This window comes from Kineococcus rhizosphaerae, from assembly GCF_003002055.1.
GTDB lineage: Bacteria > Actinomycetota > Actinomycetes > Actinomycetales > Kineococcaceae > Kineococcus > Kineococcus rhizosphaerae.
On the sequence record NZ_PVZF01000010.1, the window covers coordinates 57672 to 112851 of the forward strand.

The 55180-nt window shown below is 74.9% G+C and carries 61 protein-coding genes (1 of these 61 running past the window's edge); 19 read left to right on the forward strand and 42 right to left on the reverse strand.

Annotation, left to right across the window (positions count from 1 at the left end; all coding sequences use genetic code 11):
* Positions 1 to 25 precede the first annotated feature (25 nt).
* A complete protein-coding gene (locus CLV37_RS18710) occupies positions 26 to 850 on the forward strand; it encodes an RDD family protein (RefSeq protein WP_211298767.1) in 825 nt (274 codons plus the stop codon).
* A 54-nt stretch (positions 851 to 904) separates the two neighbouring features.
* Here the strand turns inward: CLV37_RS18710 and CLV37_RS18715 are convergent, their stop codons facing one another.
* The 6 genes from CLV37_RS18715 to CLV37_RS18740 all read right to left on the reverse strand — a co-directional run bounded on the left by CLV37_RS18715 (position 905) and on the right by CLV37_RS18740 (position 6491).
* A complete protein-coding gene (locus CLV37_RS18715) occupies positions 905 to 1384 on the reverse strand; it encodes a hypothetical protein (RefSeq protein WP_106213249.1) in 480 nt (159 codons plus the stop codon).
* Complete coding sequence (gene glgX / locus CLV37_RS18720; RefSeq protein WP_106213251.1) at positions 1381 to 3390, reverse strand: glycogen debranching protein GlgX; 2010 nt, start codon at positions 3388 to 3390, stop codon at positions 1381 to 1383. Before glgX ends, CLV37_RS18715 begins: the two co-directional genes overlap by 4 nt.
* A gap of 41 nt (positions 3391 to 3431) precedes the next feature.
* Positions 3432 to 3674, reverse strand: a complete 243-nt coding sequence (locus CLV37_RS18725; RefSeq protein ID WP_146149484.1) for a hypothetical protein — start codon at positions 3672 to 3674, stop codon at positions 3432 to 3434.
* A gap of 12 nt (positions 3675 to 3686) precedes the next feature.
* Positions 3687 to 4286, reverse strand: coding sequence for an SGNH/GDSL hydrolase family protein (locus tag CLV37_RS18730; protein ID WP_106213255.1), 600 nt, complete (start codon positions 4284 to 4286; stop codon positions 3687 to 3689).
* Between the two features lie 79 nt (positions 4287 to 4365).
* Positions 4366 to 5829 (reverse strand): adenosylhomocysteinase, encoded by a 1464-nt coding sequence (ahcY, locus tag CLV37_RS18735; RefSeq protein ID WP_106213257.1) that lies wholly within the window; start codon positions 5827 to 5829, stop codon positions 4366 to 4368.
* 62 nt (positions 5830 to 5891) lie between these two features.
* The gene (locus CLV37_RS18740) at positions 5892 to 6491 is read right to left on the reverse strand and encodes a TetR/AcrR family transcriptional regulator (RefSeq protein ID WP_106213259.1); all 600 of its coding nucleotides are present in this window, start codon (positions 6489 to 6491) and stop codon (positions 5892 to 5894) included.
* Between the two features lie 61 nt (positions 6492 to 6552).
* Between CLV37_RS18740 and CLV37_RS18745 the strand changes: the two genes are divergently transcribed.
* Positions 6553 to 7392 carry an SDR family NAD(P)-dependent oxidoreductase gene (locus tag CLV37_RS18745; protein WP_106213261.1) on the forward strand — a complete coding sequence of 280 codons (840 nt, stop codon included), beginning with the start codon at positions 6553 to 6555 and terminating at the stop codon, positions 7390 to 7392.
* A 21-nt stretch (positions 7393 to 7413) separates the two neighbouring features.
* Here the strand turns inward: CLV37_RS18745 and CLV37_RS18750 are convergent, their stop codons facing one another.
* The 5 genes from CLV37_RS18750 to CLV37_RS18770 form a co-directional block, all read right to left on the reverse strand.
* The gene (locus CLV37_RS18750) at positions 7414 to 8583 is read right to left on the reverse strand and encodes an SIS domain-containing protein (RefSeq protein WP_106213263.1); all 1170 of its coding nucleotides are present in this window, start codon (positions 8581 to 8583) and stop codon (positions 7414 to 7416) included.
* Entirely contained in the window at positions 8580 to 8762 is a 183-nt protein-coding gene (locus tag CLV37_RS18755; protein WP_106213265.1) for a Trm112 family protein, read from the reverse strand. Before CLV37_RS18755 ends, CLV37_RS18750 begins: the two co-directional genes overlap by 4 nt.
* Positions 8759 to 10231 (reverse strand): phosphomannomutase/phosphoglucomutase, encoded by a 1473-nt coding sequence (locus CLV37_RS18760; RefSeq protein ID WP_106213267.1) that lies wholly within the window; start codon positions 10229 to 10231, stop codon positions 8759 to 8761. The genes CLV37_RS18755 and CLV37_RS18760 overlap by 4 nt, the downstream gene beginning before the upstream one ends.
* 65 nt (positions 10232 to 10296) lie before the next feature.
* A complete protein-coding gene (locus CLV37_RS18765; protein WP_106213269.1) occupies positions 10297 to 10566 on the reverse strand; it encodes a hypothetical protein in 270 nt (89 codons plus the stop codon).
* 82 nt (positions 10567 to 10648) lie between these two features.
* Positions 10649 to 11062, reverse strand: coding sequence for a DUF3499 domain-containing protein (locus tag CLV37_RS18770; protein WP_106213271.1), 414 nt, complete (start codon positions 11060 to 11062; stop codon positions 10649 to 10651).
* 84 nt (positions 11063 to 11146) lie between these two features.
* Here CLV37_RS18770 and CLV37_RS18775 point away from each other — a divergent pair, with 84 nt between their 5' ends.
* Complete coding sequence (locus CLV37_RS18775; RefSeq protein ID WP_106213273.1) at positions 11147 to 11581, forward strand: metallopeptidase family protein; 435 nt, start codon at positions 11147 to 11149, stop codon at positions 11579 to 11581.
* A gap of 112 nt (positions 11582 to 11693) precedes the next feature.
* On the opposite strand, the gene CLV37_RS18780 is transcribed toward CLV37_RS18775, so the two are convergent.
* From CLV37_RS18780 to CLV37_RS18810, 7 genes are all read right to left on the reverse strand, one after another.
* Positions 11694 to 14930, reverse strand: coding sequence for a DEAD/DEAH box helicase (locus CLV37_RS18780; RefSeq protein WP_106213276.1), 3237 nt, complete (start codon positions 14928 to 14930; stop codon positions 11694 to 11696).
* 613 nt (positions 14931 to 15543) lie between these two features.
* Positions 15544 to 16152: a GTP-binding protein gene (locus tag CLV37_RS18785; RefSeq protein ID WP_106213278.1), complete on the reverse strand. Its 609-nt coding sequence runs from the start codon at positions 16150 to 16152 to the stop codon at positions 15544 to 15546.
* The gene (locus tag CLV37_RS18790) at positions 16136 to 16600 is read right to left on the reverse strand and encodes a DUF742 domain-containing protein (RefSeq protein ID WP_106213281.1); all 465 of its coding nucleotides are present in this window, start codon (positions 16598 to 16600) and stop codon (positions 16136 to 16138) included. Before CLV37_RS18790 ends, CLV37_RS18785 begins: the two co-directional genes overlap by 17 nt.
* Complete coding sequence (locus CLV37_RS18795; RefSeq protein WP_106213284.1) at positions 16597 to 17037, reverse strand: roadblock/LC7 domain-containing protein; 441 nt, start codon at positions 17035 to 17037, stop codon at positions 16597 to 16599. Before CLV37_RS18795 ends, CLV37_RS18790 begins: the two co-directional genes overlap by 4 nt.
* Before the next feature lie 2 nt (positions 17038 to 17039).
* Positions 17040 to 19148: a HAMP domain-containing protein gene (locus tag CLV37_RS18800; RefSeq protein WP_106213286.1), complete on the reverse strand. Its 2109-nt coding sequence runs from the start codon at positions 19146 to 19148 to the stop codon at positions 17040 to 17042.
* A 156-nt stretch (positions 19149 to 19304) separates the two neighbouring features.
* Positions 19305 to 19661 (reverse strand): hypothetical protein, encoded by a 357-nt coding sequence (locus tag CLV37_RS18805; RefSeq protein WP_106213289.1) that lies wholly within the window; start codon positions 19659 to 19661, stop codon positions 19305 to 19307.
* A gap of 105 nt (positions 19662 to 19766) precedes the next feature.
* On the reverse strand, positions 19767 to 20027 hold the full coding sequence (locus CLV37_RS18810; RefSeq protein WP_170127374.1) for a WhiB family transcriptional regulator: 261 nt from the start codon (positions 20025 to 20027) through the stop codon (positions 19767 to 19769).
* Positions 20028 to 20347: 320 nt separating this feature from the next.
* Here CLV37_RS18810 and cofD point away from each other — a divergent pair, with 320 nt between their 5' ends.
* From cofD to CLV37_RS18825, 3 genes are read left to right on the forward strand one after another with little or no spacing between them, the layout of a single operon-like run.
* On the forward strand, positions 20348 to 21361 hold the full coding sequence (gene cofD / locus CLV37_RS18815; RefSeq protein ID WP_106213500.1) for a 2-phospho-L-lactate transferase: 1014 nt from the start codon (positions 20348 to 20350) through the stop codon (positions 21359 to 21361).
* Positions 21358 to 22395 carry a coenzyme F420-0:L-glutamate ligase gene (gene cofE, locus CLV37_RS18820; RefSeq protein ID WP_106213293.1) on the forward strand — a complete coding sequence of 346 codons (1038 nt, stop codon included), beginning with the start codon at positions 21358 to 21360 and terminating at the stop codon, positions 22393 to 22395. Before cofD ends, cofE begins: the two co-directional genes overlap by 4 nt.
* Positions 22395 to 22988, forward strand: a complete 594-nt coding sequence (locus CLV37_RS18825) for a cyclase family protein (RefSeq protein ID WP_106213294.1) — start codon at positions 22395 to 22397, stop codon at positions 22986 to 22988. Before cofE ends, CLV37_RS18825 begins: the two co-directional genes overlap by 1 nt.
* Positions 22989 to 23025: 37 nt before the next feature.
* Here CLV37_RS18825 and CLV37_RS18830 read toward each other — a convergent pair whose 3' ends face one another.
* Together CLV37_RS18830 and CLV37_RS18835 are read right to left on the reverse strand one after the other, a co-directional pair.
* A complete protein-coding gene (locus CLV37_RS18830) occupies positions 23026 to 23973 on the reverse strand; it encodes a DNA-3-methyladenine glycosylase family protein (RefSeq protein WP_106213296.1) in 948 nt (315 codons plus the stop codon).
* On the reverse strand, positions 23970 to 24893 hold the full coding sequence (locus CLV37_RS18835) for a DMT family transporter (protein ID WP_106213298.1): 924 nt from the start codon (positions 24891 to 24893) through the stop codon (positions 23970 to 23972). Before CLV37_RS18835 ends, CLV37_RS18830 begins: the two co-directional genes overlap by 4 nt.
* Before the next feature lie 50 nt (positions 24894 to 24943).
* On the opposite strand from CLV37_RS18835, the gene CLV37_RS18840 reads away from it, so the two are divergent.
* Both CLV37_RS18840 and CLV37_RS18845 read left to right on the forward strand, forming a co-directional pair.
* On the forward strand, positions 24944 to 25882 hold the full coding sequence (locus tag CLV37_RS18840; RefSeq protein ID WP_106213300.1) for a LysR substrate-binding domain-containing protein: 939 nt from the start codon (positions 24944 to 24946) through the stop codon (positions 25880 to 25882).
* Positions 25883 to 25921: 39 nt separating this feature from the next.
* Positions 25922 to 26440 carry a hypothetical protein gene (locus tag CLV37_RS18845; RefSeq protein ID WP_106213302.1) on the forward strand — a complete coding sequence of 173 codons (519 nt, stop codon included), beginning with the start codon at positions 25922 to 25924 and terminating at the stop codon, positions 26438 to 26440.
* A 204-nt stretch (positions 26441 to 26644) separates the two neighbouring features.
* Here the strand turns inward: CLV37_RS18845 and CLV37_RS28615 are convergent, their stop codons facing one another.
* The 6 genes from CLV37_RS28615 to CLV37_RS18870 all read right to left on the reverse strand — a co-directional run bounded on the left by CLV37_RS28615 (position 26645) and on the right by CLV37_RS18870 (position 33017).
* Entirely contained in the window at positions 26645 to 28063 is a 1419-nt protein-coding gene (locus tag CLV37_RS28615) for a sensor domain-containing diguanylate cyclase (RefSeq protein WP_170127362.1), read from the reverse strand.
* A gap of 96 nt (positions 28064 to 28159) precedes the next feature.
* The gene (locus CLV37_RS18855; protein WP_106213306.1) at positions 28160 to 28837 is read right to left on the reverse strand and encodes a Clp protease N-terminal domain-containing protein; all 678 of its coding nucleotides are present in this window, start codon (positions 28835 to 28837) and stop codon (positions 28160 to 28162) included.
* 156 nt (positions 28838 to 28993) lie between these two features.
* Positions 28994 to 29962: a lysylphosphatidylglycerol synthase domain-containing protein gene (locus tag CLV37_RS18860; protein ID WP_106213308.1), complete on the reverse strand. Its 969-nt coding sequence runs from the start codon at positions 29960 to 29962 to the stop codon at positions 28994 to 28996.
* Complete coding sequence (locus tag CLV37_RS18865) at positions 29963 to 31954, reverse strand: glycosyltransferase (RefSeq protein ID WP_106213310.1); 1992 nt, start codon at positions 31952 to 31954, stop codon at positions 29963 to 29965.
* Entirely contained in the window at positions 31951 to 32094 is a 144-nt protein-coding gene (locus tag CLV37_RS27750) for a hypothetical protein (protein WP_170127363.1), read from the reverse strand. Before CLV37_RS27750 ends, CLV37_RS18865 begins: the two co-directional genes overlap by 4 nt.
* Positions 32091 to 33017, reverse strand: a complete 927-nt coding sequence (locus CLV37_RS18870) for a glycosyltransferase family 2 protein (protein ID WP_106213312.1) — start codon at positions 33015 to 33017, stop codon at positions 32091 to 32093. Before CLV37_RS18870 ends, CLV37_RS27750 begins: the two co-directional genes overlap by 4 nt.
* A 60-nt stretch (positions 33018 to 33077) precedes the next feature.
* Between CLV37_RS18870 and CLV37_RS18875 the strand changes: the two genes are divergently transcribed.
* A complete protein-coding gene (locus tag CLV37_RS18875) occupies positions 33078 to 33851 on the forward strand; it encodes a class I SAM-dependent methyltransferase (RefSeq protein WP_425433626.1) in 774 nt (257 codons plus the stop codon).
* Between the two features lie 46 nt (positions 33852 to 33897).
* On the opposite strand, the gene CLV37_RS18880 is transcribed toward CLV37_RS18875, so the two are convergent.
* The 3 genes from CLV37_RS18880 to CLV37_RS18890 all read right to left on the reverse strand — a co-directional run bounded on the left by CLV37_RS18880 (position 33898) and on the right by CLV37_RS18890 (position 35483).
* Entirely contained in the window at positions 33898 to 34338 is a 441-nt protein-coding gene (locus CLV37_RS18880) for a hypothetical protein (protein WP_146149485.1), read from the reverse strand.
* Positions 34339 to 34468: 130 nt separating this feature from the next.
* Entirely contained in the window at positions 34469 to 35143 is a 675-nt protein-coding gene (locus CLV37_RS18885; protein WP_106213318.1) for an NAD(P)H-dependent oxidoreductase, read from the reverse strand.
* 34 nt (positions 35144 to 35177) lie between these two features.
* Positions 35178 to 35483, reverse strand: a complete 306-nt coding sequence (locus CLV37_RS18890) for an ArsR/SmtB family transcription factor (protein ID WP_211298769.1) — start codon at positions 35481 to 35483, stop codon at positions 35178 to 35180.
* 178 nt (positions 35484 to 35661) lie between these two features.
* Between CLV37_RS18890 and bla the strand changes: the two genes are divergently transcribed.
* Entirely contained in the window at positions 35662 to 36591 is a 930-nt protein-coding gene (gene bla / locus CLV37_RS18895) for a class A beta-lactamase (RefSeq protein WP_106213322.1), read from the forward strand.
* Between the two features lie 135 nt (positions 36592 to 36726).
* On the opposite strand, the gene CLV37_RS18900 is transcribed toward bla, so the two are convergent.
* Both CLV37_RS18900 and CLV37_RS18905 read right to left on the reverse strand, forming a co-directional pair.
* Positions 36727 to 37827: a hypothetical protein gene (locus CLV37_RS18900; protein WP_146149486.1), complete on the reverse strand. Its 1101-nt coding sequence runs from the start codon at positions 37825 to 37827 to the stop codon at positions 36727 to 36729.
* A gap of 299 nt (positions 37828 to 38126) precedes the next feature.
* A complete protein-coding gene (locus CLV37_RS18905) occupies positions 38127 to 38498 on the reverse strand; it encodes a DUF4267 domain-containing protein (RefSeq protein WP_106213326.1) in 372 nt (123 codons plus the stop codon).
* Positions 38499 to 38605: 107 nt separating this feature from the next.
* On the opposite strand from CLV37_RS18905, the gene CLV37_RS18910 reads away from it, so the two are divergent.
* Positions 38606 to 39151, forward strand: coding sequence for a TetR/AcrR family transcriptional regulator (locus CLV37_RS18910; protein ID WP_106213328.1), 546 nt, complete (start codon positions 38606 to 38608; stop codon positions 39149 to 39151).
* Between the two features lie 120 nt (positions 39152 to 39271).
* On the opposite strand, the gene CLV37_RS18915 is transcribed toward CLV37_RS18910, so the two are convergent.
* Both CLV37_RS18915 and CLV37_RS18920 read right to left on the reverse strand, forming a co-directional pair.
* Positions 39272 to 40396 carry a hypothetical protein gene (locus CLV37_RS18915; protein WP_146149487.1) on the reverse strand — a complete coding sequence of 375 codons (1125 nt, stop codon included), beginning with the start codon at positions 40394 to 40396 and terminating at the stop codon, positions 39272 to 39274.
* A gap of 239 nt (positions 40397 to 40635) precedes the next feature.
* Positions 40636 to 41418 carry a TetR/AcrR family transcriptional regulator gene (locus tag CLV37_RS18920; protein ID WP_211298770.1) on the reverse strand — a complete coding sequence of 261 codons (783 nt, stop codon included), beginning with the start codon at positions 41416 to 41418 and terminating at the stop codon, positions 40636 to 40638.
* 124 nt (positions 41419 to 41542) lie between these two features.
* On the opposite strand from CLV37_RS18920, the gene CLV37_RS18925 reads away from it, so the two are divergent.
* The 4 genes from CLV37_RS18925 (at position 41543) to CLV37_RS18940 (ending at position 43766) form a co-directional block, all read left to right on the forward strand.
* Positions 41543 to 41749 carry a tautomerase family protein gene (locus CLV37_RS18925; protein WP_106213334.1) on the forward strand — a complete coding sequence of 69 codons (207 nt, stop codon included), beginning with the start codon at positions 41543 to 41545 and terminating at the stop codon, positions 41747 to 41749.
* 108 nt (positions 41750 to 41857) lie between these two features.
* Positions 41858 to 42565, forward strand: a complete 708-nt coding sequence (locus tag CLV37_RS18930) for a HemK2/MTQ2 family protein methyltransferase (protein WP_211298771.1) — start codon at positions 41858 to 41860, stop codon at positions 42563 to 42565.
* Positions 42562 to 42765, forward strand: a complete 204-nt coding sequence (locus CLV37_RS18935; RefSeq protein WP_245885483.1) for a CDGSH iron-sulfur domain-containing protein — start codon at positions 42562 to 42564, stop codon at positions 42763 to 42765. Before CLV37_RS18930 ends, CLV37_RS18935 begins: the two co-directional genes overlap by 4 nt.
* Positions 42762 to 43766 carry an iron-containing redox enzyme family protein gene (locus CLV37_RS18940; RefSeq protein ID WP_211298772.1) on the forward strand — a complete coding sequence of 335 codons (1005 nt, stop codon included), beginning with the start codon at positions 42762 to 42764 and terminating at the stop codon, positions 43764 to 43766. The genes CLV37_RS18935 and CLV37_RS18940 overlap by 4 nt, the downstream gene beginning before the upstream one ends.
* Before the next feature lie 13 nt (positions 43767 to 43779).
* On the opposite strand, the gene CLV37_RS18945 is transcribed toward CLV37_RS18940, so the two are convergent.
* The 3 genes from CLV37_RS18945 to CLV37_RS27755 form a co-directional block, all read right to left on the reverse strand.
* Positions 43780 to 45123: a hypothetical protein gene (locus CLV37_RS18945; RefSeq protein ID WP_146149488.1), complete on the reverse strand. Its 1344-nt coding sequence runs from the start codon at positions 45121 to 45123 to the stop codon at positions 43780 to 43782.
* A 102-nt stretch (positions 45124 to 45225) separates the two neighbouring features.
* Positions 45226 to 45567, reverse strand: a complete 342-nt coding sequence (locus CLV37_RS27105; protein ID WP_146149489.1) for a hypothetical protein — start codon at positions 45565 to 45567, stop codon at positions 45226 to 45228.
* 173 nt (positions 45568 to 45740) lie between these two features.
* Positions 45741 to 46391 carry a hypothetical protein gene (locus CLV37_RS27755; RefSeq protein WP_170127364.1) on the reverse strand — a complete coding sequence of 217 codons (651 nt, stop codon included), beginning with the start codon at positions 46389 to 46391 and terminating at the stop codon, positions 45741 to 45743.
* Between the two features lie 155 nt (positions 46392 to 46546).
* Here CLV37_RS27755 and CLV37_RS18955 point away from each other — a divergent pair, with 155 nt between their 5' ends.
* The gene (locus CLV37_RS18955; RefSeq protein ID WP_106213338.1) at positions 46547 to 46951 is read left to right on the forward strand and encodes a DUF6924 domain-containing protein; all 405 of its coding nucleotides are present in this window, start codon (positions 46547 to 46549) and stop codon (positions 46949 to 46951) included.
* A gap of 197 nt (positions 46952 to 47148) precedes the next feature.
* Here CLV37_RS18955 and CLV37_RS18960 read toward each other — a convergent pair whose 3' ends face one another.
* Positions 47149 to 47742 (reverse strand): TetR/AcrR family transcriptional regulator, encoded by a 594-nt coding sequence (locus tag CLV37_RS18960; protein ID WP_245885484.1) that lies wholly within the window; start codon positions 47740 to 47742, stop codon positions 47149 to 47151.
* 58 nt (positions 47743 to 47800) lie between these two features.
* Here CLV37_RS18960 and CLV37_RS18965 point away from each other — a divergent pair, with 58 nt between their 5' ends.
* A complete protein-coding gene (locus tag CLV37_RS18965) occupies positions 47801 to 48751 on the forward strand; it encodes a DMT family transporter (protein ID WP_170127365.1) in 951 nt (316 codons plus the stop codon).
* On the opposite strand, the gene CLV37_RS18970 is transcribed toward CLV37_RS18965, so the two are convergent.
* From CLV37_RS18970 to CLV37_RS18990, 5 genes are read right to left on the reverse strand one after another with little or no spacing between them, the layout of a single operon-like run.
* A complete protein-coding gene (locus CLV37_RS18970) occupies positions 48696 to 49382 on the reverse strand; it encodes a response regulator transcription factor (RefSeq protein ID WP_106213510.1) in 687 nt (228 codons plus the stop codon). The two genes, CLV37_RS18965 and CLV37_RS18970, sit on opposite strands and share 56 nt — an antisense overlap.
* Positions 49379 to 50749, reverse strand: a complete 1371-nt coding sequence (locus tag CLV37_RS18975) for a sensor histidine kinase (protein ID WP_245885485.1) — start codon at positions 50747 to 50749, stop codon at positions 49379 to 49381. Before CLV37_RS18975 ends, CLV37_RS18970 begins: the two co-directional genes overlap by 4 nt.
* 23 nt (positions 50750 to 50772) lie before the next feature.
* A complete protein-coding gene (locus tag CLV37_RS18980) occupies positions 50773 to 51573 on the reverse strand; it encodes a hypothetical protein (protein ID WP_211298773.1) in 801 nt (266 codons plus the stop codon).
* Positions 51560 to 52423: an ABC transporter permease subunit gene (locus CLV37_RS18985; protein WP_106213344.1), complete on the reverse strand. Its 864-nt coding sequence runs from the start codon at positions 52421 to 52423 to the stop codon at positions 51560 to 51562. Before CLV37_RS18985 ends, CLV37_RS18980 begins: the two co-directional genes overlap by 14 nt.
* Positions 52420 to 53334, reverse strand: a complete 915-nt coding sequence (locus CLV37_RS18990) for an ATP-binding cassette domain-containing protein (RefSeq protein ID WP_106213512.1) — start codon at positions 53332 to 53334, stop codon at positions 52420 to 52422. Before CLV37_RS18990 ends, CLV37_RS18985 begins: the two co-directional genes overlap by 4 nt.
* 259 nt (positions 53335 to 53593) lie before the next feature.
* Between CLV37_RS18990 and CLV37_RS18995 the strand changes: the two genes are divergently transcribed.
* Both CLV37_RS18995 and CLV37_RS19000 read left to right on the forward strand, forming a co-directional pair.
* Complete coding sequence (locus CLV37_RS18995) at positions 53594 to 54607, forward strand: alpha/beta hydrolase (RefSeq protein WP_106213346.1); 1014 nt, start codon at positions 53594 to 53596, stop codon at positions 54605 to 54607.
* A gap of 43 nt (positions 54608 to 54650) precedes the next feature.
* A protein-coding gene (locus CLV37_RS19000) for a helix-turn-helix domain-containing protein (protein WP_106213348.1) crosses the window boundary here: on the forward strand, positions 54651 to 55180 show its 5' portion. Its footprint extends 451 nt past the window's final position; the window shows 530 of its 981 coding nt (coding positions 1-530); the start codon lies at positions 54651 to 54653; the stop codon falls past the right edge of the window.

A 55180-nucleotide genomic window follows, 5' to 3' on the forward strand; every position in this document is an offset into this window, starting at 1 on the left:
GCGCGGTCCTGGGTACGGTGGGGCGGTGAGCCTGCCCCCGGCCGAACCGCCCGCCGAGCCCGTCGGCGAGATCGTCACCGGCGAGGCCGTCGTCCTCGGGCTGCGGGCCGCGTCCTTCGCCTCCCGGCTGCTCGCCGCGCTGCTCGACGCGCTGATCGTCGGGATCGTCTTCGTCCTCGGGGTCGTGGCCGTGGGCGCCCTGACCAGCGACAGCAGCGAGGCCACGACGGCGGCCCTGGGCATCGTGCTGTCGGTGCTCTGCCTGGTCGGGATCCCGACGGCCGTGGAGACCGCCACCCGCGGCCGTTCCGTCGGCAAGCTCGTCGTGGGGTTGCGGACCGTGCGCGACGACGGGGGCCCGGTGCGCTTCCGGCACTGCCTGGTGCGCGCGGTGCTCGGCGTCTTCGAGCTGTGGGCGACGGCGGGCAGCCCGGCCATCGTCTGCGCGCTCGTCAACGCGCGCGGCAAGCGGTTCGGCGACCTGCTCGGCGGGACGTACGTCGTGCGCGAGCGCACCGCCGCCCGGCACGTGCCGCTGCCGCCGATGCCCCCCGAGCTGGCCGGCTGGGCCCGCACGGCCGACATCGGCCGGCTGCCCGCGGCGACCGTCCTGGCCGCCCGGCAGTTCCTGGCCCGCACGAGCACGCTGAACCCCGCCTCGCGCGCGGCGCTGCGGGTCGAGCTGGCCGACGCGCTGCTGCCGCTGGTCTCCCCCGCCCCGCCGGCCGGGACCGACCCCGAGCGCTTCCTCGTGGCCGTGCTCGTCGAGCGGCGGGACCGGGAGTTCGCGCGGATGGAGCGGCGCGAGGCGCGGACCCGCGAACTCGAACGCTCCCTCGGGCGGGGCTGAGCGCCCGACCCGCACCGTCGCGGGGTCGGTCGTCGTCGCTCCGGCGCTGTGCGGCTACAGCAGCGGCAGCACGTCCGCGGCGGTCCACGGCGAGAGCACCAGGTCCGTCCGGGTCTCGGGCAGCCCGGCCTGCGGCCAGCTCACCGTGACGGTGAGCCGACCGTCGGACGGGACCCGGTCGACCCAGTACCCCGCGTCGAGGTCGAAGGAGTCCTCGCCCCCTCCGCCGCTGGACCGCGAGGCGTCGGCGAACCCCTCGTCCCCGTCGACGCCGATCGCGACGACCGGCTCGGACCAGGTGCCCGGGCCGGTCTCGTCGAGGGGGAGGTGACCGGAGAAGCTCTGCCGGGTCGCCGCCTCGGCCTGCACGCCCTCGGCGCGCAGGACGAACGGCAGCCACAGCCCGTCGGTGTGGGCGAAGACGCACCGCAGCCCCGCGACGATCCCCGGGGCCCGGGCCAGCACGACGGGTCCGTGGACGACGGCCCCGAGGTCGGTGGGTTCGACGGCGGCTGCCCAGCGGTGCGCTCTCACCCCCCGATGGTGTCGGACCTCAGCACCGTCGTCGACCACTCCCCCACGAGCAGCTCGGCGACCTCGCGGCCGACGTCCTGCTGCGGGTCGGAGGACACGACGAGCTTCCAGGGCCCCCCGGGCGCCTCCGGCACCGTGAACTCGACGGGGTTGGACGCCCCGTTCACCAGCAGCAGCACCGTCGGCGACCCCTCGGCGGCGAACTGCACGGAGTAGGCGCGGGCGTTCGCGTCGTCCCACTCCGCCTGCCCCATCGGTTCGCCGTCGGCCCGCAGCGACGTCGTGTGCCCCGCGAACCACAGCGGCCGCAGCGCAGGGGTCTCCCGGCGCAGGGCGACGAGGTCGCGGGTGAACTGCAGCAGGTCGGTGTCGACGGCCGACCAGTCGAACCAGGAGATCTCGTCGTCCTGGCAGTACGCGTTGTTGTTGCCCCCCTGCGTCCGGCCGAACTCGTCCCCGCCGAGGAGCATGGGGACCCCGGCCGACAGCAGCAGCGTGGTGAGCAGGTTGCGCCGCTGGCGGGCGCGCAGGGCGTTGACGCCCTCGTCGTCGGTCGGGCCCTCCGCACCGCAGTTCCAGGAGCGGTTGTCGCTCTCGCCGTCGTTGCCGTCCTCGCCGTTGGCGTCGTTGTGCTTCTCGTCGTAGGCGGTGAGGTCGGCCAGGGTGAACCCGTCGTGGGCGGTGAGGAAGTTGACGCTGCTCAGCGGGGAGCGGCGGTCGGCCTCGTAGACGTCGGGGCTGCCCGTGAGCCGCTGGGTGAGCGCCCCGAGGGAGCCCTGCCCGCGCCAGAAGTCGCGGACGTCGTCGCGGTACTTGCCGTTCCACTCCGACCAGCGCGCCGGGAACCCCCCGACCTGGTAGCCCTGGGTGTCCCACGGCTCGGCGATGAGCTTGACCGGCGCCAGGACCGGGTCCTGGTGGACTATGTCGAGGAACGCGGAGTGGACGTGGGCGTCGCCCCACTGCCGGGTCAGGGTCGTGGCGAGGTCGAAGCGGAAGCCGTCGACGTGCATCTCGCTCACCCAGTACCGCAGGGAGTCCAGGATCAGCTGCAGCGCGGCCGGGTGCGAGACGTTGAGGGAGTTGCCGGTGCCGGTCGTGTCGAAGTAGCTCTCCGGCTCCTCCTCGACCACGCGGTAGTAGGAGCCGTTGTCGATGCCCTTGAGCGAGAGCGTCGGGCCCAGGTGGTTGCCCTCGGCGGTGTGGTTGTAGACGACGTCGAGGACGACCTCCAGGCCCGCGGCGTGCAGGGCCTTGACCATCTCCTTGAACTCGCGGACCTGCGAGCCGTCGTCGCCCGCGGCGCTGTACTCGTTGTGCGGGGCGAAGAACCCGATGGAGTTGTAGCCCCAGTAGTTCCGCAGCCCCTTCTCGGCCAGGTGGGAGTCCTGGACGAACTGGTGGACGGGCAGCAGCTCGACCGTCGTCACCCCCAGGTCCAGCAGGTGCTGGATCGCGGCGGGGTGCGCGAGGCCGGCGTAGGTCCCCTGGATCTCCTTCGGCACGTCGGGGTGGGTCTTGGTGAAGCCCTTGACGTGGACCTCGTAGACGACGGTGTCGCGCAGCGGGACCCGCGGTGCGCTGTCGCCCTCCCAGTCGAAGGCCGGGTCGACGACGACGGCCTTGGCGACCGATCCGGCCGAGTCCGCGTCGTTGCGCTGCTCGGGGTCGTCGAAGGTGTGCCCGAACGTCTCCTCGCCCGCACCCCACGAGCCCTCGACGGCCCGGGCCCAGGGGTCGAGCAGGAGCTTGGCGGCGTTGTGCCGCAGCCCTTCACCGGGTTCCCACTCACCGTGGACGCGGAAGCCGTAGCGGGTGCCCGCACCGCCGGGGACGATCCCGTGGAACACGTGCCCCGTCCGCTGGTCCAGGCGGTGCCTGGTCTCGCCGCCGTCCTCGTCGAAGACCGCGACGTCGACCGCCTCGGCGGTCTCGGAGTACACGGCGACGTTCAACCCGTTGTCCCGCAGGGTGACACCGAGGGGGTAGGGGGTGCTGTTGTCCACCCACCGATCCTGCGGCACACTGCGGGTTCGCGCGCGCCGAACTACCCGCGCTCCTCGCGGCGGGTCCGCAACCGCCCCGTCGCCCACAGCAGCCGCCACCGCGCCCGGACCCAGTTCCACCACCGCAACCGGCCGGAGTCCAGCCCCTGCTCGGTCCGTTCCCACCGGCGGACCTCACGGGCGTGGTACTTCATCGCCACCAGCGCGCACCCGCGCAGGAAGGCGGCCAGCACGGCGATTCCACCGGCGATGGTGGCCCAGGACGCCGCGTCCTCCAAACTCATGCGACCAGTTTCTCAGCCGTCACCCAGCACCGCGCGAGCGGCGTCCAGCACCAACGGTGCGACGACCCCGGCCAGCACCCCGTACCCCGCGGAGGAGGGGTGGAAACGGTCGGCGGAGAACAACGCCGGATCGGCGGCCGTGAGCGCCGACGCGGCGGAGGTGTCGACGACCCGCGCACCGAGGGAGCGGGCCGCCTCGCTCTGCGCCGTCCGCAGCGCGGCGGCCGCGGCCCGCACCAGTTCGCGCAGCGCGGGCGGGACGTGCGCGACGACGCTGAGGTCGGGCACCGGGACGAGCACGACCTGCGCGGCGGGGGTCAGGGCCGTCAGCGCGGTGCGCAGGTCGCGCACCGCGTCGGGGACCGGGACGAGGTGGGTGAGGTCGTTGGCCCCCACGACGACGACCGCGACCTGCGACCAGCCGCCGTCCGCGGCGACCTGCGCGGGCAGCGCGGCGCTGCGGGCCCCCGACACGGCGTGCACGCGGTGGACGGCTTCGATCCCCGCCCGCCGCAACGCGTCGACCAGGCGCGGGCCCAGCGCGTCGCCCGCCCGCTGCGCACCGGTCCCCACGGCGAGGGAGTCCCCGAACAGACCCAGTCGCAGCGGCACCGGAGCAGTCCAGCAGGAACGCCGACGCCCGGCACCCCGAGGCGGGGTGCCGGGCGCCGGCGGACGACCCGGGGTGCGGTCAGTACCGGTAGTGCTCCGACTTGTACGGGCCCTCGACGTCGACGCCGAGGTAGTCGGCCTGCGACTTCGTGAGCTCGGTCAGCCGGACGCCGAGCGCGTCCAGGTGCAGGCGGGCGACTTTCTCGTCGAGCTGCTTGCTCAGGCGGTACACGCCGACGGGGTAGCTCTCGGGCTTGGTGAAGATCTCGATCTGCGCCAGGACCTGGTTGGCGAACGAGTTCGACATGACGAAGCTCGGGTGGCCCGTCGCGTTGCCCAGGTTCAGCAGACGCCCCTCGGACAGGACGATGACGCTGTGCGCCGCGACGCCCTCGGACGCCGGGATGCGCCACTCGTGGACCTGCGGCTTGATCTCGACCTTCTCGACGCCGGGGATCCGGGCGAGGCCGGCCATGTCGATCTCGTTGTCGAAGTGGCCGATGTTCCCGATCAGCGCCTGGTGCTTCATCTTCGCGATGTCGGCCGCCATGACGACGTCCTTGTTGCCCGTCGCGGTGATGAAGAGGTCGGCGGTCTCGACGACGTCCTCGAGGCGGACGACCTGGTAGCCGTCCATCGCAGCCTGCAGGGCGTTGATGGGGTCGACCTCGGTGACGACGACGCGCGCGCCCTGGCCGCGCAGCGACTCCGCGCAGCCCTTGCCGACGTCGCCGTAGCCGAACACGACGGCCGTCTTGCCGCCGATGAGGACGTCGGTGCCGCGGTTGATGCCGTCGATGAGCGAGTGGCGGGTGCCGTACTTGTTGTCGAACTTCGACTTGGTCACCGAGTCGTTGACGTTGATCGCCGGGAAGGGCAGGACCCCGTTGCGGAAGTACTCGTCGAGGCGGTGCACGCCCGTCGTGGTCTCCTCGGTGACGCCCTTGATGCCGGCCGCGATGCGGGTCCAGCGCTCGGGGTCCTCGGCGAGGCTCTTGCGCAGGTGCTCCAGGACGACGGCGTACTCCTCGGAGTCCTCCGCGGTCGTCGCCGGGACGGCCCCGGCGGCCTCGAAGCGCTTGCCCTCCAGGACGAGCGTCGTGGCGTCGCCACCGTCGTCGAGGATCATGTTGGGGCCGATGCGGTGACCCTCGGCGTCGGTGCCCCAGTCGAAGATCCGGTCCGCGAGCGCCCAGTACTCCTCGAGGGTCTCGCCCTTCCAGGCGAAGACGGGGACCCCGGCGGGTTCGTCGACGGTGCCGTCGCCGACGACGACCGCGGCGGCGGCCTGGTCCTGGGTGGAGAAGATGTTGCAGCTCGCCCAGCGGACCTGCGCGCCGAGGGCGACGAGGGTCTCGATGAGGACGGCGGTCTGCACGGTCATGTGCAGGGAACCGGCGATGCGGGCGCCGGCGAGGGGCTTGGAGTCGCCGAACTCGGCGCGCAGCGCCATGAGCCCGGGCATCTCGTGCTCGGCCAGGCGCAGCTCGTGGCGCCCGGCCTCGGCCAGGGAAAGGTCCCGGACCTGGTACTCGAAAGACATGCGAGTCCTCTCGTGCGGTTCGTGACGTTCCCCGGCGCGGCCTCTCTGGGCCTCGCACGGCATCACCGCACGCCGGAGCTGTCTCCAGGGTACGCGCCGCGGGTCGTCGCCGGTCGCGGGCCGGGGGCGGTGAGGAGGTCCGCGGCCTCGATGACGAGGCGGTCGGCGAGGTCGGGGGGCAGCCGTCCCGAGGCCGCCATGGCGGCCACCCCCTGCAGGGTCGCGGCCAGCAGGAGCTGGCGCAGCGGCGGGTAGCCGGGGGCGGCGGGAGGGCCGGCGGGCAGGGTGGCGGCGACGGTGGCGAAGAACCGGGCCGCGGCGGCCCGCGTCGCGGGTGACGCCTGGTCGCCCTTGGTGGTGAACATGAGGTCGAGCAGGGCCGGTTCGCGCACGGCGAAGTCGACGAAGGCGCGGGCGGCGGCGGTGACGTCGGGGCTGTCGCCCAGGGCGTCGTTCAGCCGGGTGAAGCCGCGTTCGGCCAGACCGTCGAGCAGCGCCCGGCGGTCGGCGAAGTGGCGACGGGGTGCGCTGTGGCTGACGCCGGCCTCGCGGGCCAGGGCGCGCAGGGACAGCTCGTCGAGACCGCCCTCGCGCAGGGTCCGTTCCGCGGCGTCGAGCAGCGCCGCGCGCAGGTTGCCGTGGTGGAACGGGTGCTCGCTCACGCGCCGATCCTAATCGGGTGTTGGCATTGCCAACTTTGTTGTCACCGCCTACTTTGAGGTCATGACTCCTCCCGACCACCCCGAGACCGTCGTCCTCACCGGCGGCACCAGCGGCATCGGCCTGGCCACGGCCCGGGCCCTGGCCGCGCGCGGGGACCACGTCGTCCTGGCCGTGCGCGACCCCGGCAAGGGCCACCGGGCCGCGCAGACCCTGGCGGCGGGCGTCCCGGGCACGGTCGACGTGCGCCGCCTCGACCTGGCCGACCTGGCGTCGGTGCGCGCCTTCGCCGACGACCTGCCCGGCACCGTCGACGTCCTCGTCAACAACGCCGGGCGCTCGGTGCCCACCCTGCAGCGCACCCCCGAGGGCCGGGAGCTGCAGTTCGCGACGAACCACCTGGGCCACTTCGCGCTGACGAACCTGCTGCTGCCCCGGATCCGGCGCCGCGTCGTCACCGTCTCCTCACGGGCCGAGCGCGCGGGCCGGCTCGACGACGTGGACTTCACCCGCACGCGCTACCGGCCGTTCCGCGCCTACGCCACGTCCAAGCTCGCCAACCTCGTCTTCACGCACGAGCTGCAGCGGCGCCTGGCCGCCACCGGGTCGGCGGTGACCGCGACGGCCGCGCACCCCGGCTACGTCGCGACGGGCATGACCGGGGCCGACGGCGGCTGGGCGGTGCGCCACCTCGCGCAGTCGCCCGAGCAGGGCGCGTGGCCGACGCTGCTGGCCCTCGACCCCGCCACGCCCGGCGGGACCTTCACCGGGCCGCGGCGGTGGCTGCACATGCGGGGCGAGGCCGTCGTCATCGACAGCTCGCGCCGCAGCCTCGACCCCGGGGTCGCAGAACGCCTGTGGCGGCAGTCCGAGGAGTTCACGGGCGTGCGCTTCCCCGGGTGAGCCCCGCCGGTGGGGGCCGGGCTACCCCAGCCGGTCCTTGAGGTCGGCCACGTGCGGGGACCGCGCCGGGTCGACGCCGCAGGCCAGCGCCAGGTACGTCGAGGCGAAGTCGGTGCGCGCGATCAGCTGCGCGAGCCGCTGGGCGGGGGTCCCGTCGTCGGCCACCAGCTCGGAGGTGCGGACCCCGGCGTCGGCGGCCGTGGTCGTGATGGCGTCGGCCAGCCGCCGGTCCTCGTCGGAGACGGCGGTGGGCGCGTCGCGCAGGACGACCAGCCGCATCCGCGGACCGGCCGGGCCGTCGAGGAAGGGGTCGGCGAAGACCGGGTCGACGTCCGCCGCGGCACCCGTGGCGAAGGGGCCGCCGAAGGTCGCGACGACCTCGCTGGCGTCGTCGGGCAGGGCCCCGCTGACCGCCGGGACGCGGGAGGTGCGCGCGAGCATCCCGGCGGCCCGGCGCGCCGCGGCGGCCATCAGGTGCCCGTCGCCGAGGACCACGGGCACCGCACCGGCCAGCTCGGCCGCGAGCGCCTTCGCCGGGTTCACGAACGTCTCCGTCCAGGGCCGGGACGCCTCGGCCTCGGCGTCCAGGCGGTCGGCGACGCCGGCGAGGTCGGCCGGGGAGGCCTGCAGCAGCCCCAGGGCGTCGCAGGCCAGCAGCACGGGCGTCGCCAGCGACCACAGGGCGACGCGGGACGAGCGGGGGTCGCCCCCGTCGGCGCGCACCCCGCGGGCCGGGACGACCTGCACGTTGCCGCTGCGGGCGCCGATCTCGGCCAGCGGGGAACCCTCCCCCGCGACCGTGACGACCCGGGCGCCGCGGCGGGAGGCCTCCACGGCCAGGGTCAGCGGCCCGGGCGCGCGCCCGGACAGCGAGACGGCCACGACGAGGTCGAGCGGGCCGACCCAGCTGGGCAGCGGGCCGCCGTGCCGGACGACGACCGGCACGGGGCAGTTGCGGCCGGCGAGGGCCTGGACGAGGTCGGCCACGGCGGAGCTGCCGGCCAGCGCGGCGATGACCACGGCCCGGGGCCGGTCGTCGTCGGCCAGCCGCGCCACCGCCGCCTCGGCGGACAGGTCCAGGGCCTCGCGGACCTGGGCGCCGGAGCTGGCCAGCGCCCGCAGCACTCCCCCGACGTCGGCGGCCGCCAGGGCGTCCCCGTCGGCCAGGAGGGCCTCGTCGAAGGCGCTCACGGCTGGGTCCCGGGCTGGATCGCGGCGTCGACGAGCAGGACGGGGACCCCGTCGAGCACGGGGTACCGGATGCCCGAGGGGGTCTGGAGGAACTCCTGCCCGTCGAGCGTCACCGGTGCGAGGGTCTGTCCCGTCAGCGGGCAGCGCAGCAGTTCCAGGACCCAGTCGGCCTGCGTCATCGGTTCTCCCCCCGCACGAGTCCCAGGACGCGGTCGCGCACCTGGGTCATGGTCGCCTCGTCGGCCCCCTCGGCGTTCAGCCGCAGCAGGGGCTCGGTGTTCGAGGCGCGCAGGTTGAACCACCACATGGGCTCCTTCGCGGAGGCCGGGTGGAACACCGTCACCCCGTCGAGGCGGTCGATCTCGAGCTCCTCGCCTTCTGCCGCAGCGCGTTCGCTGACGGCGGCGACGACGCGCTCGGTGGTGGCGGCCGCGTCGTCGACGGTGGAGTTGATCTCGCCGCTGGCGACGTACTTCTCGTACTCGGCGGCCAGCTCGGACAGCGGGCGGTCCTGCTCGGCCAGGGCCGCCAGGACGTGCATCGCGGCGAGCATGCCGGTGTCGGCGGACCAGAACTCGCGGAAGTAGTAGTGGGCGGAGTGCTCCCCGCCGAAGACCGCGCCCTCGGAGGCCATCTGCTCCTTGATGAAGGAGTGCCCGACGCGCGTGCGGACGGGTTTGCCGCCGTCGGCGGCGATGAGCTCGGGGACGGCGCGGGAGGTGATGAGGTTGTGGATGACGACGGGTTCGCGGCCGGCGCGGACCTCCTTGGCGATCTCGCGGCGGGCCACCATCGCGGTGACCGCGCTGGGGCTGACCGGGTCGCCCTTCTCGTCCACGACGAAGCAGCGGTCGGCGTCGCCGTCGAAGGCCAGGCCCAGGTCCGCGCCGTGCTGCGGGACGGCCCGCTGCAGGTCGAGGAGGTTCTTCGGGTCCAGGGGGTTGGCCTCGTGGTTCGGGAACGTCCCGTCGAGCTCGAAGTAGAGCGGGACGACGTCCAGCGGCAGCGCGCCCAGGCCGGCGTCGGTGCCCAGGACCGCGGGGGCGGTGAACCCGCCCATGCCGTTGCCGGCGTCGATGACGACCTTCAGCGGCCGGCCGCCGGTCAGGTCGACCAGGGAGCGCAGGTGGTGGGCGTAGGCCTTCAGCAGGTCCTGCTCGTCGACGGTGCCGACGCGGCCGTCACCGCCGGCGGGGACCTCGCCGGCGTCCAGCCAGCGCTGCGCGAGCTCGCGGACGGCGGTCAGGCCCGAGTCCTGCCCGACGGGCCTGGCCGCGGCGCGGCACATCTTGATCCCGTTGTACCGGGCCGGGTTGTGGCTGGCGGTGAACATGGCCCCGGGGATGCCCAGGAACCCGCTGGCGAAGTACAGCCCGTCGGTGGAGCACAGGCCGATGACGGTGACGTCGACGCCGCGGGAGGCGAGGCCGTCGGCGAAGGCGCGGGACAGCTCCGGGGAGGAGGGCCGCATGTCGTAGCCGATGACGGCCTTGGGAGACCCTTCCCCGGCGTGCTCGGGCAGGACGACGACCTCGGCGAAGGCGGCGCCGATGGCGCGGACCACGTCGGCGTCGAGCTGGTCCGGGACGGTGCCCCGGACGTCGTAGGCCTTGATGACGGACGACAGGTTCCTGGTCGGGGCGGTCACGCTGCGGAGCCTACAAGCGGCGGCCCGTCGACGGCCGTGGTGCGGCGTGGATCACTCGCGGACCGCTACTGCTTGCGGGTGCGCTCCAGGACGCCGTCGACCGAGATCGGGCCGCTGGGCGAGGTCCAGCTGCGCTCCTCGCAGACGTGGCAGGAGACGAACTGCACGGGGGTGCCGTCGGTCAGGGACATCGACAGCTGGGTGACGCGTTCGCTGCCGCAGTGCGCGCAGAAGGCGGTCTCGCGGTGCACGGCCTGGGTCAGGGACCCCAGCGGCGGGGCGGTCCGGGCGGCGCGGGGGCGACGGGAGGCGCGGGGCGCGTTGGCTGCGGGCACGGGGGTCCATCGGCAGCCGGCCGCGCGGGCTGAGTCGGCCGTCCGGGGGACTTGCCGCCCGACGGGCGGCTCGCCCGCCGGCCTACTGCTCGTCGGCGATGACGCGCAGGTGGGAGCGGCGCACGGCCGGGGCGTCGGGGTCGATGCCCCGCGCGGCGGCGCCGTGGGTGCGGGGCTGGTCCCGGACGGCGTCGACGAGGGCGTCGAGGTCGTCGTGGTGCTTGGCGGCCTCGAGCAGCTCGGGGGCCAGCCGGACGACCTCCCAGCCGCGGGGCGCGGTGAGGCGTTCGGCGTGGTCGGCGCACAGGTCGTAGGTGTGGGGCTCGGCGAACGTGGCCAGCGGCCCGAGGACGGCCGTGGAGTCGGAGTACACGTACGTCAGGGTGGCGACCGCGGTCTTCCCGCACGCGGTCCGCGAACAGCGTCGGGCACTGGGTGCGGCGGGGCGGCCGGCTCCCGGGCGGGAGGCGTTCGTCCCTGGGCTGCGGGTGGTCACCCGCGGCACGCTACCGCCCGCCGCGCGTGCCGGCGCTCAGGTCGGCGGGCTGTGTCGTGCCCGGGTCGTGGGTAGTCTCGCCCGGTGGTCCTCCGACGCCGGGCTCAGACCCGCCACCGCCGACGCCGAGACCGGCACGGCCGCGGGCTGCGCGGCCCCCTGCTGCCCGCCTCGCTGCCGGCGGCGCGCACCCGCGCGGAACGCTTCGACGACCTGGTCCTGGACGCCGTGGAGCTGCTCGAACGCCGCTGGGCCGAGCAGCTGGCGGGCGTCGAGTTCGCCGTCGAGGACGTGCCCCCCTCCGACCCCGCCCCGTGGGAGGACGACGTCGTGCCGCTGGGCCGGCTGTTCCCCGCGCAGGGGCAGCGCCCGGCCCGGGTCGTGCTGTACCGCCGGCCGCTGGAGACGCGCGCCGACGGCGACGAGCTCGACGACCTGGTCGCCGACGTCGTGGTGGAGCAGGTGGCCCACCTCCTCGAACTGCCGCCCGAGGACGTGGACCCCCGCTACACCGACTGACGCCGTCGCGGCGAGGTCGTCCGCACCGGGTCGGCTGCACCCGGATCAGCTGCACCGGGGACCAGCGACGGGCAGGTGGTCTCCCCCGCTCAGGTTCGCGTCCCCCACCGCCTCAGACCGGTGTGAAGGGCACCCGGGGCAGCATCGAGGCGAGGGTGCCGGCGTGCCCCGCGCCGCGCCAGTTCTCGTACGAGGCGATCACGAAGAGCCGGTCCTTGGCTCGCGTCACGGCCACGTTGAGCAGGTTCGGGGTTTCCGCCGCCCACGACCGGGCACCGGCGCTGCCCCCACCCAGGACCAGCAGGACGACGTCGTGCTCCTTGCCCTGGAAGGTGTGGACGGTGCCGACCTCGACGCGGGCCAGGGTCTTCTTCACCCGTTCCGCCGACCAGTCCCGGGGGAGCAGGGCCTTCAGGTGGGCCGGCACGCGGGTCGACAGCTGGGCGACGGCGTCGCGGAACGGGCTGATCACGGCCACGCTCAACGGAGGGTGTTCCTCGTCGGCGGGGGCCGTCCAGTCGATGCGGTCCAGGATGGAACGCACCGCGGCCCAGTCCTGAGCGCCGACGTGCCCGTCGACGGGGCCCACCACGTCGATCCAGCAGCTCGGTCCCAGGGCCGCGGCGTCGTCGCGGACCGGACGGGTTCGGCCTTGGATCATCGCGTCCTGGTAGGCCATGCGGTTGGCGATGCTGAACATGACGTCGTCGCAGCGGTTGTGCACGATCAGGGGCAGCCCGATCCACTTCCCCAGCCGAGTCGTGCCCCGCGTGGTGACGGCGTCGGCCAGTCGCTGCACCGAGGTCCGGTGGGGGCTGAAATCCAGGTCGGCCCCGCGAGTGGTCATGAGCTGACGGATGAGCTGACGGGGCAGGGTCACCACCGGTTCGAGCTGTTGCGGATCACCGACGACGACCGCGCGCCGGAAACGGCCCATCGCCCCGACCGCTGCACCGGGGGTGGCCTGCCCCGCTTCGTCGACGATGAGCCAACCCAGCGATCCCGACGGCACGTGCTGCAGCAGGCGGGCCACCGAGGCGAACGTCGTGGAGACCAGCGGGACCACCAGGAACAGCGAGGCCCACACGTCCGGGGCCACGGCGGGGATCTCGTGGTCGGCGACCTTGCCGTTCTGCAGGGCGAACCACAGCCGCAGGTTTCCGCGGACCTGCTTGTGGGCGGCGCGGGCGAACGCCTCGTGGACGGCGAGGGCGGCCTGGAACAACTCGATCCGCAGGCGCTGCAGCGACTCGTCGACCCACGCGGTGCCCAGTTCACGGTCCTCGACGCTGCGTCGCCACCACCGTTCGTCGTCGACGTGACGCTCGGGGTCCAGGGCACCGGCGGCGGTCTGCGCCTGCGCGAGGCGGGTCTGGGCGGCGGCGAGGGCGTCGATGGACACCCCCAGCAGCGTGCGGACGGACGTCTCCTCCTCACGGGCCTCGTCGAGAGCCCGGTGGGCGCCGTCGGCCGCACGCGAGGCCGTCTCCTCGGCCGTGACGGCGGCGTCGCGTTCACGCTGCCACGCCCGGGCCGCCCCGCTGCCGAAGGTCCTGGCCAGCCGGCCCGGTCGCCCCGCGGCGCTCTCGGTGAGGCGGGCGCGTGCTTCCGACAGGCCGGTGTCGGCCCGATCAGCTGCATTCGCGAGTGTGGTGACCGCGGTGCGGGCGGCAGCCAGGTCACCGCGGTGCGCCTCCACGGTCCGGGCGGCCTCGTCGCGGGCGGACTGCAGCAGCGGGAGCCGGGTCACCTCCTGACGGGTCCGCTGCAGCTGCTCGATCGCTTCGTCGACGGCGCGGCGCCTGTCGTGGAAGTTCCGCCGGGCCTGTTGCCAGGTGAGGGGCCCGGGGCGGGTGAGCTCGGCGAACAGGTGGTGCCACGGCGTGCTGTCCCCGGTGTAGGGGTCCAGGACCTGCTGGAAGGCGCCGACGCGGTCCCGGCTGCCGAGGGCGGCTGCGCCCAGACCCCACGCCTGCTTGCCCTCGGGCAGCAACCCCGGGCGGGTCACTTCTTCCGGGGCCCGGTCTAGGGTCGAGGCGACTGCGCCCTTCTTCTTGACCGTCTTCTGGACGGTCTCGGCTCCGGTGACGGTGCGGAAGTAGGTGGTGTTCTCGCGGTGGGTCTTGCCCAGCGCCTCCAGGTCGGGGATCTCCCGGGTGACGTTCTCGACGGCGGCGTTGTTGCTGGAGGCCACGAGCATCTCGAAGCCGCGAGCGTCAGCGGGAGGGGCGTAGCAGTAGCCGGTCTCGGTGCCGCCCAGGTCGACCGTGCGCCCCTTGCCGAACGCGGCGGCGGGATCGGCGCAGGTGACCAGGACACCGGCGCGGTCGGTGATGACGTTGGCGTACACGTCGCGCAGGAACGTCGTCTTGCCCGTCCCCGGCGGACCGTTCACCCCCGACACCGGCGCCTGCCCGTTCAGCAGGGCCGTGAGGGCGATCTGCTGGGACAAGCGGGGGAGGTGCTCGCTCGGCCAGGCCGCGCGAGGCAGCAGCGCGGGGTCCAGCAGGTCCACGGCAGGGTGCTCACCGGCCCGCACGTCGACGGCTCCCGGAGGGGCGCTCGCCTGGTCCCCCTGCAGGTAGTGGTGCAGCAGGGCGGAGGTCGGCCCGGTGGCGGCGGCTTCCAAGTCGTCGTGGAAGAACGCCGGCAGCAGACGCGGAGGTTCGCTGTCGCGCTCGATCCACGTCACCGACACCCGGTGGTTCCTGCTGCCCCCCGCCTCGACGGCCGCCAGGCACTGCTGCACAGCGGCGAACGGCGACGAGGCGCGGCTGCCCTCGATCGCCTTCCCCCACCGCTCGCGCAGCTCCTGCTGGAAGACGTCCAGCTTGCCCAGGCCGGTGCGGACCACGTCGTCGACCCCGCGCCCACCGCGCACCTCGTGCTCGACGTGACGCACGAAGTCCAGCAGCACCGCGTGGTCGAAGGAGTCCGGCAGGGGCCTGCCCGTCTCGTCGAGCAGGAACGAGGCTCGGCACGTGTGGGCCGGGACCGACGCCCCGCCCCGGCGGGGCTTGAGACCGTGCGCCTGCAGGCGCAGGTCACCGAAGACCCGGTCCAAGGCGTCCTCCACCTCGGGGACCGGGATGCATCCCACCAGCACCTGCGTGCACCGGACCTGAGACCCCGATCCCGGGGCCTTGACCGTCGCCGGGGGCCAGACGGCCGGCTCGTGGGCGGGAAAGGCGTCGACGTGGTGGTAGTCCCCACCGCGCATCGGGACGTCGGGGGCCTCGAAACGGTCCAGGTCCGCCCACGCCGTCAGCAGGCGGGTCGCGGCGGCGGGCAGGCGACGCAGCGGAGCCGGCGACGTGGCCGACCACGGACCTGAACGCGCTGGGGCCATGACCGGCAGAGTAGGGCCCCACCACGTCCGCGACGCTGCGTCCACCGCGGCACCCCGCCGTTCGTCACCGGGAGGATGACGAGAGCGAGCACCCCGCAGGACGAGGGCCGGCTTGCTCCGGGGGGCCCGGCAGCAGTGCTCAGCGGGCACCGGACCGGCCAGGAATCGCGCACGCTGCTGCCGGGGAAGGCTCAGGCGTCCGGCCGAAGTCGACAGGACCCGGAGCCTGCGTGGAGACGACGGCAGCGGGATCGACCCGGCCGAACGGTCTCCGGAGCATCGGCTCGTGGGGTTCCACCTCGCGAGGTTCTCCACCGCAGACCTCCCAGCGAGACCGCGCAACGGTCCGCTGCAACACCTCAGCCAGGCAGGCGGCGGTCTTCTCGACCAGCCGCACCTGCCTCGACGACGGCGAGGGCTCTGCGAGGAAGCCTGTCCTGTTCCCGGTTCCAGGCAGCCCCACGGAGGACACCTGCAGAGTCGTCCCCGGTGTCGGCGAGCAACTGCTCGCGGGAACGCACGGGTTCGTCCTCCACGAGAACGACGACGGGGGCGGTGGCCCCAGGACCACCACCCCCGTCTCGATCAGGCTCTGTCGTTGCGCCGCAGAGTTTCAGGCCGCGCGGGCCCGGGACAGGATGAGCTGCAGCAGCGTCAGGACAGCGCGCTTGACGTCCTCGCGCTGGCGGGCGTCGAGGGCGACGACCGGCACGGCCGGGTCGACGTTCGCCGCCGCGCGCACCTGCTCCAGCGACAGCTGGGAACGGCCCGCGAAGGAGTTGACGGCCAGCACGAACGGCAGGCCGATCTTCTCGAAGTAGTCCAGCGCGACGAAGCAGTCGTCGATGCGGCTGGGGTCGACCAGGACGATGCCCCCGAGGGCGCCGTCGGCGAGGTCGTTCCACATGAAGCCGAACCGGTCCTGCCCGGGCGTGCCGAACATGTACAGGATGATGCTCTCGTCGATCGTGACGCGGCCGAAGTCCATCGCGACCGTCGTCGTGGTCTTCTCGCTGCCCTCCCCCGCGTAGTCCACGCCCACCGAGGCGGACGTCATGGCCGCCTCGGTGCTCAGCGGCTCGATCTCGGACAGCGCGCCCACGGTCGTCGTCTTGCCGACGCCGAAGCCGCCGGAGACGAGGATCTTGACGGGGATCGGGGGGCGCTTGGCGGGGGCCGAGGGGGCCGCCGCGGCGGGGCGGACGTCAGAGTGCAGCGACACCGGTGATCAACCTCTCGATGAACGAGACGTCGAACGCGAGGGACTTCGCGGTGGACGTCGTGATGAGCAGTTCTCGGGCGACGAGGTCGCCGACCAGCACCTGGGCCACCCCCAGCGGGATGCCGACGAGGGCGGCGACCTCGGCCACGGACCGGGCCTGGGCGCAGGTCGCGGCGACCTGGCCCAGTTCGAACGGGAGCGTCCCGCCCGCCACCGCGAACTCCCCCACCGGGGTGAGGACGGCGGTGGTCTCCATGGCGATGCCGGCCGCGCCGCCGCCGGTGCGGCCCCCCGTGAGCAGGTAGGCGCGCACCTCCCCGTCCTCCTCCTCCGCGGTCGCGGAGGAGGAGGCGGTGGGAGCGGCCGGGGCCGCAGCACCCCCGAGGAACGGGCGGTCGAACTCGTCGAACTCGTCGACGTCCTCGGGGTCGAACCCGGCCGGGCTCACAGCTGCAGCGAGGTCTTGAGCTCGGTGACGAGCTCGGGGGTCAGGAGCGAGCCGACGCGCTCGACGAGCATCGTCGTCTCGTAGCCGACCAGGCCCAGGTCGCAGTCGGCGGAGGTGACGACGCCCAGGCAGGCGCGCCCGGCGATCGAGGACACCAGCAGGTACCCCGCGCCGAACTCGGTGATGACCTGGCTCAGCGGGCCCTTGGACAGCAGCCGGGAGGCCGAGACCGCCAGGGTCGTCAGACCCGAGACGGTCGCCGCGAGCTTGTCGGCGTCGGCGCGGGCCAGGTCGGCCTTCATCGTCATGAGCAGGCCGTCGGAGGAGACGCCGATGGCCTGTTCGACACCGGGGGTCTGGTCGACGAACCGCTCGAGCAGGAAGTTGACGTCCTGCGCGTTCTGGCTGACGTTCGCAGTGGTGACGTTGACGCTCATGGTCACTCGCTCTCGGTGGTCGGGTCGGTGGACTGGGCGGCGCTGTCGCGGCGGGCGCGGGAGACACCGCTCTGCAGGCCGGACAGGCCGCGGCGGACCTGCTCGGCCGAGCGCTGGGTGGTGGCGGTCGCCGCGGCGTCGTCACCGGTGTCGGGCAGCTGCGCCCCGCGGACCCGGGTGGGGACCGTGGGCACGACCGCGTCGGCCGGCAGCGCGGCCACCTGCGGGCCCTGGCCGGTCTCGGCCGTGCGGCCGAGGTCGCGACCGAGCTCGCCGAGCTGGGCGCCGCGCACCCGCGCCGACGGCTGCGCCGGGACCGAGGGGGCCGGCTGCACCGGGGCGGGGGCCGGCACGACCGGGGCCGCCGGGGCGACCGGGGCCGCCGAGGCGACGGGCTGGACCGGGACGACCGGCTGGACCGGGGCGACGGGCTCGACCGCCTGGACGGCGGCGACGGCCGCGACCAGGGCGGGCTCGGCGACGGGGACGACGGGCTGGGTGACCGGCTGGACCGGCACCTCGGCCGCGATCTCGGCCGCGATCTCCTGGACCGGGTCGACCGGGGCGGCGACGAACAGCGTCGGCGGCAGGTCGACGACCGCCACGACCCCGCCGGCCGCGCCGGCGCTGAGGGTCACGGACAGGTTCCACCGGTCGGCCAGCAGGCCGACGACGTGGTGGCCGAGGAGCTTGGAGTCGGGGCGCGTCAGGGCCGCGTTCGCGATGCGGCTGTTGGCCACGGCGAGCTCGTCGGAACCCATCCCGATGCCGGAGTCGGCGATGCTGAGGCGGAAACCGCCCTCGGACTGCGCCACGCCGGTGACGACGACGCGGGTGCTGCCCGCCGAGAAGGCCGTGGCGTTCTCCAGGAGCTCGGCCAGCAGGTGGGTGATGTCGGCGGCCGCGCTGCCGTGCAGCGTGAGGTCGTCGAAGCGCGCCAGGTCGACGCGGGGGTAGTCCTCGATCTCGGCGAGGGCGGCGCGCACGACGCTGGAGACCTTCACCGGGCGCGACTTCGCACGGGTCTGGTCGGCGCCGGCCAGGACGAGCATCGACTCGGCGTTGCGGCGGACGCGGGTGGACAGGTGGTCGAGCTTGAACAGCTTCTCCAGGACCTGCGGGTCGCGCTCGCTGCGTTCGAGGTCGGACAGGAAGGCCAGGGTGCGGCTGAGCAGGTTCTGGTTGCGGCGGCCGAGGTTGACGAGCATCTCGGCGGCGGCGCGGTCGGCGCGGTGCTGCTCCACGGCCAGGTCCAGGGCGCTGTCCTGGACGTGGTTGAAGGCGACGGCAAGGTCGGCCAGCTCGTCCTTGGTGGTGACGGCGAAGGCCGGCAGCGTCGGCGGGGTCGCGTCGGCGGCCATGACCTGGATCTGGGCGATGGCCTGCGGCAGGCGCTCGGAGGCGACCTCGTCGGCGCGCTGGGTGAGCTGGCGCAGCGGCGTGACGACGGTGCGGACCAGGGCGACGAGCATGAGGGCCACGAGGACGACGGCCAGGACGGCGAAGCCGATGATGAAGGCCCGGGCGACCTGCGCGACGTGGGCGGCGTGGGCCTCGGCGGCGGCGCTGCGGGCGGTGACGGACGTCTCCAGCTTGTCCATCTCGGTGAGGATCTGCTGGTAGACGGGGTAGCCGCCCTGCAGGATGTGCTCCTCGGCGTCGGCGGTGCGCCCTTCCTGGTAGGCGATGACGGCGCGGTTGTCGTAGTCGATGAACTGGTCCCACAGGCCGATGAGCTCGACGTTGAGGGCCTTCTCCTGGGCCGTCATGAGGTTCAGCGGGGCGCTCTTGAGGGCCGTGACGAGGTCGGTGCGGTCCTGCAGGTAGCGCGCGCGGTTCGGGTTGTCGTCGGCCAGCGCGCCGTCGACGCCGATGCGGTAGGTGTCCCACGCGTAGGCGGCCTGCCAGCCGCTGATGTCGGCGTCGTAGTACCGCTGCTGGTCGACGTACTTCACCAGCCGGGACGCGTCGCGCGTCTGCTGCACGGTCTTGGACTGCTCGTTGCTCCCGATGAAGGCGACGGCCCCCGTCAGCAGCGTCAGCGCGAGGATCACCCCGAACGCGATGGCGAAGCGCGCGCCCACCCGGACGCGGCGCAACAGGAAGGTCATGCCTGCTCCTCTTCCAGCGTGCGCCGGTGGCGCACCAACGGTCGTCAGTGACGTTCAGCCGGGGATCCGGCGCTGGTTGAGTGATCGTCGGGCGGAACGGCGTCCCTGAGGGTCCGTTCGGGTGGTTCCAGGGGTTCGTGAGCGCGGACGGGCGTGTCAGCGTTGCCAGAGGAGCGCGGCGAGCTCGGAGGCCACGGCCGCCGGGGCGGGCTCGGCGACGCTGAGGGAGACCACGGCGACCACGACGCGACCGTCGGGCCCGGTGTGGACGCGGACGCCGTGGGCACCCGAGGGCAGACCGAGGACGACGTCGTAGCCGGGGTCGCCGGCGGCCAGGTGAGCGACGGCGGTGACGGCGCGGGCGAGGTGGCCGTGGGGGTCGACGTCGGCGGGCTGCAGCGACGCGGCGGCCAGGGCCGTCGCGAACTCGTCCTTGACGACGCGGTCGACCTTGCCGTGCTCCTCCAGTCGTGAGGCGACGGCCTGCCGCCGCTCCCAGATCGACTGGCTCATGGAACCGCCCCCCGTGACCCGTGCTGACTCCGAGGACCGGCGGTCCCCCCGTCCTGACTTCTCGTCAGGTCCGGGGTGCGACTTCAGCGCGCGGGGGGAGGAATCTCAGCTGATCTGGCGCTTGAGGCGACGGCGCTCGCGCTCGGACAGCCCGCCCCAGATGCCGAAGCGCTCGTCGTTGCCGAGCGCGTACTCGAGGCACTCCTGGCGGACCTCGCAGCCGAGGCAGACGCGCTTGGCCTCGCGGGTGGACCCGCCCTTCTCGGGGAAGAAGGCCTCGGGGTCGGTCTGGGCGCAGAGCGCGAGCTCCTGCCAGCCCGGGTCCTCCGGGGTCAGGCCGGACAGGCCGGTCAGGCCCCCGGTCAGGTCGACGAGCGCGAGTTCGGGGCGACCGTCCGCCGACGGGAAGCCGACACCGTCCTCCGCGCCGTCCTCGTCCTCGAGGTACTCGATGTCATCGCTCACTGGTGCCCCCGCAGCCTCGGTCTGTCACTCCGCGTGATGTGCAAGTCACCGTGCGACCACCACTAGTGGAATTACACGCGTGTCGTCCCTCAGAGTCAAGCCCACCGTGGTATCTCGTGCTCCTCGTGCGGAGACCCTGACCACATCCGTCACACCAGGCACACGACCGGAACCCCTCGCCCGCTGGTCCGTTCGGGTGAGCAGGGTCGCGCCGGGGGATGATGGCCCCCGTGAGCGACGCGATCAGACCCCTTCGGATCACCGCACTGGCCGGTGGTGTGGGCGGCGCCCGGTTCCTGCGCGGCCTGCTGAACCACCTGGCCGCCGCCCAGGACCCCGTGCGCCGCGACGCCCGCGTCACCGTGATCAGCAACACCGCCGACGACATCACCCTGCACGGCCTGCGGATCTCCCCCGACCTCGACTCCGTGATGTACACCCTCGGCGGCGGCATCGACGAGGTCCGCGGCTGGGGGCGGGCCGAGGAGTCCTCCGGCGTCGCGGCCGAACTGGCCGTCTACGGCGCCGAACCGTCGTGGTTCACCCTGGGCGACAAGGACATCGCCACCCACCTCGTCCGCACCCGGATGCTCGCCGAGGGCGCCACCCTCTCGCAGGTCACCGCCCGGCTGTGCGAGCGCTGGCAGCCCGGGGTCCGCCTCCTGCCGATGACCGACGACGTCGTCGAGACGCACGTCGACCTCGCCGGACCGGACGGCTCGACGCGCCGCGTGCACTTCCAGGAGTGGTGGGTCCGCCTGCACGCGGCCGTGCCCGCGCTGGCCATCGAACCCGTCGGCGCGGCCGCCGCGACCCCCGCCCCCGGCGTGCTCGAGGCGGTCCGCGACGCCGACGTCGTCGTCCTGCCGCCCAGCAACCCCGTCGTCTCGATCGGGACGATCCTGCAGGTCCCCGGGATCCGCGACGCCCTCGCCGCGACGGCGGCCCCCGTCGTGGGCGTCTCCCCCGTGATCGGCGGCGCCCCCGTGCGCGGGATGGCCGACGCCTGCCTGGCCGCGATCGGCGTCCCCACGACCGCGGCCGCCGTCGCGGGTCTGTACGCCGACTTCCTCGACGGCTGGCTCGTGGCCGAGGAGGACGAGCCCCCGGTGCGCGCCGGTCTGCACGTGCGCCGCCGGCCGCTGCTCATGAGCGACCCGCGGGCCACGGCCGACCTGGCCGGCGCCGCGCTCGACCTCGCGCTCGAACTCGTCGACGCCGAGCGTGCCGCGTGAGCGCCCACTCCCCCCACCCCGTCCAGATCGTCGGGCTGACGGGCATCGGCGAGGTGCACGCCGGGGACGACGTCGCCCGGCTCGTCGTCGACGCCCTGCACCTGCAGCGGGCCTCCCTCAACGACGGCGACGTGATCGCGATCTCCAGCAAGGTCGTGTCCAAGGCCGCCGGCCTGAGCGTGCCCGCGACCGACCGCGACGAGGTCGTCCTGCGCGAGTCCCGGCGCCTGGTCGCCGCGCGCCGCACCCCGGCGGGCGTCTCGCGCGTCGTGCAGTCCGCGGCCGGGCCCGTCATGGCCGCCGCCGGCGTCGACGCCTCCAACGTCGAGGGCGACGTCGTGCTGACGCTGCCGCCCGACCCCGACGCCGCGGCCCGCGACCTGCGGGCCCGGCTGCACGAGCTGACCGGCGCCGTCGTCGGCGTCGTCGTCACCGACACCGCCGGGCGCCCCTGGCGCGCCGGGCAGACCGACTTCGCCCTCGGCGCCGCCGGGCTCGACGTCCTCGACGACCTGCGCGGGACCGTCGACGCGCAGGGCCGGGACCTGTCGGTGACCGCCCGCGCCCTCGTGGACGAGATCGCCGCCGCCGCCGACCTCGTCAAGGGCAAGACCTCGGGGGTCCCCGCCGCCCTGTTCCGGGGGTTCGCCGAGCTCGTCCTGCCGGCCGACGACCCCGGCCCGGGCGCCCGCTCGCTCGTGCGGGACGCGGCCGGCGACTGGTTCCGCCTCGGTCACGTCGAGGCCGTGCGCGCCGCCCTGGGCGCCGGCGCCGTCGAACCCCCGCCCGTGACGCCCGGCACCCTGACCGAACGCCTCGAACGCACCGCCGAGGTGGCCCTGGCCGCCGGGCCCGTCCTCGACGGGAAGGTGTTCGTGAAGGGCCCGGCGCTGCACCTGGAGGCCGCCGACGACTTCTCCCTCGGCGTCCTCACCCAGCGGGTGCTGTCGGCGCTGTGGACGGAGTTCCTCGCCGGTCTCGTCCACCGCGTCCCCGACGGGGTCGTCGTGCGGGTCGTCGAACTCCCCCGCTGATGTGGGTCGACCTGACCCGGCCCCTGCACCCGGGGATGCCGGTGTTCCCCGGCGACCCGGAGTTCTCGGCCCGGGTCGTGGCGGGTGACGGTTTCCGCATCACCGAGCTCGCGCTGGGCTCGCACACGGGGACCCACGTCGACGCCCCGGCGCACGTCGACCCCGACGGTCCGGCGATCGACGAACTCCCCCTGGACCTGTTCGCCGGCGAGGCCGTCGTGCTCGACGTCCGCGGGGCCACGGCGATCGAGCGGCTGCCCGACGTCTCCGGGTGCCGGATCGTGCTGCTGCGCAGCGGGTCCGACGAGACCCACCTCACGGTCGCGGCAGCCCGGGCGCTGCGGGAGGCGGGGGTGCGGACCGTCGGGATCGACGGCCCCAGCGTCGACGCCCCCGGCACCCTCGCCGTCCACCGGGTCCTGCTCGGGACGCGGGACGACCCGGGGGTCCTCGTGGAGAACCTCACGAACCTGGCGGCACTGCCGGGGCGGGTGGAGTTCTTCGCCGTGCCGCTGGCCCTGAGCGGCGGGGACGGGTCGCCGGTGCGGGCGTTCGCGCGGGCGCTCGGGACGCTGCGCGGTCCGGGCGCCTGAACGGTCATCGATCGTGCCCGGCTCACCGGGCCCCGCCTCAGCGCGCGGAGAACGCCCCCCGCCGCACCGCCCGGTTCGGGGTGTGCGTCGGCAGGGTCATCCGCGGCGCCCGCCGCGGCCGCACCACCCCGGCGAAGGCCAGCAACTGCTGCACGCGGTAGCGGTGCCCGCGGTAGCACTCGATGACCTCGGCGCAGCCGGCGTCGTCGAGGACCTCCCCCGTCAGCGCGAACGACACGTTCTTGGCGACGTGGTAGTCGCCGAAGCTGAACGCGTCGGCGTGGCCGTGGGCGCGCTGGCGGACCTCCGCCGACGTCCACACCCCGATCCCCGGCAGCGACCGCAACGCGCGGTCGGCCTCCTCCGGGCCCATCCCCAGCGTGCGTTCGAGGCCCGTGGCGCGGGACGCGGCGAGGATCGTGACCTTGCGGCGGCGCAGCTCCACCCCGGCCTGCAGCCACTCCCAGGACGGGATGCGGGTCCACTGCTCGGGGGTCGGCGACAGCATCAGCCCGCCCGGCCCGGGGGCGGGTTCGCCGAACCGCTGCACGAGTCGGCGCCACGCGGCGAACGCCTCGACGCAGGTGACGACCTGCTCCAGCGCCGAGGCGGAGACCGCCTCGAACACGGCGCGGGTGCGGGTGGTGCGCCAGTGCGGGTTCGCCCGCCAGGACTGGACCAGGAGCGGGTGCTCGGGGTTCGGGACGAAGTCGGCCCAGGTGTCGTCGGCGGCGCCCAGCAGCTCGGGGACCCCGGCGAGCACCCAGTCCGCGCCGGGCCCCCAGGCCTGCGCCTCGACGGCGTCGCGCAGGCCCCGCACGCGCAGCGTCACGGGGCCTTCCGGGGTGCGCGTGGCGCGCCAGAACGTCCCGTCGGGGTCGAGGCGGTGGGTCGGGTCCCCGGCCCCGCGGCGCAGCGGGGTGAGCATGGCGGCGACGGGGACGGGGCGGCCGGGGGTCCAGCGCAGTTCCCCGTCCGGCGTCATGCCTCCACGGTAAGCGGCGCCGCGGGCTGCCCGGGCGCGTTCCGGGCGGGTTCGCGGGGGCCGCGGGTCGTCAGGAAGGAACCGGCGAGCACCAGCGCGAACCCGGCGACGGTGGTGAGGGTGATCCGCTCCCCCAGCACGACGGCCCCGGCCACGACGGCGACGACGGGGTTGACGTAGACGATGGAGGTGGAGCGCACCGGGCCGATCTCGCCCACGAGGGCGAACAGCAGGAGGAAGGCCCCCGCGGTGCAGACGAGGGCGAGGACGACGACCGAGGCCACGACGGGGGCGGACACCGCGTCCGGCAGGCCCGGCCCGAGCGCCACGACGGGGACGTAGACGAGGGCGGAGAGCACGAGGCTGGCGAGGACGACGGCCATCCCGGGCAGCTCGGACAGGTGGCGGGCGAGGATCGCGGGCCCGACGGCGTACCCGACCACGACGACGGCCAGCTCGGCGACGGCGCCGAACTGGGTGGGGACGAGGTCGAAGCCGACGAGGGTCGCCACCCCCAGGGTCCCCAGGGCCAGACCGGCCCAGCCGAGGCCGCCGAGGCGCTCGGAGCGCCGGGTCGCGAGGGCGAGGACCGCACCGACCACGGGCACCGCGGAGATGATGACGGCGGTCGTGGAGCTGGGCAGGTCGTGCTCGGCCCGGGCCAGGAACAGCCAGGGGCCGACGATCTCGAACCCGGTGTAGGCGACGACGGCCTTCCAGTGCCGCGCCAGCGTCGGCAGGCTGTCGCGCACCTCCTTGCGGGACAACGCGATGGGTGCGAGCACGAGCGCGGCGACGGCCGTGCGGGCCAGCACGAGCGTGGACGGGGCGAGCTCGTCGCCCGCGACCTTGATGAGCAGGTAGGGGATGCCCCAGGCGACGCCGAGGGCGGCGAACATCAGGGCGGCGCGGCGGGTCACGCCTCGATCGTCCACCCCCGGCGAACGTTCAGTCCAGCTAGAGTTTCCTCATGAGTCTCGACAGTGAGGACTTCACGATCGACCTGCGCAGGCTCCGCCTCCTGCGCGAGGTGGAGCGGCGCGGCACGGTCGCCGCGACCGCCGCCGCCCTGCACCTGACCCCCTCGGCCGTCTCGCAGCAGCTCGCCGGCCTGGCCCGCGACCTCGACGTCCCGCTCTTCGAGCGCCAGGGCCGCGGCGTCCGGCTCACGGGTCAGGCCCGCGTCCTGCTCGCGCACGCCGACGCCGTCGCCGCCCAGCTCGAGAAGGCCCGCGCCGACCTCGTCGCCTTCGACGCCGGGGCGGTCGGGGAGGTCCGGATCGGGTCGCTGGCCACCGCCGTCTTCGCCGTCGTCGCCCCCGCGTTGCGACGGCTGCGCCGCGACCGCCCCGGGCTGCGGCTGCTGGTGCGCGAACGCGACCCCGTCGTGGCGATCGCGGGGCTGGACGCCGGCGAGCTCGACGTCGTGGTCGCCGTCGACCACCCGGGCGGCCCGCGCCGCGATGACGCCCGCTACGACCGCGTCGACCTGCTGACCGACGTCCTGGACGTCCTGCTGCCGGCCGACCACCGGCTCGCCGACCGCGACGAGGTCGACCTCGCCGAACTGGCCCGCGAGGAGTGGATCGCCGCGGCCGCCGACGACGCGTGCGCGCAGATCACCATGGGCGCCTGCGCGGCCGCGGGCTTCTCCCCCGACGTGCGTCACCACACCGGCGAGTACGACGCCCTGGCGGCCCTGGTGGCTGCGGGGGCGGGGGTCGCGCTCGTCCCGCGACTGGCGCACCCGTTGCGGCCCAGCGGGTTGCGCGTGGTGCCCCTGACCGGCCCGCCGCCCGCGCGGTCGATCTACGCGGCGACCCGGGCCGGGCGCGGCACCGACGCCCCGACGGCCGCGGTGCTCGAGGAGTTCCGGCGGGTCGCCACGGAGCGCCCCGACGCCTCGTGACCCCTTGACTGTGCAACGGCGTAATCGTGTAATCGCTGCATGAGCGATGACGCCGACATCGCGGCCTGGCTCTCCGGCCGGTTGCCGCAGGACTGGTTCGAGACCGCCCCCGCGGTCTCCGTCGACCGCGAGGAGATCGTGGTCACCGGACGGCTCGCCGTCCCCGAGAGCACCGAGGGCGGTGACGGCACCGGCAGCGGGGCCACCCGTCGCGCCGAAGCGGGCCGCGTCGCCCGCTTCCGCGAGGAGACCCGCCCCGCCCGCATGCGGATCGCCGACGAGGCCGAGTCCCTGTTCGGCCGCAAGGTCGCCTGGGGCGCGGCGTGCGGTCAGACCGAGGAGCTGTTCACCAACCTCGCCACCCCCGTCATGACGCGGCTGCGCCAACCCCAGCGCCAGGTGCTCGACACCCTCGTCGACGCCGGCGTCGCCCGGACCCGCTCCGAGGCGCTCGCCTGGTGCGTGCGCCTCGTCGGGCAGCACCAGCGGGACTGGATCGAGTCGCTGCGCGAGGCGCTCGCGGGGGTCGAGGAGGCGCGGGCGGCCGGGCCCGCCTGACCGGGGCGGCTCCGGTCGCGGGTGCCCGGCGTCAGTCGACGGTCCAGTTCTCCCAGCGGTCCTGCTCCCACAACGTGGTGCGCAGGTCGTCGGTGTCGGTCACGACGGGCAGCGGCGAGTCCAGGACGACGGCGGTCTGGGGGGTCATGGCGGTTCCTCTCGTGGTGGGCTGACCCGGCCAGTCTCAGCGCCGGTCCGGGCCCGTCACCCCGTGCTCACGGGAGAAGTTCGGGCGTTCTTCACGCTCGCGGAAGACCGCGCGCGCAGGCGCCGGGACCTCTTCTTGCCCTCGTACATCCGGGCGTCCGCCGCGCGCAGCAGCCCGGGCACGTCCTGCCCGTGTTCGGGCAGCAGCGCGGTCCCGACGCTCGCCCCCACGCCCACCCGGACGCCGTCGACCGTCAGGGGTTCGGCCACGGCCGCCGCGACCCGGCGGGCGAGCGCCGCGGCCTCCGGGGCCGACACCCCGCGCGCCAGGACGGCGAACTCGTCGCCGCCGAGCCGGGCGGGGACGTCGCCCTCCCGGACGACGGCGCCCAGGCGCCGGGCGACCACCCGCAGGAGCTCGTCGCCGGCGTGGTGGCCCAGGGTGTCGTTGACCTGCTTGAACCCGTCGAGGTCGAGGAGCAGCAGCGCACCCCCGTCCTGCGGCGCGGCGGGCAGGAGCTCGGCGAGCGCCGTGAGCAGCCTTCCGCGGTTGGGCAGCCCGGTCAGCCCGTCGTGGTCGGCGCGGTGCCGCAGCTCGGCGAGCAGCTCGTGCTCGGCCTGGCGCGAGCGGGCGCTGTCGACGACCAGCGCGCCCTGCAGGGACAGCTGCCGCGCCACCCGGCGCTCGTGCTCGGTCCAGGTGCGGGTGCGGCTCACGTCCCCGCACAGGACCATCCCGACGAACCCGCGCGCCGACCGCAGCGGCAGCGCGGCGTACGAGAGCAGTTCCATGGTGGCGACGAACCCGCCCGGGCGGCCCGGCGTGGCCACGGCGCAGTCGGCCAGCACCGGCTCGCCGAGCTCCTGGGCGCGCCGCCACACGGGCGAGCCCAGCGCGGACCGGCCGACGAGCTGCGCCCGCAGCGCGGCCGCGACGGACTCGGGGACGCCGAGGCCGAGCAGGTCGAGGATGCGCCCGTCCTCCTCGCACAGGTGCACGGCGACGCGCTCGGTCCGCAGCGCGTCGGCGCTGACCCGCGCGAGCACCTCGGCGGCCTGGTGGACGGACGTGGCCCGGGTGCCCTCCTCGAACAGGCGCCGCACGGCGTCGGCTGCGACGGCGTCCAGCTCCCGGGCGCGCCGGATGGTCTCGGCCTTGAGCAGGACGGCCACGTGGTGCGCGACGGCGGCCAGCACGGACGGCGCGGGGGCCGCGGCACCCGGGCCGGTGCACCGCAGCTGCAGCCGCCCGACCGCCTCGCCGAGCAGCAGCAGCGGGACGACCAGCGCGCCCGCGGCGGCCGGTTCCCCCGGCGCCAGGACGCGGGCGTCGCGGACACCGCACGGGCCGGCCAGCCGGTCGACGACGAGGGCCAGAACGTCCTCGAGCCCGACGTCCTCGCGCGTGACGGCGTCGAGCAGGTCGGCGGGCAGCGCCCACTGCGCGTCGCGCGACGGCGCAGTCGGGAGCTCCACCCCCGGTACGTCGGCCGGCCCCGGGCGGGGCTGGACCCGTCCGGGAGCCGTCGCGCCGGGAATCACCCGACTGCCGCAGGGACCGGTCGCGCAGGGCTACCCGGAGACGGCCTCGGCCCGCACGCCCAGGCCCGACAGGATCCCGGTCCCGTCCTCGACGGCCAGCAGCGCGAGCAGGACGTGGACGGCGTCGACGTGCTCGGCCCCCCGGGCCTGCGCCTGGGCGAACGTGCCCTCCAGCACCGCCCTGGTCTGCGCGTCGAAGGGGATCAGCGCGGGCACGTCCGCGGACGCCGGGGGCAGGCAGGCCCGCGCGACGCGCCGGACCTCCTCCAGGGACACGCCCTGGGCCGTGACGGCCTGCCCCACGGCGTCCTGGTCCAGCGCGGCCAGCAGGAGGTGCGGGACGGCGATCGTCGCGCTGCTCCCCGCGCGGGCGAGTTCCTGCGCCCCGACGACGACGGCGCGCGCGGAGTCGGTGAAGCGGCTGAACCCCTGGCTGGCGTCGAGCGGTTCCGGCGTCCCGTCGTCCTTGCTGACGAAGCGCTTCTGGGCCGCCTGGCGGGTCACGCCCATGCTGACGCCGATCTGCGACCAGGAGGCCCCGGAGCGGCGTGCCTGGTCGACGAAGTGGCCGATGAGCGCGTCGGCGGTCTCCCCGAGGTGGTCCCCGAGGACGACGGCGTCGCTGAGGCGTTCGAGCGGGGTGTCGTGGCGGCCGGCGACGGCGCGGATGAGGTCGTCGAGCCGGACGAGCTGCGTGGAGTCGGTCATGCGTCAACCGTAGGTTGACACTGTCGGGGCGTCAACCGCTGGTTGACACCTGCGGCCTCCGACGGTCCGGGGCTCGCCCGGGGGGGGTGGGTCGTGGACGCATCGCGCCAATGGGTTCGGCGCGATGCGTCCACGACCCGGTCCCGAGCGGGCGGGTCAGCGGCGGGAGCGCTCGGCCTTGACCTTCGCCGCGATCTCGGCGCGGTGACCGGCCAGGGCGGCGAAGGCGAGCACCAGGTCCGAGACGGTCAGCAGCACCCGGGACCCGAGGACGACGACGGCCGCTCCCCCACCGCCGAGGGCCAGGCCGAGCACCGCCCCCAGGACGAGTTCGCGCGCCCCGGCCCCCGCGGGCGCCAGGACGACGAAGAACCCGACCATCCACGCCACGACGTACCCGCCGAGCGCGAGCGCCAGCGTGGACCCGGTCGACCAGTCCGACCCCACCGCGCGGGCGAGGACGAAGACCTGCAGCCCGACGGCGATCCAGGACCCCGTCGCCCAGCCGGCGGAGGCGAGCAGCCCGCGCAGGGTGACGCGGTGCTCGAGGGGTTCCTGACGGGCCAGGCGCAGCAGGAGCGCCAGCAGCCGGTTGGTGACGGCGGGCACCAGCAGGACGAGCAGCAGCGGTGTGGTCCAGCGCAGCCAGCCGGTCCACTCCCAGCCGGCGATGGCCCTGCCGTGCAGGGCGATCGGCAGGACGCCGGTGACGATCAGCGACGCCGTCGTGAGGGAGACGAGCAGGGCGACGACGAGCGCGGACCCCGTGCGCCGCCGCGGCACGCCGTGGTCGCGGGCGAGCTCGGCCTGGGCGACGAACTGGAACACGCTGCCGGGGATGTACCGGCCGAGCTGGCCGACGAAGAACACCCGGGAGGCGGCGCCGACGGGCAGCTTCGAGCCGAGGTCGCCCATGACCGAGCGCCACGACGCCCCGGACAGCGCGACGTTGGCCAGGGAGCAGACGAGCGCGAGCAGCACCGACAGCGCGTCGAGCCGGGACCACGCGGCGGCGATCTCGGTGCGGTCGCGCACGACGTACGCGACGGCCAGGCCGAGGGCGACGACGAGGAACCCGATCCGGACGGCGCGCGAGCGCAGGACCCCCAGGAGCGTGGAGACCACTCAGCGCCGCACGAACGTCAGCAGGACGAACGTGTAGTCGAGCCCGGTCCGCTTCCAGTGCACGGGCCGTTCGGGGTGGGCCAGGACGTCGTCGGTGAGGTCACCCACGAGGTCGAGGCCGACGCGGCCGGCGAGCGCGACGAGGTCGCGCAGGTCGGCCGGGGAGAAGATCTTCACGGGTGCGCCGTAGGCGGTGACCCCGGTGGTGTCCGGCGGGTCCTGGTCGTAGTCGGTGGACAGGGCCAGGACGCCACCGGGGCGCAGGACGCGGGCGGTCTCGGTGAGGAAACCCTCGATCGGGACCCCGTGCTCGATGACGGACATGCACGTCACGGCGTCGAGGGAGGCGTCGGCCAGGCCCGTGTCGGTGACGTCGCCGCGGCGGAACTCGACGCCGTCGCGGTGCACGGTGGCCCCGAACTCCAGGTTGATCCCGGCCAGGGAGCCCCTCTCGCGGCCCAGGCCGTACAGCCGCAGCCACGGCAGGACCGGTGAGTAGCGGGCCGAGCCGGCGTCGAGGACGCGGGCGGTGCGCGAGCCGTCGTCGGCGAGGGTCAGGACGGCGGCGACGGCGCCGAGCGCGTCCCAGTTCTTCGGGGCGTCGGGGTGGGCGGGCAGGCGCAGCCGGGCGGTCTGGGCGACGGCGTCGGCGACCTCGGCGGAGTCGTGCAGGACGCCGGTGCGCGGGACGCCGGAGGGCACGGGCCGGTCCGCGGGGGCCAGTCCGAGCCGGTGCTTCGCCAGCTGCTCGCCCACGCGGCGCTGGACGCCGACACGGGTCCACAGGGCGTGCTCGGCGCCGCGCTTGGCGACGGCGAGCAGCCGGCCCCCGGGCGGGGCGGCGGCCGTGCCGCCCTCGGCGGCGTGGTCGACGGCGGCGGCGTAGGCGTCCCAGGGACCCTCGAGGTCGGGGGCTTCGACGTTGTCCCGCAGGCGTTTCAGCCCGCCGTCGGCCAGCCGCAGGATGCCGTCGGCGAGGGCCCGGACGCTGCCGGGTTCGACGAGGACCCCGTCGACGTCGTCGCGGACCTGCGCGGGGAAGGAGCCGACGCGGGTGGCGAGGACGGGCAGGCCGTGGGCGAAGGCGAGGACCGCGTTCTGCGAGGCCGTCCCCGACCGGTAGGGCAGGACGACGGCGTCGTGGGCGGCCATCAGCCCGGCGATCTCGGACGCGGGGACGTACCCCTCGCGCAGCTCGACGTGGCCGCGCATCCCGGGGGCGGTGGCGAGCTCGCGGACGCGGCGGCCGGCCGCGCCCCACAGCTCACCGGCGATGGTGAGGCGGGCGTCGAACCCGCGCTGGTGGACCTCGGCGAGAGCCTCGAGGAGCAGGTCGAGGCCCTTGTACTCGCGCACGACGCCCAGGCTCAGCAGCCGGACGCCGCCGTCGCGCGGGACGCGGGACCCGGCTTCGCCCGCGAGCCGGGGACCGCCGGGCAGGTGCGGGGGCAGGTCGGCCTGCACGACGCGGCGGGCGCCGTGGGCGTGGGCCAGCGCGGCCTGCGCGTCGGAGTGCACGACGACGCCGTCGACGGCCGCGAACAGGCGGCGGACGAGGAGCTCGTCACCGGGCTTCGGCTCGTGGGGCAGGACGTTGTGCGCGACGACGACGGTGCGGGCCGTGCTGCGGGCGACCTTCATCGCGGCCAGGACCGTCAGCAGCGCGGGGACCTGCAGCGGGACGACGTGGGCCAGGACGACGAGGTCCGCCCCGGCCAGCCGGCGGCCCGTCGACCACCAGGACGCCGGCGACGACCAGGACAGCGGGCGCAGGGTCGGGGTGAATTCGGGCACCTCGGGAGTGGCGTCGGGCAGGCCCACCTGCCCCGGGTAGAGCAGCTCGGGGTACAGCCTGCTCCACGAGACGAGCTTCACGTCGGCGGCCGGGTCCTGCGCCAGGTGCCGGGCGAGCTCGGTGGTGTGGACGGCGATGCCGCCCTTGTTCGGGTGGGCCGGGCCGACGACCGCGATCTTGCGCCGCTCGTCGCTCACGCGATCCCCCCGGTCCGCTCCGTCGCGCCGCCGGTGACGGCGCCTTCTTCCGGGACCGCGCAGCGAATCCGTCTGGAGCCGGCGCCCAGCGCCGGACGCGTTCCCTGCGTCCAGGCGCCGTCGCGGCGCTCGTCGCTCACGCGCTGTCCCTCGAGCGCACGACGAGGTCGGCGAGCAGCGCGACCGCCCCCACGAGCAGACCCGACACCAGCAGCAGCACCGTGTTGGCCGGGAAGTAGAAGGGGTGGCGGACCATGTCGACGACGCCCTTGACGAACCCGAGGCCGAACAGGGTCAGCGCCAGCGGCATGAGCACGCGCAGCGGCTCGAAGTACATGATCATCCGCAGCACCTGCAGGATGTACCGGTAGGCGTCCTTGGTGAAGTGGAACTTCGACTTCCCCGCCCGCTTGGCGTAGGTCGTCGGCACGTACTTGATGTCGTGCTGGTTGCACAGGAACGACAGCGTGATCGTCGTGACGCACGAGAAACCGGCCGGCAGCAGCCGCAGGTACGGCAGCGACACCGACTTGCGGAACGCGCGCAGCCCGGAGTTCAGGTCCGGGATGCGCTGGCGGGCCAGGACCTCGGCGACCTTGCGGATGACGAACTTGGCCGGCACGCGCAGCGCCTTGTGCGAGCCCTCCTCGGTGGTGCGCGCGCCGACGACCTGGTCGTAGGAGTCGTCGTCCAGCAGCACCCGGACCAGCTCGGGGATGCGCTCGTTCTCGTACGACATGTCGGCGTCGGTCCACACGACGATCTCGCCGCGGGCCATCTGGGTGCCGATGCGCCGGACCGTGCCTGAGCCGCCGTTGCGGCGGAAGGCCACGACGCGCAGGTGCGGGTACTCGTCCTCGACCGAGCGCAGCACCTTCAGGGTGTCGTCGGTGGAGCAGTCGTCGACCGCCAGCAGCTCGTACGGCATGCCGTCGTCGTCCATCACCTTGGTGATGCGCTGGATCTCCAGCAGGACGTGCGCCTCCTCGTTGTAGCAGGGCAGCACGATGGTGGCGACGGGGGCTGGTCCGCTCAGGGGCTGGACCTCATCTTCGACAGGCATGGCGGGGTGAGCTTACCCACGGACGGGGCGGTTCCCGGGGAGCCGCCGCGGGGCGGCACGATGGCGGGCATGAGCCAGCCCGGGCCCCCTGGAGACCGAACCGGAGATCGCGTCGTGGACCGCGCCCGGTCCTTCGGGGCCGTCGCCGACGTCTACGACCGCGCCCGCCCCAGCTACCCCGCCGAGGCGCTCGACTGGCTGCTGCCCGACGGTGCCCGCCGGGTCCTGGACCTGGGCGCCGGCACCGGCAAGCTGACGCGGTCGCTGGTGGCCCGCGGCCTGGACGTCGTCGCCGTCGAACCGGCGCCGGGGATGCGCGAGCAGTTCGCGAAGGTGCTGCCCGGGGTCGAGGTCCTCGACGGCACGGGCGAGTCGATCCCCCTGCCCGACGGGTCCGTCGACGCCGTGCTCATGGCGCAGGCCTGGCACTGGGTGGACCCCGCCACCGCCTCCCCCGAGGTCGCCCGCGTCCTGCGCCCCGGGGGCCGCCTCGGCCTGCTGTGGAACGTGCGCGACGCGGGCGTCGACTGGATCGCCCGCCTGGACCGCCTCCTGCCCGGACCCGGGGAGGAGCAGCTCGGCAGCCTCGCGCCCCGCGTCGGGCCGCCGTTCGGGCCCGTCGAGCGCTACGACGTGCGCTGGTCGGACCCGGTCACGCTCGACTCCCTGCTGGACCTGACGCGCTCGCGGTCCTGGGTGATCGCCCTGACGCCGCAGCGGCGCGAGGAGGTGCTCGAGGACGTGCGGGCCCAGGCGCAGGCGCACCTGGCCGAGACGGGGTCGCTGGCGCTGGAGTACGTCACGCGGTGCTCGCGGGCGACGCTGCCGCGCTGAGCCGTCCCACGCGACGGGCCGCGCACCGGTCGACCCCGCGACGCTCTCAACCCCGCCGACCGGCCCGCTGCAGGTGGTCCGTGAGCTCGGCGAGCTCGGCCTGCTCCACCCGCGGCGCGAAGTCCAGCCCCTCCGACGCCACGACGCCCGTGCCGCTGCCGGCGACGGTCACGAACCAGGCCGCCTCCGCCCCGAACCAGTGCGCCTGCCCCAGCGCCCCGTGGTCCTCGGGAACGTCCCGGCTGGTGATGCGCACCAGCTGCCCGTCGCGTCCGTAGGGCGGGCGCGGCACCACCAGCTCCACCGCGACCTGCTCCGGCCGCACCCCCAGCAGCCGTGCGGCACCCTCCGCGGCCAGCCGGTCCAGCTGCCCGGTCTCGTTCGTCGCCCCCACCTCGACCTCCCCGGCGGGGCCGACGACGAGCACGGTGTACGAGCGGTCCGGCTCGTGCCGCACCCGCGCGCGGACCACCGTCTCCTCAGCCATCCCGCCACCCTCTCCCCACGAGCCTCCGGGCGCCAGGGACTCCACGGTCGTCCCGCCGGCCACGAGGTCACGGTCGTGCCGGTGAGCGGGAGATCGCCGAGCCGGTTCTGCTGACGCGGTGCGAGGGCAGTCAATCGCCCAGGAGGTTCGCGATGTGGGCTTGGACGTGCGCCAGGGCCGCGGCGCGTTCGGCCCCGTCGAGGCGGGTCGGGCCGTAGGTGATCACGGGCGGCAGGACGTCGTAGCCGACGAACTCGAGCATGCCGCGGTGGATGTGGAAGAGGAAGGCATCGATGTCCCCGTACCCGCCGGGCGCCGCTGGAGCGAAGGCGGGCTGAGCGCCACCAGTGGTCAGCACCACGATGGCCTTCTTCCCCCGCAGGCCACCTCGCTCGAAGATTCCGTGCTCACCGCCGAAGGTGGCACCCATGACGAAGACGCGGTCCACCCACCCCTTCATGATGGCCGGCATCGAGAACCACCACAGCGGGAACGACAACACGAGCAGGTCGGCCTGCTGCACCTGTCGCAGGTGGGCGGCAACCGGATCGTCGAGGGTGCCGGTGACCACGGCCTGCATCTGCTCGGCTTGAGGCTTGAAGTAGCCGGGACCGTCCATGAAGTGCTCGCGCGCGAGCACTGGATCCCACCCCTCGGCGTAGAGGTCGATCTGGTGGACCTGGACATCTCGTGAGCGCAACTGCTCGGCGACAGCAGCGGCCTGAGCCGAGGAGAAGGAATCGGGTTCGGGGTGGGCGTGGACGATCAGGGCGCTGCGCGTGGGAGCGGCAGGGGGCGTCGACATGCCGCCATCGTATCGACGACCTTCGAAATGTCGATTAGACGTGGTCCCTGATCTGCTCGAGCAGGTCGGCGACCCGCGCGTCGTTGCGGCGGTAGTGGGTCCACTTGCCGACCCGGGTCGCCCTCACGAGACCGAGGCGCTCGAGAGAGGCCATGTACGTGGACACCGTCGACTGAGCCAGGCCGGTCTTGGCGGCCAGGTGAGTGACGCACACACCCACCTCGGCCCGGTCGGCGATGGGCTCGTACTCGCGGAAGGAATCCTCCGGGGTCCGCAACCACTCCATGATCTGCAGCCGAGTGGGGTTGGCGAGCACCTTGAGGGTTCCGATCAGATCCATGCCCACGTCCATGGGATCAGGGTCTCATCGATGCTTCGAGGTTCGAGGGACCGTCGTGCCGGTGCCCGGAGCGACGCACGGTCATCCCGCTGTCGTGGACGTCACCACCGCAGCCCTCAGCCGCCGTCCGCCGGAGTCGCCCACCTCCGGGTCTGCCGCAGGGAGCAGGCTCTCCCCCGTGAGACGTCCCCTGAGCTTCGCCGCCTTCGTCCTGGTCCTGGCCGGCTGCACCTCCACCCCGGCCGACGACACCCCTGCCGGCAGCAGCGGCTCCCCCGGCGTCAGCGCCGGCGCGTCCCCCAGCGCGTCCCCGGCCGACGCGGCCGTGCAGGCGCGGTTCGCGCAGCTGGAGGAGTCGTTCGACGCCCGCCTGGGCGTGTTCGCCGTCGACACCGGGTCCGGGAGGACCGTCGTGCACCGCGGCGACGAACGCTTCGGCTTCGCGTCCACCTACAAGGCGCTCGCTGCCGGGGCCCTCCTCGAACGGACCGGCGACGCCGAGCTCGACGCCGTGGTGACCTGGACGGCGGACGAGGTCGTGGCCCACTCCCCCGTCACCGGGCAGCACACGGCCTCCGGGCTGCCGCTGCGCCAGGTCGCCGAAGCCGCGGTCACCGTCAGCGACAACACCGCGGCCAACGTCGTGCTCGCGCACCTCGGCGGTCCGGCCGGTCTCGAAGAGGATCTGCGGGCGCTCGGGGACGACACCACCGAGGTGGAGCACACCGAGCCGGACGTCAACGACATCACCCCCGGCGACCCCGCGGACACCAGCACCCCCCGCGCGATGGCCACGACGTTGCAGGCGTACGCCACCGGGGACGTCCTCGCGCCCGCCGGTCGCGACCAGCTGGTGCGGTGGCTGCAAGCGGGCACCACCGGCGGCGGGCAGATCCGCGCCGGGGTGCCGGCGGGCTGGGTCGTGGGTGACAAGACCGGTCACGCCGGGGTCTACGGGAACCAGAACGACATCGGCGTGGTCTGGCCCACCGGTGGACGCGCGCCGTGGGTCCTGGCGATCCTCACCGACCGCGCCGACGTCGACGCGACGTCCGACGAGGCCCTGCTCGCGCGGGCCACCGAGGTCGTCGTCGACGAGTTGAGCTGAGGGACGTCGCACCGCTGCAGGAGGGCGACGACCCGGGACGTGCGTTCCGAACCCGACGGGACCGCGACGGGGAGAAGAACTCCGTCGCGGTGAGCGGCCGCGCCGGGGACCGGACCCTTCGCCCGGGGCCGCCGTCTAGGCCAGTTGCTTCCAGTTGGTCGCCCCCTTGCAGAACCACAACCGGCCCGTGCTGTCGACGTGCAGGTCACCCACCAACCCCGACGGGGGGTGCGTGGGGTTCGGGCCGGGCATGAGACGGACCTGTGCCGCCTTGCCGCGGAACCTGCCCCCGCGGCCCGCGGTCCCCTCCGACCAGCCCACGACGGCCGCCTCGGTCGACGCGACGTTCGGCTGGTGACCCCAGACCCCTGCCCCGGTGCCGTTGTTCACCCCCGTCACCGCACCCTTGTCGTTGACCGGGTTCGACGACGTGGCCAGGAACGCCCTCCCCCGGCCCGCGTTGTCGACCACGACCGAGTCGGCTCCCGAATCCTTCCCGGTGGTCGTGGCGACCATCGCCTGCCCACCCCCGGAGGCCGTCCGGATCCCGACGCCGATCCCCGCCGCGGTGTCGATCCCCACCCCGGGCGTCGGGACGTCCCGGTCGACGGGACCGAACTCGTGACGCACACCGTCGTTGCCCCGGACGACGAGGGCCGGCGCCTCGGTGGACGCGACGCTGACCGCCGTCTCCCCCGTCACGTCCCAACGGCCGAGTTCCTCACCCGTGACCTGCAGGAACGGGCCACGACCGCCACGGACGGACAACTCCGGGGCGGTTCCCCAGCTGTCCGCCCGGTGAGTGGTCAGGTACACCAGCTGCGGCACCTCGTCGGCCGGAACCCGGATCGACAACGTGCCCCGGCTCAGCGAACTCCCGCCCGTCGGCAGGGGGAAGCGGATCTCGTCGTCCTGGAAGGTGGCATCGCCGACGCTCACCTGCCCCGACACGTACAGGGGACCGAGCAGGCCCGTGGCGACACCGTCCGAGTCGTTCTCCTTCCCCATCAGCACGGGGTTCCCGGCAGCGGCGGCCGCAGGCCGCGCCGTCGCCACGGAGGCGACGGCCCCTGCGGCCAGGGCGAGGGGAACCGCCAGCACGGCACGGCGCGAACTCCGCGCGTTCCCTCCCGGTGACCCGTCGGCGACCGCAGGTCGATCCCTCTGCAGCTGCTGGACGAGTTCTGTCACCGTGCGTTCCAGCTCGTCGATCCGCTGCGCGTCGCTCTGGCTCATCGCGTCCCCCCGGACGAAGCTCGAGTTCTACCCCCAGGACTTCCTAGCACTCGACACCGCGGTCGCACAGGAGTTCCCGCGAAGTTCCTCAGGCCGATCCCGGCCGGAGGAGTTGGATCCTCGACCGTCGTGCGAGTTCCACGACGCGGTGGGGCCGGAACTGCGCGGGACGACCCGTGCTCGTCCGAGGGGCCGCCGGCGACGTCCTCCGGGTGCCGGGTGACGACGAGCGCGCCGTCGCGGTCCTGGTGGAGTCCACGGCGCGTCTCCGCGTGCGGCACCCCCTCAGCGGGGCCGGGTCAGGACAGGGCCAGCAGGAGCCCGGCGACGACGAGGACCGCGGCGGTGGAGGCGTGCACGCTCAGCGCGTGGCGCACGGTGCCCCCGTTCCTGGTCACGATGAGCGCGTCCCCGACCGGGGTGATCGCCGCGGCGAGGAGGACCCAGCCGAGGGCGTGCTGCCCGGCGGCGGCGAGCACGACCAGGGGCACGATCCCGGAGGTGATGTCGCGCACGCCCTTGATGTTCGTCAGGGCCCGCGGGTCGTCCTGCGGGACACCGAAACCGGTCAGCGCCACCCGCGGGGCGAGGAGGAAGCGGGCACCGATGGACAGGATGAAGAGGCAGCCGGCGATCGCGACGGCCAGGGCGACGGCGGTGAGGACGGTCATGGCGGGAGAACCCTTCGGGAGATGGTGCGACGACGTTGAATAACGACGCTAGGCTACGATCCCACCGATGTCTACCGCTGATACCTAACGGCGCTAGACTGGGGGTCGTGAGCCCGAGACCAGCCCCCGACCTGACCCTGCGGCGCGAACGCATCACGCGCCTGACCCGCCAGGTCGCCGAAGCCGAGGGCTGGGCCGCGGTCACCACGCGCCGCCTGGCCGCCGAGCTCGGCGTCACCCAGCCGGTGCTGTACTCCGCCTTCGCCAGCCGCCAGGACCTCCTCGACGCCGTCGCCCTGGACGGCTTCACCGCGCTGAGCTCGGCCCTCGAAGCCGTCCCGGCCACGCCGCTGGCCCGGATGGGCGCCTACCTCGACTTCGCCGCCGCCCACCCCCGCACCTACGAGGCCATGTTCTCCCTGCCCTCCCAGCTGCACTTCGGCGACGACACCCACGCACCCCTCGGCCGCGCCTTCGCCGCCGTCCGCGAGGCCTTCCCCCCCACCGAGGACCGCGACGGCGACGACGTGCGCGCCGAGGTGGCCTGGTCGACCCTGCACGGCCTGGTCACCCTGGGAGCCGGCGGACGGCTGCCCCCGGAACGCGCCCGAGCGCGGCTGCAGGCCGCCCACCGGATGCTCACCCGCCCCTGAGCCGGGCCCGGGGGCCCGGCTTCGACGCGGCACCACCGGAGCACCACCGGACCCGAGTCGGCGCCGCACTCGTCCCCACCCCGGTCGCCACGCCGAGCGCAGCCCCGCCACGGCTAGCCCTCAGGCGGGGACCCCGGCACGGGTCGTGCTGTCCCGCAGCACCAGCAGCGGGACGAGCAGCGCGACCGCGAGCAGCACCCCGCCTCCGACCAGCGGCAACCCGTCGTAGCCGACGTGGGCACCGGCCGGCGCCGTCACCACCAGACCGAGCACCCCGCCCACGACGATCGGCAGCACGAGCAGCTGGGGAGCCGCCGCGAACAGGACGCCCAGCACGGCCAACACGACGGCGGTGACGACCCGGCGCCTCGGTGCGGGGGTGCCGGCGGCTGCCGCGGCGAGCACCAGCGGCGCGTAGGCCAGCACCAGCACCACCCCCAGGACCCACCGCGCCTCGCGCACCTGCCACCCCGGACCCGAACGCTCCAGGACGAGCACCAACGCCGCGACGGGCAGCACGACCCCCAGGACGACGTCCAGCGCGCTGCGCGCCAGCACGACAGCCGCCGTCACCACCACCGCCGCCAGTCCGAGGGTCGTCGTCGAGTACGCCGCGACCAGGTCACCCGGGACCCACTCGCGGTACCGCTGCGACGCCGCCCCCTGCACCACCAGCACCGGCAGGGTTCCCGCGGCCAGGACGCCCGCCCCCACCACGGACCACTGCCCGCCCGCACCGACCGCCGGCCTCCCTCGTCGCCGGGCGCCCACCCGGTGACCCACGAGGTGACCCACGAGGTGACCCACGAGGTGACCCACGAGGTGACCCACGAGGTGACCCACGAGGTGGGCGCCCGCGCCCGCCGCGGCGACCACCAGCACCAGCACACCCGCGGCGAGCGCCACCGGGCCGCCGTCGACGGCCGACCCGAGGACCGTGTTGGCCACCACCACGGCCAGGACCCCGCCCGACCACCAGGACACCGCCACCGGGCGCGAGGCGGCGGACAGGGCCAGCGCGAGCCCGGCGGCCGCGAGGATCGTCGTGGCCAGCCGCGCGTCGTGCGCCAGCAACGCCAACTCGTCCTCCCCCGGCATCTCCGCGGTGTGCCCGGGGCCCAGCGCACGGGCCTCACCGGCCTGGACCGCCGTCATGGACGTCGCAGCCAGCGCCCAGGCCACCGCGGCCAGCAGGACGATCACCACTCCGAGGCAGGCGGTGGCGCGACGGTGACGAAGGGCCATGTCCGAACTCTCCTGGATCCGGCAGGACTCGCCCAGGGGCTCGGAAGACGTCCGCGGGGTGTTCACCACGACGTCGATCCGTCGTGGTGCGGACCCCGTGCCCGACGACCCGGTGTCGCGTCCCCCTGCGGGCGCGCACGATCGATGCACCCGTCCGGCGACACACCGGTTCCCGGGCGGTCAGTCGCGGCGTGTCGGCGGACGGCCGCATCGATCGTGCGCACCTCAGCGCCGGTGGGTCACCTCGCCGCGTCGAGGCGTTCCAGCCAGCGCTCCAGCAGCGCCACCTCGGCGGGCTCCAGGGCGGTGGTGCTCTCCAGCCGCAGCTGGGCGTGCAGCTGGCGCGCCGCACCCCGCACCGAGCGCGTGCGCGCCGCCGCGCCGGCCTCGTCGAGGACCGCGGCGAACACGGCCTCGCGGGTGCGCCGGGACAGGTCGGGGTCGTCGAAGAGGGCGGGACGGGCGATCAGGGCCAGGGCCAGGCCGGTGTTGGCCGGCAGGATCAGCTGCGCCGCGAGCCGGGGGGTCGTGGTGAGCGCCCCGACGGCCGCGCACCGCGTCAGCGTCGCCTCCAGGAGGGTGAGAGTGCGCTCGTGGACGGTGGCGGACGACCCGGGGCGTGGGGCGAACATCAGGCGGTAGAGCGCGGGGTTCTCCAGGGCGAAGGCGGTGTGGTCGTCCCAGCCGGTGCGCAGGTCCGCCACGGGGTCGTCGGTGACCTCCAGACCGCTCTTGCGCTGCGCGTACCGCTCCAGCGCCGCCTCGCTCACGGCGTCGAGCAGGCCCTGCTTGTCCCCGAAGAGCCGGTAGAGGACCGGCTGCGTCACCCCGGCCTCCTGGCACACGGCCCGGGTGGCGACGTCGGCGTCGGCCGAGCCGGCCAGCTGGCGTTCGGCCGCGGCGATCAGGGCGGCGCGCAGGTCGGCGTCCCCGGCGAGCCCGGCGGCACTGCGCCGGCGTGGCCGCGCGGGCGGCCCCGGGTCGGGGACGGGCTCGGGCCGGAAGCGCTGGGTCGTCGACACAGAGCAATGGTACGACGAAAGCTTAGCGATGCTCCGGCGTCGTGCTACGGTCTCCGTATCGCTGGTTTGAACAAGGCGTACCAGCACTATCGAGGGTGGGCGACCACCCGGAGGAGACCCGACCATGCCCTTCGCCAACCTCAAGGTCCCCGCCGGCACCCTGACGCCGGAGTCGAAGAAGAAGCTCTCGGACGCGGTGGTCGACGCCTACGCCTCCGTCTACGGCGAGCGCGCCCGCGCCACCACCCTCGTGGTCGTCGACGAGGTCGTGGACGGCGGCTGGAACCTCGGCGGCACGATCCTGACCGCGGACCTGCTGGGCCGCAGCTGACGACGTCACCCGCCGGCGCCGGGGTGCGGAGGACGGGTCGCCGGGGCAGGGTGGTTGTGTCGAGACACCGGCGCGTCCCCCGTCTGCCCTCTCGACCCTGAGGTCCCGATGACGACCTACCTCCCCCCGCTCCCGCACGACACCCTGCCCCCCACCCGCGTCCGGCGGCCGGTCCTGCGCCTGCCCGGCACGTACCCCGCGCAGGGCGACACGTTCCTGCTGGCTCGCACGGCCGTCGGGCGCGACGCCGTGGCCGGCAGGGACCTCCTCGACGTCGGGACGGGGGGCGGGACCCTGGCGGTGACCGCGGCCCGGGCCGGGGCCCGGTCGGTGACGGCCGTGGACATCTCCTGGCGCTCGGTCCTGACGGCCCGGCTGAACGGCCTCGTGCACCGGGCGTCGCTGACGGTCCGGCACGGCGACCTGTTCGCCCCGGTCGCGGGACGGCGGTTCGACGTCGTCCTGGCCAACCCGCCCTACGTCCCCGCCGCCACCGACCGGCTGCCCCGGCACCGGCCGGGCCGCTCGTGGGACGCCGGGCGCGACGGGCGCGCGGTGATCGACCGGATCTGCGACGGGATCGGCGACGTGCTGGCCCCCGACGGGCGCCTGCTCATGGTCCACTCGGTCCTCGCCGGCGAGGAGGCGACGTTGGACAGGTTGCGGGACAGGGGTTTCGAAGCCTCCGTCGTCGCCCGTGCCGACGAACCGTTCGGTCCCGTGATGCGGGCGCGGGCGCAGGTCCTGCGCGAGCGCGGACTGCTGGGGGCCGACCAGGTCCACGAGGAGCTCGTCGTCGTGGAGGCGTTCCGGTGAGCGGCGCTCAGGTCCCGCGGATCACCGTCACCGACGGGCCGGTGCTGGTCGAGGGACCCGTCGACATCGACCTGCCCGACGGCCGGCGCGTGCGGTCCGAACGTCCCGTCACGGCGCTGTGCGTGTGCCGCCGCAGCGCCCGCTACCCGTTGTGCGACACCAGCCACCGCTCGCGCGCCACGAAGGAGGACCACCGGTGAGCACCACCACCGTCCTGTCCCGGGGACCGCTGCTGCCCGCCGGCCGCGGGCCGCTCAGCACCGCCGTCCTGGAGCACCTCCGCGGCGCTCCCCTGCTCGTGTCCGAGGCCGACCTGGCCGCGGACCCGTTCGGCGACGACCTGCAGCTGGCCCTCTACTGCTGCTACGAACTGCACTACCGGGGGTTCGCCGGGGTGGATCCCGCCCTGGAGTGGGACCCGGACCTCCTCGCCCTGCGCCGGGTCCTGGAGCTGACCTTTCTGCAGGCCCTGCGCCGGGCCGTGCGCGGCGGGGACGACGTCGCCGCCGAGATCGCCGGGCTGGTCACCGAGGACCCGGCGGCCCGCGGCGTCTCGCACCACCTGCGCCGCGCCGGCGAGCTGTGGCAGCTGCGCGAGTACGTCGCGCTGCGCTCCACCTACCACCTGAAGGAGGCCGACCCGCAGGCGTGGGTGATCCCGCGCCTGGAGGGGGCGGCCAAGGCCGCGCTGGTCTCGGTCGAGCACGACGAGTACGGCGGGGGCCGTCCCGAACGCATGCACGCCCGGTTGTGGGGCGACATGATGCTCGAGCTCGGCCTCAGCGACGAGTACGGGCACTACCTCGACCACGCCCCCGCCCCGGTCCTGGCCGAGGTGAACTTCATGTCGATGGCCGGTCTGCACCGCGAGCTGCGCGGCGCGCTCGTCGGGCAGTTCGCGGTCGTGGAACTCACCTCCTCCCCCGGGTCGGCCCGGCTGGTCGCGGCCGCCGAACGGCTCGGCTGCGGCCCGGCGACCGTGGAGTTCTACGCCGAGCACGTCGAGGCGGACGCCGTCCACGAGCAGGTCGTCCGGCACGGCATCATCGCGCCGCTGGTGGCCGACGACCCGTCGATGGCCGCCGACGTCGTCTTCGGGATGCAGGCGGCCGCGTTCATCGACGACCTGCTGGGCGAGCACGTCCTGGGCCGCTGGGCGGCGGGCACCTCGGCCCTGACCCGGCCGCTGGAGCCGCGCTGACCCCGCGCGGACCTCAGACGTCGAGCACCCCGTCGACGGCGTCCTCCACGGGCGGCAGGGCACGCGTGTCGAGGTCCTCCATGAGGTGGATCTGGGCGTGCTCGGGCTTGGCCACCGCACCCAGCTCGTCGAACAGGTCCAGACGGCGGCGCAACCGCACCCCCGGGCAGGGGGCGAAGGCGAACGTGCACTCAAGCTGCGTGCGGGGCCACTCGCCCACTGACCGCACGGCGACCGCGCTCATCCCCCGCGCCAGCGGCTCGCTGCCTTCTGCCCCCTGCCAGTAGCTCTCCAGCCGGCTCCAGTCGTCCAGGACCTGCCGCACGTACGACCCGGCGTCGAGCGGGCGAGGACCCACGGGCCAGCACGCGGAACCGATGTCCACCGTGCCCTCCGCCGGCCACGACCGCACGGTCCGCTCGACCGGGTCCACCACCAGGACACGAGCGGGTGCCGGACCGGTGGAGACCACGACCGCGAGACGGTCCCCGGCGGCAGTCGCCGCCACGACGGTGCGACCCCCCAGGTCGATCAGGGCCGGTGCCGCGTCGGAGGGTCCCGTGCCCGGGAACGCCGCCGCGACCGCTCTCGGCCGGCGGCCACGGTCGTTCCCGTCCCAGCCCAGACGCCAGGTCCACTCCCCGGCACGGACCGCGACGCCCGACTCCACGCTGCTGTCCGGGTCGTAGGCGTGACCGGGCCAGGAGCCGTCGCCGGTGGACGCGCGCCAGGACCCGGCCGGGACGTGCTCCTGCCCCTCGGCCGCCGTCAGCCGCTCGGGCAGGTCCCCGTCCCAGGGCAGGGGCACCCAGCGGCTGGACCAGAGGACCTCGTAGGTGCCGGCACCCAGGCTGCGCAGCGACCACGGTTCGGCGTCGAGCTGCACCCACAGCGCCCGTGCGGTGGTGCGCAACCCCCGGACCGGGCGGTCGGTGTGCACGCGCTGGACCCGTCCGTCGGCGTCGGCGCGCAGCAGCGTGCCCGACCCTCCCCACCCCACCGGGGCGGCGTCGGCTCCGTGGACGATCTCCTGCGGGGGAAGAGGCGACGTGCACCAGGCGCTGGAACGACCGGCCGCGGCCAAGGTCAGCCCGTCCGTCCACACCGCCAGCGCGTCGTCGCCGACCCGCAGCCGCAGGAGCGGGCCCGCGGGACCGTTCTGGACCCACAGGGCCTCACCGTCGACCCGGGCGGTCACCGGCTCACCGGGCGGTGGGGGCGGCAGCTCGGTCCAGGACACCACCCGGCGCACCCTGCCCCCGACCGGGTCGAGGACGACGGCCACGGGCTGGGTCTCGTCCAGCACCCACACCCCGGCCGTCGTGGTGAACAACCGTCCCGGTCGCAACGTCCGCACGCACCGATCATCGTCAGCGGCGACGCACGCCGCGACCGACGTGGTCACGGCGAGCTGGACGCCCGACGACCTCGCGGTCTTGGCGGGATGCGGACGGTCGGCTCATCCGCGTCCAGGGCGAGCCGACCGTGTCAGCGGAAGACGTGATCGGCGCAGCCGCACGAGCACGAGTGCTGTGGCCGAACCCGAGGCGACGACAGCACCTACCAGCCACCGCCACGCGCCCCAAGGACCGCTGCCACCATCTGTTGCATCCGCCAACTCCACACTCTCGACCAGCCACCGTCCTGCGGCCACGACCGCGACGATCCACAGCAACGAGCCGAGCGGTGACCACCTGCGCGTCCGCTCCCACAGCGCCTTCATCAACGCCACCGGCGTCGCCATGACGAGCACCACCACAGCCGTTGGCGCCAAGGCCGTCAGGACCTCCCACAGGAACACTGAGCCAGCATCTCGGACCCCTTGAGCGTTCGGACCGCTTCCGCCGGATGAGCACGACATCCGCGCTGCCGTCCGTCGCCTCGTCGCCATCGCCCGGCCAGCACGGCAGCACCAGGAGGGGCGGTGGGGAAGTCGCTGGCGACGAACGCACGGTCATCCCGCGCACCGCGTCATCAAGACGGGGCGCCGACATCAGCTGAAGTGCCGCAGCTCCGGCGATCCGACCAACGCCGCAGCAGCAAGACCACGCCCACCGCGGCCGCGACCCACACCGTCCACCGCGCCCACACCGCCTGCGGGTACACGATCGCCCCCTCCAGGCCCGGTGCCAGGACGACCATCTGCACCGCCGCCCCGACCGGCACGACAAGCCCAGCCACCAGTCCCCGGGCATCCCGGCGCCGGGCGCACGCCCCCACCAGCCCCAGCGGCGCGCACAGCAGCACGCACGCCGCCAGCCACAGCAACACCTCCCCGACGTAGGAGGAGAACGACTCACCGCGCACCTGGGCATCGGTGAGGTAGTAGGCCAGCACCGCACCCGACACGCTCACCCACCCCGCGGCCGCGCCCAGCAACCACGTCCGCGCCCACCAGCCGGCCAGCACCGCCAACGCTGCCCACGCCCACCCCGCGTCGAGCAGGTAGCTGAGGAAGCGCGCCACCTGCTGAGCGGTGGTGATCGCGGCAGGGTCAGTGACGGAAGAGACGCGGTTGACCACGGAGTCGAAGGCGCCGAACGCGGCGCCGGCGAGCAGGCAGCTCAGCGATCGGGGAGTCCCTCGCACGGAAGCACCCTGAAGATCATGGAGGGCCGTGGTCAAGAGGACGTCACGGTCGTCCCGCGGTGCGCAGGCGCGCCCCGACCCGTGGGAAGCTCCCCCGCCTGGGGATCAGCAGTCCCGTCCGCCCCTCGCAGGTGCGGACCACGGGCCTGGTCGACGTTGAGGCATCGAGTAGTCGATGCGTGGAGGTAGCGGTGGCGGCGTTGTCGTGGGATCGGGGAACTCTGCTCGTCCGTACCGACTTCTCCCGACCGCAGCGGTGGGACACCTTGCTCCGCGCCCTCCACACCCCCAGCGACGAAGGGTTCACGGCGGCCTTCGAGACGGTCGACGACCCGGAGTGGCGTGACGCGACTGCCGAGCAGCTCATCGCCGACGCGCCCGATTGGGCGCTGTTCATCGTCGCTGACGCTGTGGCGCTGTCCTCCCCGGAGCTGCCGGCCCTGGTGATCTCCATCGAGGACGGCACCGCGCGGCAGTTGCGGGTCACGCCCGCCGTCATGTGGGCGGTGGAGAACAACCTCTCGATCGCCAACATGGACTGGGAGGACTTCGCGTCCGCGGCGGACTCCGACGGCATCTACCGCGGGCGCACCTGATCTCACCCCGGTGCCGCACCGGACCGTTCGGCGGCACCGCCCGCTTCACGGTCATCCCGCGGTGCGCAGGTGCACGGCCGTCCCGCCGGCGCGACGGTGCCCGGTCGTGGACCGTCGCGCGCCGGGCGTGTCCAGCCGCCACCGGCTCCGTCCCGCGACGGCCACCGGACCCGTGACACCGACGCGGCGCCGACCCCTCAGCGGTGCCGCCCGAGCGCGACGGCGACCGCGCGCCGGGCGTCGTCGAACGCCGAGGCGTCAGCACCCGCGGTGACGACGACGAGGGTCCCCTCGTAGACCAGGTGCACGTGCGCCCCGAGGTCCCGGTCGCCGGTCAGGACGTCGAACAGCGCCCGCATCCACGCCTTCTCGGCGCGGATGACGGGCAGGGCGGGGTGGTCGGTGCCGCCGAGCTCGGCGTGGGCGTTGACGAAGGCGCACCCGCGGGACTGCTCCCCCATCCACTCCTGCAGCGCGTCGAGGACCAGCAGCGGGTCGGGTTCGGCGAGCCGGGCCAGCAGGTGCTCGCGCCAGCGGTGGGCGCGGCGCAGCAGGTACAGGGTGACGAGGGCGTCCTTGGAGCCGAACCGGTCGTACAGGGTCTTCTTCGTCGTGCCGGCGGTCTCGGCGATGAGGTCGACGCCGACGGCGCGCACACCGTGGGCGTAGAACAGGTCGGAGGCCGCCTCCAGCAGCCGGGTCCCGGCCTCCGTCGTCGGCGGCAGGGGCGCCAGCACCGCGCGCGCGGCGGGCGGGGTGGTCTCGTCCAGGGCCGTCAGTCCGGTCAGCACGGGGTCCTCCTCGGTCGGTGCACTGCGAGTATACCGACCGGTGTGGTTACCTCACGGGGTGAGCGTCCGCAGCGTCGTCCTGGTCGTCGTCTGGAGCTCCGGCTTCGTCGGCGCCGAGCTCGGGGCCCGGCACGCCGGACCCGACACCGTGCTCGCCTGGCGCAGCCTGGCCACCGCCGTCCTGCTCCTGCCCTGGCTCGTCCCCGCGGTCCGGCGGTTCAGCCGGCGCGACTGGCTGCGCCAGGCCGTGGTGGGGCTGCTGAGCCAGGTCGTCTACCTCGGCGGGGTGTTCTGGGCCGCGGCCGCCGGGGTCCCCGCCGGCACGTCGGCGCTCGTCACCTCCCTGCAACCGGCCGTGGTCCTGGTCGCCACGACGCGGCTGACGCGCCGGCGGCTGCGCCCGGCCCACCTGGCGGGACTGGCGCTGGGCACCGCCGGGGTCGCCCTGACGGCCCTGGGCGACCTGCGCGCCGGGGTCGCCGTCGTCGCGCTGGCCCTGCCCGCGCTGGCGATGGCGGGGTTGTCGGCCGGGACCCTGCTGCAGGACCGCTGGTGGGCGGGGTCGACGCCGCCACCGGGACCGACGCTGGCCGTGCAGTCGCTCGTCACCGCCGGCTCCTTCACCGCCGTCGCGGCCGGGGCCGGGCACCTCGCCCCGCCGCCGACGACGGGGTTCTGGACCGCCGTCGCGTGGTCGGCGATGGCGGGGATCGGCAGCTACGGCGTCTACCACCTCGTCACCACCCGGGACGGGGCGGGCCGGGCGAGCACGCTGCTCTACCTGACGCCCGCGGTGACCGCCGGGTGGGCCGCCGCCGTGTTCGGCCAGGGACTGCGCCCGGCGAGCGTGGCCGGGCTGCTCGTCGCCGCCGGCGCCGTCGTCCTGCTGCGCGACGCCCCCGGCACCGGGCGCGCCCCCGCCCGCGACGACGACCGCACCCCCGCCCGCGACGTCAGGCCGGTCCGTCCCCGCCCGCCCGGACCAGCCCGAACTCGTACGCCGCGATGACGGCCTGCACCCGGTCGCGCAGCCCCAGCTTGGCCAGGACGTTGCCCACGTGGCTCTTGACCGTCGTGGTGGACACGACCAGGCGCTCGGCGATCTCGCCGTTGGACAACCCCTCGGCGATGCCCCGCAGGACGTCGAGCTCGCGCGGCGTCAGGGACCGCAACCGGGCGTGCAGCCCGTCGTCGCGCTCGGCCTGCCCCGGGACCGGGAACTGCCCGGCGAACAGGTCGAGCATGCGCCGCACGACGCGCGGGGCCACGACGGAACTGCCCGAGGCGACGACCCGGACGGCCTCGACGAGCTCCTCGGGCCGCGCGCTCTTGACCAGGAACCCGCTGGCCCCCGACCGCAACGCGGCGAAGGCGTACTCGTCGACGTCGAACGTGGTCAGCACCAGGACCTTCGAGGCCGGGTGCTCGGCGGCGATGCGCCGGGTGGCCTCGATGCCGTCCACCCCGGGCATCCGCACGTCCATCAGCACCACGTCCGGGGCCAGGGCGGCGACCTGCTCCAGCGCCACGGCGCCGTCGGAGGCCTCACCGACCACCCGCAGGTCCGGCTCGGACTCCAGGACCAGCCGGAACCCCATGCGCAGCAACGCCTGGTCGTCCACCAGCAGCACGCTCGTCACGCCCCGCACCCTCCCTCGCCCGGCGCACCGGCCGGCAGCACGACACGCACCCGCCACCCCCCGCCAGGGGCGGGACCGGCCTCGACGTGCCCGCCGAGCAGCGCGGCCCGCTCCCGCATCCCGACCAGACCGCGACGGGACCCGCCCGTCTCCCCCGGGCCGGTGCCCCCGGCGTCGACGACCTCCACCTCCACGGCCGTGCCGGTGCGCCGCAGCGTCACCGCGGTGGACGGGGTGCCCGGGGCGTGCCGCAGCACGTTCGTGAGCGCCTCGGTGACGACGCGGACCACGGCCAGCCGCAGCGCGGTGTCGGCGGGCAGGTCGGCGTCCAGCCCGGTGGTCGTCAGCGGCAGGCCCGCGGCCCGGAACCGCTCGACGACCGCGTGCAGGTCCGTCTCCGTCGGGGCCGTCAGGGCCGGCCGGTCGTCGTCCGGCGCACCGTCCGGTCCCAGCGAGCCCAGGACGCTGCGCATGTCGCCCAGCGCGGCCCGGCCCGTCCGCGACAGTTCCGCCAGGGCCTGCCGGGAGGCCTCCGGGGCGCGGTCCAGGGCCGAGGCCGCGCCGTCGGACAGGGCCACCATCACCGAGACGCTGTGGGCGACGATGTCGTGCACCTCCCGCGCGATCCGGGCCCGCTCGGCCGAGCGGGCCAGGGCCGCGCTCGCGTCGCGCTCGCGGGCCAGCGCCGCGTACCGCTCGGCGAGGTCGCGCGCGTGCAGGCGACGGGCCTGCGCCCCGGCCCCGGTGACCGCGCCCAGGACCAGCAGCGCGAGCAGCAGCAGCACCGTCCACGACCGGCGCCCCGCCGAGAACCCCGGCTCGGCCACCTGCCAGGCCGGCGGCCCGTCCCCGAGCGGGACCTCGTCGCTCCACAGCAGGACCTCGGCCAGACCGACGTCCTGCCACCACCACACGGCCACCGTCACGACGGCCAGCACCGCCGACCCCGCGACCCACGCGGTGCGGGCGCTGCGCCGAGCGGCCACCGCGTGCAGCGACCACGCCAGGCACAGCCCCAGCACCCCAAGGACGCCCCCGACCGCCAGCGACGCCACCGCGAGCGCCGTCAGCACCCCCGTGACGGCCAGCGGCCACCGGCGCCGGGCGAGCAGGACGACCGCTCCCAGACCCGCCCCGGCCAGCCAGGTCCGCACGACCCGGTCGTGCACGGGGGAACCGGGCTCGAACAGGCCCAGCGCCGTGGCCCCCCGGACCGTCTCGGAGGCCAGCAGCGCGGTGAACGCCCCCACCAGCAGCACGACCGCGACGAGCAGCACGTGGCCGATCCACGGGTGCGCGAGCAGGACCCGGCCGGTCGTCGTCCGCCGCTGCACCTGCGAGGCGGTCAGGGCCGGTGCGGGGGTCACCGGCCCACCCTCCCACCGGCCGTTCACGTGACGTCCCGGCGGGCGAGCCGGTACCCGGCGAGCAGGGCCAGCCCCGCGCACCAGGCGCCCAGGACGAGCCCGGCCCCCCACGGGCCCAGGTCGGGCCCGGGACCGGCGGCCAGCGCGGCGAGCCGGGCGTCGTCGGCGAACAGCCCCGCGCCGCCGCTGGGCAGCAGGGCGCGGACGGTGTCGGCGACCCGCCCGGGGTTCGCGGCCAGCACCTGGTCGAGGAGGACGAACAGGGCCACCCCGCTCGTCAGCGCCGCCAGCGGCCGGCGCAGCAGCGCCCCGAGACCGACCCCGCACACGCCGACCCCGGCCAGGAACAGCACGTACCCCACCGCCGCGCGCAGGTCCCCGGGGTCGGCCGCCGACCACGCCAGCCCTGTCGTCCGCCGGGCCCCGGTGGTCGCCGCGACCGAGGCCGCGAGCGCGAGCAGCCCGGCGGCCAGGGTCAGGGCCGCGGTCACGACGACCTGGGCCCCCAGCACGGGCAGGCGGCGGGGCACGGCGGCGTACGTCGTCAGGCTGGTGCCGGTGGCGAAGTCCGCGCTGCCGACCAGCACCCCCAGCACGAGCGCACCGAGCTGGGCCGGCTGGTACCCGGAGGTGACCAGGGACGTCGCGCTCACCGCGTGCCCGGGCCCGGCGAACAGGCCCAGGACGAACGCCAGCACCCCCGCGGACCCGACCGTGCCCACGACGGTCCAGGGGGTCGAGGCCAGGCTCGCGACCTTCGTCCACTCCGCGGCCAGCACCCGCGACGGGGTGACCGCCCCGGAGGGGACCTCAGCCGAGGTCACGACGACGCAACCGGAACGCGGCGACGGTCAGCGGCAGCGCCACCCAGCCGGCCAGGACCAGGGCCGAGCCGGCACCCCCGAGGTCGGGGGCGCCGTCGAGCCCGCCGCCGCCGGGGTTCGTCAGCGCCGCCCCCGCGCCGACGGGGGTGAAGGTCTCCACGGTGTTGACCAGCGCCGTAGCGGTCGGGACGTGCTGCGGGTCGTACGCGGCCATCGGGTCGTTCCCGGCCTCGGCCGCGAACGCGAGCACCACGGGGGCGACGAGCAGGACGACGACGGCCGTGACCACCGCGGGCACCGGGCGGCGCAGCAGCGCCCCGATCGCCAGGCCGAGCAGCCCGGCGCCGAGCAGGTGGCCCACCGACCCGAGCAGCAGCTGCGGGACGCCGGCCCCGGCCAGGTCCGGGGTCATCTGCCGGGAGGCGGCCGCGGGCAGGATGCCCAGCACCGCCGCGCCGACGCTCAGCACGCCGGTGACCAGCACCACGGCGGCGGTGACGACGGCCTGCGCGAGCAGCACCGGCACCCGCCGGGGCACCGCGGCGAACGTCGTGCGGAAGGTCCCCGTGCTGAACTCACCGGTCCCCACGAGGATCCCCAGGAGCAGCGGCCCGAGGAACGCCAGCGGCAGCGCGGCCCCCAGCTCGCGCGTCGGGACGAATCCGGGGTCGCCGGAGGAGGCGCTGGCGAACAGGTGCGTCAGCAGGCCCGTCCCGGCGACCGTGGCGACGGCGATGACGGTCGTGGAGCGCAGCCCGGTCAGCTTCGTCCACTCGGCGCGCACGACCCGTGCGAACGAGGGATCCACGGCGGCCCGTGGACGGTCGAGCAGGTTCGCGGGCGCGCTCACCGGGCACCCCCCGCGCGGTACTGCACCGACCCGGTCGTGAGTTCCAGGTAGGCCGCTTCCAGGGAGCCGGTCTCGGCCGCCAGCTCCAGGACGGTCACCCCGTCCCGGCCCGCCGCGGCCCCCACCTCCTCGGCCCCGATCCCCCGCACGTGCAGGACACCGTCCGGCTGCGGGGCGACCTCGGCGCCCAGCCGCACCAGCGAGCGGGCCAGGACGTCGGGTTCGGTGGTGCGGACCCGGACCAGCCCGGCGCCCGCGGAGCGTTCCAGCAGGTCCCGGACCGAGGCGTCGGCCAGCAGCCGGCCCCGTCCGAGGACCACGACCCGGTCGGCGCACAGCGCCAGCTCGTGCATGAGGTGCGAGGACAGGAACACGGTGCGGCCCTCGGCGGCCAGTCCCCGCACGAGGTCGCGCACCCACAGCACCCCGTCGGGGTCCAGGCCGTTGACCGGCTCGTCGAGCACCAGCGTCCCCGGGTCGCCCAGCAGCGCCCCGGCGATCCCGAGGCGCTGGCCCATGCCGAGGGAGAAGGTCCTGACGCGCTGGCCGGCGACCGCCTCCAGCCCGGTCAGCCCGATGACCTCCTCCACCCGCGAGCGCGGGATCCCGTGGGTGCGGGCCAGGCCCAGCAGGTGCCGGAAGGCGGTGCGGCCCGGGTGCACCGAGCGGGCGTCGAGCATCGCCCCGACGGTGCGCAGCGGCGAGGGCAGGTCGGCGTAGCGCCGCCCGTCGACCGTGACCGTCCCGGCCGTGGGCCGCTCCAGGCCCAGGACCAGCAGCATCGTGGTGGACTTGCCCGCGCCGTTGGGGCCGAGGAACCCGGTCACCGCCCCGGGCCCGGCGGTGAACGACAGCCCGTCCACCGCCGTCGTCGTCCCGTAGCGCTTCGTCAGCGCCTCAGCCGTGATCATGCGTCCCCCTCGGTCTCGACCGCGCCGGTGCCCCCGCGGCCCGACGTCGACGACGCTAGGGACGCCCGCACCGGGCCGGGACCTGCCCGCGGAGGAGATCACCGCGGCGCCGGCCTCCTCCCCGGGGAGGAGGGACCCCCGCCCCGGGACGTCCCCGACGCACCGGCCGCGCCAGGTGGCGGCCGACGTCCGCCGCCCGGCGCCGCCGCACCGCGGGCCCCGGGTGCACGCTGGGTCCCCCACCGACGAGAGGTCGACGATGACCACCCAGACGACCACCCAGACGACCACCCAGACGACCACGCAGACCACCACCCCACCCGTCCCCTTCGACCCCGAGGTCGCGGCGGCCCTGGCCGCCGCCGGCGGGTTCCCGGCCATCACCCCCGACGTGATCCCGCTGGTGCGGCAGGGGCTGCCCGGCCAGGAACCGCCCACCGACGCCGACCTGGCCCGCGGCGGCGCGTTCAGCGTCGAGGAACGCTCCGTCCCCGGCCCCGCGGGCGATCCCGACGTCCGGCTGCTCGTCTGCCGGCCCACCGGCCGGCCCACCCCGACCGCGGCCGTCTACTGGATCCACGGCGGCGGGATGGTCTTCGGCGACAACCGCGGCGGGGTCCTCGAAGCCCTCGACTGGGCCGCCGACCTGGGCCTGGCCGTGGTCTCCGTCGAGTACCGGCTGGCCCCCGAGACCCCGCACCCGGGGCCGGTCGAGGACTGCTACGCCGGGCTGGTCTGGACCGCCGGGCACGCCGGCGAGCTGGGGATCGACCCCGACCGCCTCGTCGTCGCCGGGGCCAGCGCGGGCGGTGGGCTGGCCGCCGCCGTCGCCCTGCTCGCCCGCGACCGCGGCGGCCCGGCCCTGGCGGGGCAGGTGCTGATCTACCCGATGCTCGACGACCGCAACGACTCCGGCTCGGCGCAGCAGATGGGCGACACCGGCACCTGGGGCCGCACCGCGAACGACACGGGGTGGACCGCGCTGCTCGGCGCCGCCCGCGGCGGTCCCGACGTCTCCCCCTACGCCGCCCCCGCCCGCGCCACCGACCTGTCGGGCCTGCCCCCGGCGTTCGTCGACGTCGCCTCCGCGGAGAACTTCCGCGACGAGGACGTCGCCTACGCCACCCGCATCTGGCAGGCCGGGGGCCGCGCCGAGCTGCACGTGTGGCCCGGCGGGTGCCACGGGTTCGACGTGTTCGCCCCCGAGGCGGGCATCTCCCGCGAGGCCCGCCGGGCGCGGCTGACCTGGCTGCGCCGTCTGCTCGAACCCTGATCCCGGGCCCGCCCCCGCAGTAGGGTCCGGGCGAGGAGGGTTCGTGCGAGACCTGACGGTTCGTCTCGCGGCGCTGGACCCCGAGGCCGGCGCCGCGATCCGTGTCGTGTCCTACTTCGACGAGCTGGCCGCCGGGCACGCGGGCCTGCACGCGGTCGTCCGCGGCGCCGCCGCCCTGACCGGTTGCGGCGCAGGCCTGTCCGACGACCGGCGGAACGTCCACGTCCGCGTCGACCCCGAGGGCCGGCCCGCGCCGCGCTGCGTGCCCGACCCCGGCTGGCTGCACCACGCCGTCGACGGCGGGGCGACGTTGTGGCTCGAGCGGCCGGGCCCGGCGCGCGTCGTGGACGCCGTGGTGCTCGAACGGGCCTCGGCCCTGGCCCTGGCCGTCCTCGAACGCACCCGGCCGATCACCGGCGGACCGGTGCCGCCGGACCCGGCGCTGCTGGAGGTGCTCCTGGACCCCGCGGCCTGCCCGCCGGACCGGCGCCGGGCCGGGCAGGCCCTCGGCTGCCCGGACACCGTGCGGGTCGCGGCGCTGAGCGACGGGTCCGCGCTCCTCGTGGGCGACCA

Excerpts from the sequence above, each read along its gene's own strand:
- CLV37_RS18755 (WP_106213265.1), bottom strand. The coding sequence starts at position 8,762 with ATGACGCAGGCCGACTGGGTCCTGGAACTGCTGCGCTGCCCGCTGACG.
- CLV37_RS18795 (WP_106213284.1), bottom strand. The coding sequence starts at position 17,037 with ATGAGCGTCAACGTCACCACTGCGAACGTCAGCCAGAACGCGCAGGAC.
- CLV37_RS18830 (WP_106213296.1), bottom strand. The coding sequence starts at position 23,973 with ATGACGCCGGACGGGGAACTGCGCTGGACCCCCGGCCGCCCCGTCCCC.
- CLV37_RS18990 (WP_106213512.1), bottom strand. The coding sequence starts at position 53,334 with ATGATCACGGCTGAGGCGCTGACGAAGCGCTACGGGACGACGACGGCG.
- CLV37_RS18930 (WP_211298771.1), top strand. The coding sequence starts at position 41,858 with ATGACGACCTACCTCCCCCCGCTCCCGCACGACACCCTGCCCCCCACC.
- CLV37_RS18800 (WP_106213286.1), bottom strand. The coding sequence starts at position 19,148 with ATGACCTTCCTGTTGCGCCGCGTCCGGGTGGGCGCGCGCTTCGCCATC.
- CLV37_RS18780 (WP_106213276.1), bottom strand. The coding sequence starts at position 14,930 with ATGGCCCCAGCGCGTTCAGGTCCGTGGTCGGCCACGTCGCCGGCTCCG.
- CLV37_RS18925 (WP_106213334.1), top strand. The coding sequence starts at position 41,543 with ATGCCCTTCGCCAACCTCAAGGTCCCCGCCGGCACCCTGACGCCGGAG.
- ahcY (WP_106213257.1), bottom strand. The coding sequence starts at position 5,829 with ATGTCTTTCGAGTACCAGGTCCGGGACCTTTCCCTGGCCGAGGCCGGG.
- CLV37_RS18875 (WP_425433626.1), top strand. The coding sequence starts at position 33,078 with ATGGCGGGCATGAGCCAGCCCGGGCCCCCTGGAGACCGAACCGGAGAT.
- CLV37_RS18915 (WP_146149487.1), bottom strand. The coding sequence starts at position 40,396 with ATGGCCCTTCGTCACCGTCGCGCCACCGCCTGCCTCGGAGTGGTGATC.
- CLV37_RS18745 (WP_106213261.1), top strand. The coding sequence starts at position 6,553 with ATGACTCCTCCCGACCACCCCGAGACCGTCGTCCTCACCGGCGGCACC.
- CLV37_RS18805 (WP_106213289.1), bottom strand. The coding sequence starts at position 19,661 with ATGAGCCAGTCGATCTGGGAGCGGCGGCAGGCCGTCGCCTCACGACTG.
- cofD (WP_106213500.1), top strand. The coding sequence starts at position 20,348 with ATGGCCCCCGTGAGCGACGCGATCAGACCCCTTCGGATCACCGCACTG.
- CLV37_RS18840 (WP_106213300.1), top strand. The coding sequence starts at position 24,944 with ATGAGTCTCGACAGTGAGGACTTCACGATCGACCTGCGCAGGCTCCGC.
- CLV37_RS18825 (WP_106213294.1), top strand. The coding sequence starts at position 22,395 with ATGTGGGTCGACCTGACCCGGCCCCTGCACCCGGGGATGCCGGTGTTC.
- CLV37_RS18885 (WP_106213318.1), bottom strand. The coding sequence starts at position 35,143 with ATGTCGACGCCCCCTGCCGCTCCCACGCGCAGCGCCCTGATCGTCCAC.
- CLV37_RS18900 (WP_146149486.1), bottom strand. The coding sequence starts at position 37,827 with ATGAGCCAGAGCGACGCGCAGCGGATCGACGAGCTGGAACGCACGGTG.
- CLV37_RS18845 (WP_106213302.1), top strand. The coding sequence starts at position 25,922 with ATGAGCGATGACGCCGACATCGCGGCCTGGCTCTCCGGCCGGTTGCCG.
- CLV37_RS18725 (WP_146149484.1), bottom strand. The coding sequence starts at position 3,674 with ATGAGTTTGGAGGACGCGGCGTCCTGGGCCACCATCGCCGGTGGAATC.
- CLV37_RS18880 (WP_146149485.1), bottom strand. The coding sequence starts at position 34,338 with ATGGCTGAGGAGACGGTGGTCCGCGCGCGGGTGCGGCACGAGCCGGAC.
- CLV37_RS18905 (WP_106213326.1), bottom strand. The coding sequence starts at position 38,498 with ATGACCGTCCTCACCGCCGTCGCCCTGGCCGTCGCGATCGCCGGCTGC.
- CLV37_RS18995 (WP_106213346.1), top strand. The coding sequence starts at position 53,594 with ATGACCACCCAGACGACCACCCAGACGACCACCCAGACGACCACGCAG.
- CLV37_RS18890 (WP_211298769.1), bottom strand. The coding sequence starts at position 35,483 with ATGGATCTGATCGGAACCCTCAAGGTGCTCGCCAACCCCACTCGGCTG.
- CLV37_RS18855 (WP_106213306.1), bottom strand. The coding sequence starts at position 28,837 with ATGACCGACTCCACGCAGCTCGTCCGGCTCGACGACCTCATCCGCGCC.
- CLV37_RS18870 (WP_106213312.1), bottom strand. The coding sequence starts at position 33,017 with ATGCCTGTCGAAGATGAGGTCCAGCCCCTGAGCGGACCAGCCCCCGTC.